This is a genomic window from Ferrovibrio sp. (assembly GCF_964218355.1).
In the GTDB taxonomy this organism is placed as follows: domain Bacteria; phylum Pseudomonadota; class Alphaproteobacteria; order Ferrovibrionales; family Ferrovibrionaceae; genus Ferrovibrio.
In genome coordinates, this window is sequence record NZ_CAXPMC010000017.1 from 1 (window position 1) to 56,032 (window position 56,032).

Annotated in this window: 51 protein-coding genes (1 of these 51 cut by a window edge); 23 read left to right on the top strand and 28 right to left on the bottom strand. The window is 67.8% G+C overall.

Translation table 11 applies throughout. From position 1 onward, the window contains the following. Positions 1-28 precede the first annotated feature (28 nt). The 3 genes from ACEQZY_RS11580 to ACEQZY_RS11590 form a co-directional block, all read right to left on the bottom strand. Positions 29-1,249, bottom strand: a complete 1,221-nt coding sequence (locus tag ACEQZY_RS11580; RefSeq protein WP_341704435.1) for a pentapeptide repeat-containing protein — start codon at positions 1,247-1,249, stop codon at positions 29-31. A gap of 181 nt (positions 1,250-1,430) precedes the next feature. Then, a complete protein-coding gene (locus tag ACEQZY_RS11585) occupies positions 1,431-2,651 on the bottom strand; it encodes a pentapeptide repeat-containing protein (RefSeq protein WP_370154454.1) in 1,221 nt (406 codons plus the stop codon). Positions 2,652-2,763: 112 nt separating this feature from the next. Next, positions 2,764-4,017, bottom strand: coding sequence for a pentapeptide repeat-containing protein (locus ACEQZY_RS11590; RefSeq protein ID WP_341704433.1), 1,254 nt, complete (start codon positions 4,015-4,017; stop codon positions 2,764-2,766). Positions 4,018-4,187: 170 nt separating this feature from the next. Here ACEQZY_RS11590 and ACEQZY_RS11595 point away from each other — a divergent pair, with 170 nt between their 5' ends. Continuing rightward, positions 4,188-4,610, top strand: a complete 423-nt coding sequence (locus ACEQZY_RS11595) for a PilZ domain-containing protein (protein ID WP_341704432.1) — start codon at positions 4,188-4,190, stop codon at positions 4,608-4,610. Here the strand turns inward: ACEQZY_RS11595 and ACEQZY_RS11600 are convergent, their stop codons facing one another. Continuing rightward, positions 4,611-5,240, bottom strand: a complete 630-nt coding sequence (locus ACEQZY_RS11600) for an FMN-binding negative transcriptional regulator (protein ID WP_370154456.1) — start codon at positions 5,238-5,240, stop codon at positions 4,611-4,613. 169 nt (positions 5,241-5,409) lie between these two features. Between ACEQZY_RS11600 and ACEQZY_RS11605 the strand changes: the two genes are divergently transcribed. Next, entirely contained in the window at positions 5,410-6,621 is a 1,212-nt protein-coding gene (locus ACEQZY_RS11605; RefSeq protein WP_370154459.1) for an NAD(P)/FAD-dependent oxidoreductase, read from the top strand. A gap of 2 nt (positions 6,622-6,623) precedes the next feature. Here ACEQZY_RS11605 and modC read toward each other — a convergent pair whose 3' ends face one another. The 6 genes from modC to ACEQZY_RS11635 form a co-directional block, all read right to left on the bottom strand. Continuing rightward, positions 6,624-7,757, bottom strand: a complete 1,134-nt coding sequence (gene modC, locus ACEQZY_RS11610) for a molybdenum ABC transporter ATP-binding protein (RefSeq protein WP_370154462.1) — start codon at positions 7,755-7,757, stop codon at positions 6,624-6,626. After that, on the bottom strand, positions 7,754-8,446 hold the full coding sequence (gene modB, locus ACEQZY_RS11615; RefSeq protein ID WP_370154464.1) for a molybdate ABC transporter permease subunit: 693 nt from the start codon (positions 8,444-8,446) through the stop codon (positions 7,754-7,756). Before modB ends, modC begins: the two co-directional genes overlap by 4 nt. Before the next feature lies 1 nt (position 8,447). After that, positions 8,448-9,278 (bottom strand): molybdate ABC transporter substrate-binding protein, encoded by an 831-nt coding sequence (gene modA / locus ACEQZY_RS11620; protein WP_370154467.1) that lies wholly within the window; start codon positions 9,276-9,278, stop codon positions 8,448-8,450. A gap of 79 nt (positions 9,279-9,357) precedes the next feature. Beyond that, positions 9,358-10,593 carry an MFS transporter gene (locus ACEQZY_RS11625; protein WP_370154470.1) on the bottom strand — a complete coding sequence of 412 codons (1,236 nt, stop codon included), beginning with the start codon at positions 10,591-10,593 and terminating at the stop codon, positions 9,358-9,360. 9 nt (positions 10,594-10,602) lie between these two features. Further along, positions 10,603-10,935: a DHCW motif cupin fold protein gene (locus ACEQZY_RS11630; protein ID WP_341705826.1), complete on the bottom strand. Its 333-nt coding sequence runs from the start codon at positions 10,933-10,935 to the stop codon at positions 10,603-10,605. Between the two features lie 108 nt (positions 10,936-11,043). Further along, positions 11,044-11,508 carry a hypothetical protein gene (locus ACEQZY_RS11635; RefSeq protein ID WP_341705825.1) on the bottom strand — a complete coding sequence of 155 codons (465 nt, stop codon included), beginning with the start codon at positions 11,506-11,508 and terminating at the stop codon, positions 11,044-11,046. A 165-nt stretch (positions 11,509-11,673) separates the two neighbouring features. On the opposite strand from ACEQZY_RS11635, the gene ACEQZY_RS11640 reads away from it, so the two are divergent. Beyond that, positions 11,674-12,939 (top strand): hypothetical protein, encoded by a 1,266-nt coding sequence (locus ACEQZY_RS11640; RefSeq protein ID WP_370154473.1) that lies wholly within the window; start codon positions 11,674-11,676, stop codon positions 12,937-12,939. Here ACEQZY_RS11640 and ACEQZY_RS11645 read toward each other — a convergent pair. The 6 genes from ACEQZY_RS11645 to ACEQZY_RS11670 all read right to left on the bottom strand — a co-directional run bounded on the left by ACEQZY_RS11645 (position 12,902) and on the right by ACEQZY_RS11670 (position 20,391). Further along, positions 12,902-14,044: an acyl-CoA dehydrogenase family protein gene (locus ACEQZY_RS11645; RefSeq protein ID WP_370154476.1), complete on the bottom strand. Its 1,143-nt coding sequence runs from the start codon at positions 14,042-14,044 to the stop codon at positions 12,902-12,904. The two genes, ACEQZY_RS11640 and ACEQZY_RS11645, sit on opposite strands and share 38 nt — an antisense overlap. Before the next feature lie 5 nt (positions 14,045-14,049). Next, on the bottom strand, positions 14,050-14,598 hold the full coding sequence (locus ACEQZY_RS11650) for a GNAT family protein (RefSeq protein ID WP_341704723.1): 549 nt from the start codon (positions 14,596-14,598) through the stop codon (positions 14,050-14,052). Next, positions 14,595-16,571, bottom strand: coding sequence for a biotin carboxylase N-terminal domain-containing protein (locus ACEQZY_RS11655; RefSeq protein ID WP_370154479.1), 1,977 nt, complete (start codon positions 16,569-16,571; stop codon positions 14,595-14,597). Before ACEQZY_RS11655 ends, ACEQZY_RS11650 begins: the two co-directional genes overlap by 4 nt. A gap of 139 nt (positions 16,572-16,710) precedes the next feature. Beyond that, the gene (locus ACEQZY_RS11660; RefSeq protein WP_341704725.1) at positions 16,711-17,868 is read right to left on the bottom strand and encodes an acyl-CoA dehydrogenase family protein; all 1,158 of its coding nucleotides are present in this window, start codon (positions 17,866-17,868) and stop codon (positions 16,711-16,713) included. Positions 17,869-17,882: 14 nt separating this feature from the next. Continuing rightward, positions 17,883-19,502, bottom strand: coding sequence for an acyl-CoA carboxylase subunit beta (locus ACEQZY_RS11665; RefSeq protein WP_370154481.1), 1,620 nt, complete (start codon positions 19,500-19,502; stop codon positions 17,883-17,885). Between the two features lie 4 nt (positions 19,503-19,506). Beyond that, the gene (locus ACEQZY_RS11670; RefSeq protein ID WP_341704727.1) at positions 19,507-20,391 is read right to left on the bottom strand and encodes an SDR family oxidoreductase; all 885 of its coding nucleotides are present in this window, start codon (positions 20,389-20,391) and stop codon (positions 19,507-19,509) included. A gap of 194 nt (positions 20,392-20,585) precedes the next feature. Between ACEQZY_RS11670 and ACEQZY_RS11675 the strand changes: the two genes are divergently transcribed. The 7 genes from ACEQZY_RS11675 (at position 20,586) to ACEQZY_RS11705 (ending at position 28,851) form a co-directional block, all read left to right on the top strand. Further along, positions 20,586-20,876, top strand: coding sequence for an SCP2 sterol-binding domain-containing protein (locus tag ACEQZY_RS11675; protein ID WP_341704728.1), 291 nt, complete (start codon positions 20,586-20,588; stop codon positions 20,874-20,876). 117 nt (positions 20,877-20,993) lie between these two features. Then, complete coding sequence (locus ACEQZY_RS11680; RefSeq protein ID WP_370154485.1) at positions 20,994-22,727, top strand: cation:proton antiporter; 1,734 nt, start codon at positions 20,994-20,996, stop codon at positions 22,725-22,727. A gap of 200 nt (positions 22,728-22,927) precedes the next feature. Continuing rightward, positions 22,928-23,773 carry an enoyl-ACP reductase FabI gene (fabI, locus tag ACEQZY_RS11685; protein WP_341705580.1) on the top strand — a complete coding sequence of 282 codons (846 nt, stop codon included), beginning with the start codon at positions 22,928-22,930 and terminating at the stop codon, positions 23,771-23,773. Between the two features lie 20 nt (positions 23,774-23,793). Then, positions 23,794-24,906 carry a chorismate synthase gene (gene aroC / locus ACEQZY_RS11690; RefSeq protein ID WP_370154488.1) on the top strand — a complete coding sequence of 371 codons (1,113 nt, stop codon included), beginning with the start codon at positions 23,794-23,796 and terminating at the stop codon, positions 24,904-24,906. A 28-nt stretch (positions 24,907-24,934) separates the two neighbouring features. Next, the gene (locus ACEQZY_RS11695; RefSeq protein WP_341705582.1) at positions 24,935-25,513 is read left to right on the top strand and encodes a peroxidase-related enzyme; all 579 of its coding nucleotides are present in this window, start codon (positions 24,935-24,937) and stop codon (positions 25,511-25,513) included. A 98-nt stretch (positions 25,514-25,611) separates the two neighbouring features. Next, positions 25,612-26,841, top strand: coding sequence for an EAL domain-containing protein (locus ACEQZY_RS11700; RefSeq protein ID WP_370154492.1), 1,230 nt, complete (start codon positions 25,612-25,614; stop codon positions 26,839-26,841). Positions 26,842-27,351: 510 nt separating this feature from the next. Next, positions 27,352-28,851, top strand: a complete 1,500-nt coding sequence (locus ACEQZY_RS11705; RefSeq protein WP_370154494.1) for a SulP family inorganic anion transporter — start codon at positions 27,352-27,354, stop codon at positions 28,849-28,851. A gap of 59 nt (positions 28,852-28,910) precedes the next feature. Here ACEQZY_RS11705 and ACEQZY_RS11710 read toward each other — a convergent pair whose 3' ends face one another. Next, positions 28,911-30,248, bottom strand: a complete 1,338-nt coding sequence (locus tag ACEQZY_RS11710; protein WP_370154497.1) for a hemolysin family protein — start codon at positions 30,246-30,248, stop codon at positions 28,911-28,913. Between the two features lie 202 nt (positions 30,249-30,450). On the opposite strand from ACEQZY_RS11710, the gene ACEQZY_RS11715 reads away from it, so the two are divergent. Genes ACEQZY_RS11715 through ACEQZY_RS11730 form a run of 4 tightly spaced genes read left to right on the top strand, consistent with a single transcriptional unit; the run spans position 30,451 to position 35,262 of the window. Continuing rightward, positions 30,451-32,259, top strand: a complete 1,809-nt coding sequence (locus ACEQZY_RS11715; RefSeq protein WP_370154500.1) for a hypothetical protein — start codon at positions 30,451-30,453, stop codon at positions 32,257-32,259. A gap of 20 nt (positions 32,260-32,279) precedes the next feature. Next, positions 32,280-33,200, top strand: coding sequence for a hypothetical protein (locus tag ACEQZY_RS11720; RefSeq protein ID WP_370154503.1), 921 nt, complete (start codon positions 32,280-32,282; stop codon positions 33,198-33,200). 30 nt (positions 33,201-33,230) lie between these two features. Next, positions 33,231-34,085 carry a peptidoglycan-binding protein gene (locus ACEQZY_RS11725; protein WP_370154506.1) on the top strand — a complete coding sequence of 285 codons (855 nt, stop codon included), beginning with the start codon at positions 33,231-33,233 and terminating at the stop codon, positions 34,083-34,085. Position 34,086: 1 nt separating this feature from the next. Continuing rightward, positions 34,087-35,262 (top strand): hypothetical protein, encoded by a 1,176-nt coding sequence (locus ACEQZY_RS11730; protein ID WP_370154509.1) that lies wholly within the window; start codon positions 34,087-34,089, stop codon positions 35,260-35,262. Positions 35,263-35,304: 42 nt separating this feature from the next. Here ACEQZY_RS11730 and ACEQZY_RS11735 read toward each other — a convergent pair whose 3' ends face one another. The 4 genes from ACEQZY_RS11735 to ACEQZY_RS11750 all read right to left on the bottom strand — a co-directional run bounded on the left by ACEQZY_RS11735 (position 35,305) and on the right by ACEQZY_RS11750 (position 37,040). Next, on the bottom strand, positions 35,305-35,469 hold the full coding sequence (locus tag ACEQZY_RS11735; protein ID WP_370154512.1) for a hypothetical protein: 165 nt from the start codon (positions 35,467-35,469) through the stop codon (positions 35,305-35,307). Positions 35,470-35,533: 64 nt separating this feature from the next. Then, positions 35,534-35,884: a hypothetical protein gene (locus ACEQZY_RS11740; RefSeq protein WP_341705075.1), complete on the bottom strand. Its 351-nt coding sequence runs from the start codon at positions 35,882-35,884 to the stop codon at positions 35,534-35,536. Between the two features lie 97 nt (positions 35,885-35,981). Then, positions 35,982-36,143 carry a hypothetical protein gene (locus ACEQZY_RS11745; protein ID WP_341705076.1) on the bottom strand — a complete coding sequence of 54 codons (162 nt, stop codon included), beginning with the start codon at positions 36,141-36,143 and terminating at the stop codon, positions 35,982-35,984. A gap of 192 nt (positions 36,144-36,335) precedes the next feature. Further along, positions 36,336-37,040 (bottom strand): YafY family protein, encoded by a 705-nt coding sequence (locus tag ACEQZY_RS11750; RefSeq protein WP_341705077.1) that lies wholly within the window; start codon positions 37,038-37,040, stop codon positions 36,336-36,338. Between the two features lie 174 nt (positions 37,041-37,214). Between ACEQZY_RS11750 and ACEQZY_RS11755 the strand changes: the two genes are divergently transcribed. Then, positions 37,215-38,051 (top strand): glutathione S-transferase C-terminal domain-containing protein, encoded by an 837-nt coding sequence (locus ACEQZY_RS11755; protein ID WP_370154515.1) that lies wholly within the window; start codon positions 37,215-37,217, stop codon positions 38,049-38,051. A gap of 53 nt (positions 38,052-38,104) precedes the next feature. Here the strand turns inward: ACEQZY_RS11755 and ACEQZY_RS11760 are convergent, their stop codons facing one another. From ACEQZY_RS11760 to ACEQZY_RS11770, 3 genes are all read right to left on the bottom strand, one after another. Further along, positions 38,105-38,635 (bottom strand): hypothetical protein, encoded by a 531-nt coding sequence (locus ACEQZY_RS11760; protein ID WP_370154518.1) that lies wholly within the window; start codon positions 38,633-38,635, stop codon positions 38,105-38,107. Next, entirely contained in the window at positions 38,616-40,049 is a 1,434-nt protein-coding gene (locus tag ACEQZY_RS11765; protein ID WP_370154521.1) for an HD domain-containing protein, read from the bottom strand. The genes ACEQZY_RS11760 and ACEQZY_RS11765 overlap by 20 nt, the downstream gene beginning before the upstream one ends. Positions 40,050-40,404: 355 nt before the next feature. Next, entirely contained in the window at positions 40,405-41,502 is a 1,098-nt protein-coding gene (locus ACEQZY_RS11770) for a metal-dependent hydrolase (RefSeq protein WP_370154523.1), read from the bottom strand. A 206-nt stretch (positions 41,503-41,708) separates the two neighbouring features. Between ACEQZY_RS11770 and ACEQZY_RS11775 the strand changes: the two genes are divergently transcribed. The 4 genes from ACEQZY_RS11775 (at position 41,709) to ACEQZY_RS11790 (ending at position 45,151) form a co-directional block, all read left to right on the top strand. Continuing rightward, positions 41,709-42,575, top strand: a complete 867-nt coding sequence (locus ACEQZY_RS11775; RefSeq protein ID WP_370154525.1) for an ABC transporter ATP-binding protein — start codon at positions 41,709-41,711, stop codon at positions 42,573-42,575. Beyond that, positions 42,572-43,387, top strand: coding sequence for an ABC transporter permease (locus tag ACEQZY_RS11780; RefSeq protein WP_341703271.1), 816 nt, complete (start codon positions 42,572-42,574; stop codon positions 43,385-43,387). Before ACEQZY_RS11775 ends, ACEQZY_RS11780 begins: the two co-directional genes overlap by 4 nt. Positions 43,388-43,430: 43 nt before the next feature. Further along, the gene (locus ACEQZY_RS11785) at positions 43,431-44,438 is read left to right on the top strand and encodes an ABC transporter substrate-binding protein (protein ID WP_370154528.1); all 1,008 of its coding nucleotides are present in this window, start codon (positions 43,431-43,433) and stop codon (positions 44,436-44,438) included. 128 nt (positions 44,439-44,566) lie between these two features. Continuing rightward, positions 44,567-45,151 (top strand): PAS domain-containing protein, encoded by a 585-nt coding sequence (locus ACEQZY_RS11790; RefSeq protein ID WP_370154531.1) that lies wholly within the window; start codon positions 44,567-44,569, stop codon positions 45,149-45,151. 12 nt (positions 45,152-45,163) lie between these two features. Here the strand turns inward: ACEQZY_RS11790 and ACEQZY_RS11795 are convergent, their stop codons facing one another. After that, a complete protein-coding gene (locus tag ACEQZY_RS11795) occupies positions 45,164-46,048 on the bottom strand; it encodes a carbonic anhydrase (protein ID WP_370154534.1) in 885 nt (294 codons plus the stop codon). A 109-nt stretch (positions 46,049-46,157) separates the two neighbouring features. Next, a complete protein-coding gene (locus ACEQZY_RS11800) occupies positions 46,158-47,978 on the bottom strand; it encodes an ABC-F family ATP-binding cassette domain-containing protein (RefSeq protein ID WP_370154537.1) in 1,821 nt (606 codons plus the stop codon). Positions 47,979-48,218: 240 nt separating this feature from the next. On the opposite strand from ACEQZY_RS11800, the gene ACEQZY_RS11805 reads away from it, so the two are divergent. The 4 genes from ACEQZY_RS11805 (at position 48,219) to ACEQZY_RS11820 (ending at position 52,211) form a co-directional block, all read left to right on the top strand. Next, the gene (locus ACEQZY_RS11805; RefSeq protein WP_341703297.1) at positions 48,219-50,105 is read left to right on the top strand and encodes a methyl-accepting chemotaxis protein; all 1,887 of its coding nucleotides are present in this window, start codon (positions 48,219-48,221) and stop codon (positions 50,103-50,105) included. Positions 50,106-50,217: 112 nt separating this feature from the next. Next, the gene (locus tag ACEQZY_RS11810; RefSeq protein ID WP_370154540.1) at positions 50,218-50,835 is read left to right on the top strand and encodes a TetR/AcrR family transcriptional regulator; all 618 of its coding nucleotides are present in this window, start codon (positions 50,218-50,220) and stop codon (positions 50,833-50,835) included. A 30-nt stretch (positions 50,836-50,865) separates the two neighbouring features. Continuing rightward, positions 50,866-51,255 (top strand): MAPEG family protein, encoded by a 390-nt coding sequence (locus ACEQZY_RS11815; RefSeq protein ID WP_341703277.1) that lies wholly within the window; start codon positions 50,866-50,868, stop codon positions 51,253-51,255. An 8-nt stretch (positions 51,256-51,263) separates the two neighbouring features. Then, positions 51,264-52,211, top strand: a complete 948-nt coding sequence (locus ACEQZY_RS11820) for a PLP-dependent cysteine synthase family protein (RefSeq protein ID WP_370154543.1) — start codon at positions 51,264-51,266, stop codon at positions 52,209-52,211. Here ACEQZY_RS11820 and ACEQZY_RS11825 read toward each other — a convergent pair. Further along, entirely contained in the window at positions 52,208-52,510 is a 303-nt protein-coding gene (locus ACEQZY_RS11825) for a hypothetical protein (protein WP_370154546.1), read from the bottom strand. The genes ACEQZY_RS11820 and ACEQZY_RS11825 overlap by 4 nt on opposite strands. Before the next feature lie 110 nt (positions 52,511-52,620). Beyond that, positions 52,621-56,032, bottom strand: the 3' portion of a protein-coding gene (gltB, locus tag ACEQZY_RS11830) for a glutamate synthase large subunit (protein WP_370154548.1). 1,151 nt of this gene lie beyond the right edge of the window; the window shows 3,412 of its 4,563 coding nt (coding positions 1,152-4,563); the start codon falls outside the window, past its right edge — the gene reads right to left on this strand; its stop codon occupies positions 52,621-52,623.

The window sequence follows — 56,032 nt, forward strand, 5'->3', positions numbered from 1 at the left end:
CTGCCGGATCAGGAAAGACGGAAGGGCGCTACGCGGCGCCGCTGAGCCCGGCGCAATGGCGCAGGTCGGCACCGGCCAGGTTGACCCGCGACAGCTTGGCACCGCTGAGATCGATATGATCGAGCACCGCGCCGCGCAGATCGGCGCCGGTCAGATCGGCGCCGGTCAGGATCGGATAGATGGTGCGGCCCGTGGTGCCGGCCGCGGCACTGAACAGCGGCGCGCCGACCAGCTTGGCACCGCGGAAGGTGGCCCCGGCCAGATTGGCACTGGTGAAATTGACGCCGCCAAGATCGGCCTGATCGAAATTCGCATGCGGCAGGTCGGCGCCGAGAAAGCTGGCGAACAGCAGCTGTGCCGAGGTGAAATCGGCACCTTTCAGGTCGGCGCCGTGCAGCTCGGCACCGCGCAGGTCGCAGCTGGAGAAATCGCAGCCGGCCAGTTTCATGGCGCTGAGGATGGCGCGCTGGCCGTCGGCGCCGCCGGTGGCGATCCAGCGGCTGTGCGCCTGCAGGATCACGTCGACCTCGGCGGGCAGGTTCGCCGCCTTGCGGTAGACCGAATGCGACAGGTCGACGCCCTTCAGGTTCACTTTTGACAGGTCGCAGTTGCGCAGGTTGGCGCCGCGCAGATCGGCGCCCTGCAGCAGCGCGCCCTCAAGCCGCGCACCGACGAGATTGACGTCCTTCAGCCGCGCCGATGTCAGGTTGGCGCCGGAGAGATCGGCGCCGGCCAGGTTGACGGCAAACAGGCTGGCATTGGAAAAATTGGCGCCGGTCGCCGACGAGACCGACAGGTTGGCCTCGTCGAGCTGGGCGGCGCGCAGGTCGGCGCCATCGAGCTTGGCCTCGCTCAGGTTGGCCGCCAGCGACTTGGTGCCGCCGCTGTCGAGCAGGATCTGCCCGGGCCGCAGATCGGCCTGGTTCAGCGAGGCGCCGCGCAGGATGGTGCGCATCATGTTGGCCCCGCGCAGGTCGCTGCGGTCGAGCACGGCCCCCGACAGGTCGGCCCGCATGAAATCCACGGCAAACAGGTCGGCGCGACGCAGCTCGGCCTTGACCATGGACGCGCCGGTGAACTGGCAGCGGGCCAGCACGGCATCGTTCAGCTTGGCGTTATCCAGCCGCAGGAAGGAGAAATTCTCGGCCTTGCGCTGCAGCCGCTCGCCATCGCTCCGTCCGCCCGACCATGCGGCATGGCGGGACAGGGCAACCGTTACTTCCTGCGGCGGGAAGCGCAGCTCCGCCATGGGCCAAGACTCTCCTTGCGAGTAAGAACTTCGTTAACGTTCTAGTAACTAGATTAATCTGCCAGTCATACCCGTCGCAAGGGTGATTCCACTCCCTGACGACCGACTGGTGCGGCAGAACAGATGTAGCGGCCGCAGCCCCTGCCGTGCAGTTGAAATCCGGTAACCGGCGGGCGCGGCCTCAGCCCTTGCGCAGGCCGGTGCAGTCGCGCAGGTCGGCGCCCGCGAGGTTGGTACCGTCCAGCTTCACCCCGGTGAAGTCGATGCCCTCCAGCACGGCCCCGCGCAGATCGGCCCCGGACAGGTCGGCATTGAGGAAGCGCGGATAGACGGTCTTGCCGGTGCGCTGGCTGCGGGTGTTGTAGATGTCGACGCCGACCACCCGGGTGCCACGCCAGCGGCTTTTCGCCAGATCGGTCTCGGCGAAATTGGTGCCGCTGGCCTCGGCCAGGTCGAACACCGCCTCGCGCAGCCTGGCCTGGGCGAAACTGGCGAACATCAGCTGCGCCGAGGTGAAGTCGGCACCGTTCAGCGACGTGCCGTGCAGTTCGGCGGCACGCAGGTCGCAGCCGGCAAAGCTGCAGCCATCGAGTTCGAGGCCGCTGAGCACCGCGCGGTCGCCCTCATCGCCGCCAGTCGCGATCCACAGGCTGTGCCGCTGCAGGATCGCCTCGACTTCAGGCGGCAGCGGCGCTCCCTTGCGGTAGACAGCGCCCTGCAGCGACACGCCCTCCATGTCGACCCGGGTCAGGTCGACATTGCGCAGGTTGGCGCCGCGCAGATCGGCGCCTTTCATCTGCGCGCCGGCGAGATTGGCGCCGACCAGATTGGCATCCTTCAGCCGCGCCCCGGCGAGATTGGCGCCCTCGAGATCGGCCCCGGCAAGATTGACGCCGAACAGGCTGGCATTGGCGAAGGAGGCACCCTTGGCCGAGGATACCGCCATGCTGGCCTGATCGAGCTGGGCATTGTTCAGCTTCGCCCCGTCCAGCTTGGCGCCATCGAGATTGGCATTGACCTGCTGGCTCTCGCTGGTGTCGGCGATCATGATCTGGCCGGGTCTGAGATCGACCTGGCTCAGCGAGGCGTGGCGCAGCACGGCGCGGCACAGATTGGCCCCGCGCAGGTCGGCGCGGTCGAACACCACCCGGGTCAGGTCGGCATTCTGGAAATCGGCGCAGAACAGGTCGGCGCGGCGCAGCTGTGCCCCGGCCAGCGAGCTGTCGGCGAATTCCGAGCGCGGCAGCACGGCATCGTCCAGCATCACGCCGTCCAGCCGCAGCCGGGAATACTGGCCGCCGGGCTGCTGCAGCCGCACGCCGCCCGGACGGCCGGCCAGAAAGGCCGCATGCCGGGACAGCACGACCTGTATCTCGTTGGGGGGGATGATCCGTTCGGCCATGGCTTCGGAATTCTGACGAATTCTAATGATAATTGCTTGCGCAGGATTACAATACAACCCTACGACACAGAAACCATGATTGGCAAACGGACAATTGCCGGTCTGTGACGGATTACCCGGTGCGGCGGCGGCTGCTCATGCCGGTGCATTGCCGCAATTCGGTGCCGGAAATGTTAACCTTCTCGAAGGTCGTGCTGCTGAAATCGACCCCCTCGACCACGGCGCCGCGCAGATCGGCGCCGGTCAGGTCGGCATTGTCGAAGCGCGGAAAAATGATCTTGCCGGTCCGCTGGTTCAGCGCGTTGTAGATATCCACGCCGACCAGCTGGGTTCCGCGCATCACCGCGCCGGCCAGCAGCGCCCCGGCCAGATTGGCACCGCCCATGCTGGCCTGGTCGAAATTCGCCTTGCGCAGGTCGGCACCGGCAAAGCTGGTGAACAGCAGCTGCGAGCGGGTGAAAAAGGCGCCGGCCAGGTTGGTCTCGTGGAACACCGCGGCGCGCAGGTCGCAGCTGGAAAAATCGACGCCCGGCAGCTTCATGTTGCTGAAGACCGCGCGCTCGCCCTCCTGGCCGTTCGAGGCGATCCACTTGCCATGGGCAGCCAGCTTGGCCTCGACCTCGGGCGGCAGCTCGATCTGCCGGTCGCGATAGACGGCCCCCTGCAGGTTGGCGCCGGTCAGGTCGACATCCGACAGGTCGACGCTGCGCAGGTTGGCGCCGCGCAGGTCGCAGCCGGCCAGCTTGGCACCGGTCAGATCGGCCCCGACGAAGGTGGTTTCCTTGAGCCGCGCGCCCGAGAAATCGGCGCCCTGGAGATTGGCACCGGTCAGGTTGACGGCGAACAGCGAGGCCGACGAGAAGCTGGCGCCGACAGCGCGGACATTGGAGAGATTGGCCTGGTCCATGTTGGCATGACCGAGATTGGCCTCTTCGAGATTGGCGCCAGACATGTTGACCGGCACATCCTCGCGCTTTTCCGAGGTGCCGCGCTCGTCATCCTTCACATGCTGGACGATCTGGCCGGGCCGCAGGTCGGCCTGGCGGAACGAAGTCTGCTTCAGCACCGACATCAGGAAATTGGCGCCGCGCAGGTCGGCGCGGTCGAACTGGGTGTGGGTCAGGTCGGCGCGGGAGAAATCGGCGCTGAACAGATCGGAGCGGATGAACTGCGCGGCTTTCAGCGAGGCGGCGGCAAAGCTGCAACCCGGCAGGATCGCATCGTCGAACACGGCCCCGTCCAGCTTGAGATCGGCAAAATCCTCGCCGCGGCGCTGCAGGCGTTCGCCGCCCGGCCGGCTGTTGAGATAGGCGTTATGTCGCGACAGGGCCCAGATTACAGCCTCTGGCGGCAGGCGGGCGGTCATGGCGGACTTCAGTTAGGAAACAATGGCAGAGACAGGAACGACTCGGGTGCTACTTTAAATAAACGTCTTCCGGGGCGCCATGTTTTTGTCACGGGACATCCACGGCAATTTCCCTTCCATCACCCGGGCCGGATGGCTAGTCTGAGGCGAAACGCCGGAGAACAGCAGGAATGGCACCCGCCAAGACCACCGCCCCCATCAGCAGTGCCGCGCCTGTCACGGCCGACAATACCGCCGAGGACGATGCCCGCAACCGCCGCCGCTTCGACCGCCGCGACACCCTGATCCCGGCGCGGCTCGACCATCCCGGCGGCAGCATCGAGGGCACGGTGACCAACCTGTCGCTGCAGGGCTGCCTGTTCGCGCCCCGCCTCGACCTGCCGGTCGGCAGCCGCATCAAGCTGCATCTGGCCGGCGAGAAGCCGGTCGCCGCCACCGTGAAGGCGATCAGCGAGCGCGGCATCCACTGCCTGCTGCATGCCGGCGGCGTCACCCTCAGCCGGCTGTCGACCGATCTCGACGACATGGCCCTGCTGATGCTGAATGCCGGCCGGCCGCACGATCCGACGGCGAAGAAGAAAACCGCCGGCTGATCAGTCCGGCGGCGGAATCATCGCCGCCATCGCACGATCCGTTGCATCCGCACTGTCCGCCAGGCCGGCAATCACCCCGGCCCGGTCGGCTGCGCTGCGGTTCTGGCTCAGCTTGCGCTTGCCATCCAGCCGGGCGATCGGCAGCCGCAGGCCGACGATGCCGTTCAGCTGCGCGCGGATGAAATCCGCCGGCGCGTCACTGACTGCCCAGGGCGCGGCGCGCCCGGTCTCGTGCCGCTCGGTCAGCCGCGTGACGACATCCAGCAGCCGGTCCGCATCGGTGAAGAACTCGACCGGGCCATAGGCATGCACGGCAACGTAGTTCCAGGTCGGCACCACCTTGCCGGTTTCCTGCTTGGTCGCATACCAGCCCGGCGAGACATAGGCATCGGGGCCGGTGAAGATCGCCATCGCCTCTCCCACCGGCGCAAGCTTCCACTGCGGATTGGCCTTGGCCACGTGGCCGTAGAGGGTGCCGTATTCGCCCTCCGCCTCTGCAAGGATCAGCGGCAGCGGCGTGGCGACCAGGCCTTCGGCCGTGGCGGTCACCAGGCTGGGCAGCCGCGCCGCGCGCATGGCGGCATGCAGGCTCGGCAGGTCGGTGTCGCGGAAATGCGGGGGCACGTACATGGCGGTTTCCTCGGGCTGGCTTCTGGCCGGACGCGGATATAGACCGCCGGCCGGTCCGGCAGAATATCCGGTTTGCGGAAAAATGATGGAGCCGGTTTCGACCGGCCCGGAGGGATGCGCCGGCGCCGCTTCTGTGCCATGCAGGGCCACGGCAGCAGCAATCCGGCCCATGCAGAGCAACAGCCTTCCTTCCCATTCCCCCCGTGTCGCGGTGATCGGCGGCGGCCCGGCCGGCCTGATGGCCGCCGAGGTGATGGCCGCTGCCGGCCTCGCGGTGACGGTGTTCGACCGCATGCCGAGCCTGGGCCGCCGTCTGCTGATGGCCGGCCGCGGCGGCCTCAACCTCACCCATTCCGAACCGCTGGCCGCGTTCACCGCCCGCTACGGCGCCGCCGCTGCGTGGATGGCGCCGCATCTCGATGCCTTTCCGCCGGCGGCCCTGACGGCGTGGTGCGAAAGCCTCGGCCAGCCGGTCTTCACCGGCAGCAGCGGCCGCATCTTTCCCCGCGCCATGAAGGCCAGCCCGCTGCTGCGCGCCTGGCTGGCGCGGCTGGCGGATCTCGGCGGCGCCATTGCGGCCCGTGCCGACTGGACCGGCTGGGACGAAACCGGCGCCCTTGCCTTCGCCGATGGCCGCCGCTTCGCCGCGGATGCGGTGGTGCTGGCGCTGGGCGGTGCCTCCTGGCCCCGGCTCGGTGCCGATGGCGGCTGGACGGCGCTGCTGCCGGACATCGCCATCACGCCGCTCCGGCCGGCCAATTGCGGTTTTGCCGTGGCATGGTCGGCGCCCTTCCGCAGCCGCCATGCCGGCCAGCCGGTGAAACCCGTTGCCCTGACCTTTGCCGGGCAGCGCATCCGCGGCGAGGCGATGATCGCGGCCGCCGGCATCGAGGGCGGCGTGGTCTATGCCCTGTCGGCGGCGCTGCGCGACGCCATCGCCCGCGACGGTGCGGCGCTTCTGCATCTCGACCTGCATCCCGATCTCGATGCCGCAACCCTGGCGGCGCGGCTGGCCGAACCCAGGCGTGGCGCTTCGCTGTCCGGTTTCCTGCGCAAGCGCGCCGGCCTGTCGCCGGTTGCCATCGGCCTGGTGCAGGAGGCCCTGCATGGCGGCGACACGACCCCGCTGCCCGCCCTGATCAAGGCCCTGCCCCTGCGCCTGACCGCGCCCTTCGGCCTGGCCCGCGCGATCTCCACCGCCGGCGGCATCGCGCTGGACGAGGTGGATGCGCATCTCATGCTGCGCAGAAGGCCGGGCGTCTTCGTGGCCGGCGAGATGCTGGACTGGGAGACGCCCACCGGCGGCTATCTGCTGCAGGGCTGCCTGGCCACCGGAGCCGCTGCCGGCCGCGGCGTGATCGCCCGGCTGTCCGGCCGGTGACGTCACCCGCCCGCCGGATCTGACACGGGCCGGCCGCCGAAATCGCGGCCGGCCACGGCCACGGCCTTGACCATTGCATAGACCGCGACCCCCGGCGCCAGGCCGAGCCGGTCGACGGACAGCCGGGTCACGCGGGCCAGCAGGGCGGCGCCGCCGAAATCGAGCCGCAGGTCGACCATGGCATCGCCGGGACCGCGGCCCGCCCCGCCGATGGCGGCGATCATACCGGGCAGCACATTGAGGGCGCTGGTGTCGCCCGGCGGGCCCAGTGCCAGGGTGATGTCGCGGGCCCGGATGCGCAGCCGCAGCCGGCTGCCCGGGGCATGATCCAGATGCGGCACGCGCACCGGTCCGGCCGGCGTGCGCAGCAGCGTCAGGCCGTAATCCCCGTCATGCCCGACCACCTCGGCCATCAGCACCGCGCCGGCCTCGTGGCCCTCGCCATCGGCGGGCAGCAGGCCCGGCGTGGCGGCGAGATCGGCCAGCGGCCCGGCGGCGCGCACCCGGCCCTCCTCCAGCAGCACCAGCTGGTCGGCCAGCCGCAGCACTTCCGGCAGGGCATGGCTGACATAGACCACCGGCAGGCGCAGCTGTGCCCGCAGGCGCTCCAGATACGGCAGGATCTCTTCTTTGCGCGCGGCATCCAGCGCCGCCAGCGGCTCGTCCATCAGCAGCACCTGCGGCCGTGCCAGCAGCGCACGGCCGATCGCCACCCGCTGCTTCTCGCCGCCGGACAGGCCGCCGGTGCGGCGATCCAGCAGATCGCCGATCCCAAGCAGGCCGATCACCTCGTCAAAGGCGATCGCATCCCTGCGGTCGCGGGCGAAGACGCGGCCATAGAGCAGGTTGCGCCGCACGTCGAGATGCGGAAACAGCCGGCCTTCCTGGAACACATAGCCGATGCGGCGCCGGTGCGGCGGCACGAAGAGGCCGGCATCCGTGTCGACCAGCACGCGGCCGTCGATGGCGATGCGGCCGCCGCCATTGGGCCGCTCCAGCCCGGCAATCAGGTTGACCAGTGTGGTCTTGCCGGCGCCGGAGCGGCCGAACAGGGCCGTGATGCCGCCGGCGCAGCTGAAGGCGGCATCCAGCGCGAAATCGCCCTGGCGATGCCGCAGCGCGATCTCGAGGCTCATCCGCGCACCTGCCTGCCCACGCGCCGGGCGAGGATTTCCGAGCCGATCAGCGCGGCGGCGGCAATCGCCACCGCCACCAGGGTCAGCCGCAGGGCCTGGGCATCGCCGCCGGGCACCTGGGTGAAGACATAGATCGCCGTGGGCAGCGTCTGCGTCTCGCCCGGGATGTTGGAGACAAAGGTGATGGTGGCGCCGAATTCGCCGAAGGCGCGGGCGAAGCTGAGCACCATGCCGGCGAGAATGCCGGGCAGCATCAGCGGCAGGGTGACGGTGAGGAAGACGAAAGCCGGAGCGGCGCCGAGCGTGCCGGCGGCGGCCTCGAGTCTGGGGTCGATCGCCTCGATCGAGAGACGAATGGCCCGCACCAGCAGCGGAAAGCCCATCACCGCGCAGGCCAGCGCCGCACCGGTCCAGCGGAAGGCCAGCACGATGCCGAGCTGGTCGCCCAGCCAGCCGCCGAGTAACCCGCGGCGGCCGAACAGCAGCAGCAGGGCATAGCCCGTCACCACCGGCGGCAGGATCAGCGGCATGTGCACCAGGGCATCAACCAGCGCCTTGCCCGGGAAATCGCGCCGGGCCAGCAGCCATGCGACCGCGATGCCGAAGGGCAGGCTGGCGGCCATGGCAACGGCCGCCACCTTCAGGCTCAGCAGGATCGCGGTGATCTCTTCCGGGGTGAGCACGAACATGTCAGTCCGCCCCTGCCGGTCCGGCGAGAACCGTGAAGCCCTGCCGCTCGAACACGGCCCGCGCAGCCGGACTGCGCAGATAGGCCAGATAGGCCGGGGCCGCCGGATTGCGGGAGGCGGCCAGAACAGCCGCCGGGTAGATGACCGGCGGATGGCTGCCGGCCGGGAAGGCGTCGGCCACGCGCACCTTCGGTTCGGCGGCGGCATCGGTGGCATAGACGATCCCCAGCGGCGCCTCGCCGCGGGCCACCAGCGCCAGCGCCGCCCGCACGTTTTCGGCCTGGGCAATGCGGCCGGCGACGCCGTCCCACAGCCCCAGCGTCTGCAGCGCCGCCCTGCCGTATTTCCCCGCCGGCACCGCGCTGGTATCGGCCATGGCGAGGCGGCCCTCCGCCCCGAGCAGCCCGGCGAGATCGAGCGCCGGCGAAATCCGCACACTGGCCGCGCTGGCCGCCGGCACCACCAGCACGATGCGGTTGCCGAGCAGGCTGCTGCGGGTCGAAGCCCGCACCAGGTCCTTTTTCTGAAGGTAGTCCATCCAGGCGAGATCGGCGGAGATGAACACATCGGCCGGTGCGCCGGCCTCGATCTGCCTGGCCAGCGCCGCGGAGCCGGCGAAGGAAGTCCGGATGCCGGATGGCCGCCAGCCCGCATCGATTTCGGCCAGTGCGGTCTTCAGGCTGGCCGCGGCAAAGACCAGCAGGTCGCCGGCCCGTGCCGGCCGCGGCACCGCGCCGGCAAGAATCGCGCCGGCGAGCACGGCAGCGGCAAAAATCCCGGCAGGCCGCCTCGCAGGCGGCTCCACCCGCATGCGGTACAGGACCGGAGGCATGGGCATTCCCTTCGTTATGTACGGAAGACTATAACGCGGGATGCCGGACGGCAACCGCCGCCCGCCGGGAGCCGGCCGTTCAGCCGGCCGCCGCCGGTGCGGCCGGCAGGCGGCGCAGCAGGCGCTGCAGCAGGAAGACCGCGATCAGTGCATTGACCAGGTTCCAGGCCACGCCGTTGATCAGCGCGGCCTGATAGCTGCCGGTGGCGTCGTAGATGGCCCCCGACAGCCAGCCGCCCAGCGCCATGCCGGCCATGGTGGCCGAGATGGTGAGGCTGACGCGGAAGCCGGCCTCGCGGGCGGGAAACAGCTCGCGGATGATGAAGGCATAGCTCGGCACGATGCCGCCCTGCACCAGGCCGAACAGGCCGGAAATCACATACAGCGACATCAGGCCGTCGAAGGGCAGGTAGAAAGCCAGCGCCGTCGCCTGCAGCACCGAACCCAGCAGCAGGGTGGGCAGGCCGCCGATGCGGTCGAGAATCCAGCCCGAAGCCAGCCGGCTGACGATACCCAGGCCCAGCATCAGCGACAGCATCTCGGCACCGCGGGCCGGCCCGTAGCCGAGATCGACGCAGTAGGCGACGATATGCACCTGCGGCATCGACATGGCGACGCAGCAGCACACGCCGGCAATCACCAGCAGGCCCTGCACCAGGCGGCGGTCGAGGCCGAGCGGCCGGCTGCCGAAGACCGGCTGGCCGGCGGCCACGGCCGCCGGCTCGGGCTGCACCGGCGGCCGGTGCCGCAGCACCAGCAGCAGCGGCAGCATGGTGACCACCAGCACGCCGGCAATGCCGATATGGGTGGCGCGCCAGCCGGCGGTGGTGATGAAATGCTCGACCACCGGCGGCCACAGCGTGCCGGCGAAATAGTTGCCGCTGGCCACCAGCCCGATGGCGAGCCCGCGGCGGCCGGCGAACCACATGGAGATGTCGGCGATCAGCGGCGCGAACATCGCCGCGCCGCCCAGCCCGATCAGCGCGCCATACAGCAGGGCAAAGACCGTGATGTCCGGCGCGAAGGCCGTCGCCACATAGCCGGAAGCCAGCAGCAGCACGGCCAGCATCGCCGGCCGCATCAGGCCGAAACGGTCGGACAGCCGGCCGATCAGCACCGTGCCGGTCATCAGGCCGACCATGGTGGCGGTATAGGGCAGCGAGGCGCCGCCGCGATCGACGCCGAATTCCGCCTGTACGGCGGGCAGGGCGACGACGATCGACCACATGCCGACGCCGCCGATGGTGCCGAGCCCGACGCTGGCCAGCAGGCGCAGCCATGCATAACGGGATTCGATGCCGTGCCGGTCGGTCATCACGGCGGCTCAGTCGACGATGAACAGCTTCGCGCCGGCATCGCCGGTGCGCGAGCGGTGCGGCTCGGCATGGTCGGCCACCTGGTAGGACTGGCCGGGCGTCAGCGTGAAGACGCGGCCATCCTTCAGCTCGGTGACCAGCTCGCCGTCCAGCACGAACAGGATATGGCCCTTCTCGCACCAGTGATCGGCCAGGTAATGCGGCGAGTAATCGACGCGGCGGACACGGATCGGGCCGAACTGGCGGGTGCGCCAGACCGCCGCGCCGGTCTCGCCGGCATGGCGGGTGGGTTCGACTTCGGACCAGTCGGTGGTGCCGAAGGGAATGTCGGACATCTGCATGGCGGGCGGCTTCTTGTTGTGTCCCGGGTGGCGATATCCGTTCTTACGCCGCGCCGGCCGGCCATGCCAGCGCGGAATTGTCGGGCGACAATCGATGCGGACGCGATTTCAGTGGCTTCCGGCCACCGCCCCGGCAATGGTGATGGCCCCGGCCAGCAGCAGCAGGAGATGCAGCCGCTGCGCCCAGGCGAAGGCGGCGGCTGCATCGCGCCGGGCCCAGCGCGCGAAGGCCGCATGCAGCCACAGCGGCTCGGCCACATAGAGCACGAGCGCGAAGACCAGCCACAGGGCGACCATGGCCCACATCCACCAGAAGGACGGCTCGGCGAAGCGGTACCAGAGTTCGCGGTTGCGCAGCATCCACAGGCCGCTCAGGCCCGCCAGCGCCACCGACCAGCGGGCGATACGCCCGAAAGGCCGCTCGATCCCCTCGAACAGCGCCAGCTTCTGCTCGACCGTCGGCTGCCGGCGGGCGAGCGGCAGCACCACCAGCGCAACGAACGCCACGCCGCCGAACCAGACCACCAGGGACAGCAGATGCAGGGCGCGGGCGATGAGAAGGTCGTCGGGCATACAGCAGACTAGCGCGGGCGGACCGCCGCCGGATTGCGGCAGGTCAAGGCGCATCGCTGACGCCGCATACGCGGATATGGGCACAGGGTCACAAGGAACATCGTCTTATTGCCTGTCTGTTTTTTGTTTGTACGCTCTCCGGGCCAGACAGACCGGAGCCCAGCCATGGCCGCAGACAGCAGCCCCTCCCCTGCCGAGATCGCCGCCGAGATCGTGGCCCGCGCCGGCGGTGCCGGCGCCGGCGATATCGACCAATGCCTGCTCGATACCTGCGACCGCGAGATGGAGCGGCCGGAGGGCGAGCCGCAGGATGTCGAACTCGCCTTCAACTGCGTGCGCGCGGTGATCCTGCGGCTTAACGGCAACGAGGCACCGGAGGTGCAGCGGTACATGGTGGCGGCTCTCTTCCGCCGCGCCCAGTTCCTCGCCCAGCTGGGGCGCAGCAAAGAGGCCCGCCGTGATTTCCAGGATGTCGCCTATACGTGGCGGGACAGCGAAGATCCGCAGGTCCGCCGCACCATGGCCGCCCATTTCCTCGAAGCAGGCCGCTTCGAGGAGGATCAGGACAACCTGACGGAAGCCGAAAAATACTATGAAGAGGCCGGCCGCTATATCGACGACCCGGACCCGGACACGCAGATGCAGGTCGTGCGGGCCTTCTGCAATCATGCGGAAATCCTGATCGGTCGCGGCTGGCTCGATGCGGCAGCAGAGAAGATTGCCGACATTCGCACACGCTGGCAGGAGGATCCGGAATACTGGATTCGCCGGCGGGTGGCGAATCTCCTGGTCCGGTATGCCGACGGGATGAAAATGGACGACGAGCGGCGGGAAGAGGCCTTTCCGCTATTCGACGAAGCCATTGCCTATGCCGACCGCCTCGATCCTTCGGCCTTTTTCATCCAGGCCGGCGCCATGATGAGCCGGTGCAACTGCTGCGAAAAGCTGGAGCGGTTCGAGGACGCCGTGGCCCATGTGGATGCCTTCGAAGACTGGATGACAACCATCGCCCGGCCGCGCCGGCTCAGGGAAGGGCAGGGAGAAATCGATATGGCTGAAGGCTCCCTGCAGGGAGCTTTTCTGATCAAGGCACGCTGCCTGAACCGGCTTGGCCGCCATGCCGAAGCCCTGGAAGCCTTCGACCGATGCGGCGTGACCCTCGAGAGTCTCGGAGAGGATTTCCACAAGCGGGATCGCGCCTGCAACGACCTGCTGCACCGGGTCAAGATTCTCGCCGATCTGGGAAAGCGGCAGGAGGCCCGGGAACTCTATGACCAGATATTCGAACGCATGCTTTCCTTCGGAGACCATTCAATCGAGGAACAGACCTTCGCCTATCTGGCGATGATGCACGGCTATGCTGAGCACGGCCCTGACTGGCTCGACAAAATGCTTACCACCCCAGCTGACGGCTCGCCAGATCCTTCATGATTTCCTCGGTGCCGCCGCCGATGGCATTCACCTTCACCTCGCGGTAGATGCGCTCGGATTTGCAGCCGCGCATATAGCCGGCACCACCGAGAATCTGCACGGCTTCCGAGGCGCAGAAGGCCATGGTCTGGGTGGCCTGGTTCTTCAGCATGCACAATTCCGCCACCGGGCTTTCGCCCTGGTCGAGCGCATAAGCCACGCGTTCGAGAAACGCCTGGGTCGCCTCAATGCGCTGGGCCATATCGACCAGCTTGTGCCGGATCACCTGGTGGCGGATCAGCGGCTGGCCGAAGGTTTCGCGCAGGCGGGCATAATCCAGCGCCTCGTCATAGGCCGTGCGGGCAAAGCCGGTGCAGGAGGCCGCCAGCCCCAGTCGCTCGTCGTTGAAGTTGAGCATGATGCCGCGGAAGCCGGCATTCTCCGGCCCGATCAGGTTCTCCGCCGGCACCCGGCAGTCGTCGAAATGCAGGGTCGCGGTATCCGAGGCCCACCAGCCCATCTTCTCCAGCTTCGTGCGGGTGAACCCGGGCGTGTCGCGCTCGACCAGCAGCAGCGAGATGCCACCCATGCCGGGGCCGCCGGTGCGCACCGCCACGGTGTAGAAATCCGCCCGCATACCGGAGGTGATGAAAGTCTTCTCGCCGCGGACGATATAATCCTCGCCGTCCCGCTTCGCCACGGTCTTCAGGTTGGCCACGTCCGAGCCGCCGCCGGGCTCGGTGATCGCCAGCGCCGAGATCTTTTCGCCGGCCAGCACGCCGGGCAGCACTTTGCGCTTCAGATGCTCGCTGCCCAGTTTCGCAACCGGCGGCGCCCCGATGGTGTGGCTGAGCAGAGAGGCCGCCACGCCGCCCGATCCGGCGCGCGCCAGTTCCTGCCCGGCGATGATGGCGTAAAAGCGGTCGGCGGGGATGCCGCCGTAGTCTTCGGGGAAATTCAGCCCGAGCAGGCCGACGGCCGCCGCTTTCCTGTAAAGCTCCCGCGGAAATTCGCCGGCCTCGTCCCAGGCGGCGGCATGGGGCGCGATCTCGCGATCGACGAAGCGGCGCAGCTGGTCGCGGAAAGCCTCGTGCTCGGCCGTGTAATAGGGCGAGGCGCCGCGCATGATGTTCAGGTCTTCTGCGGCGGGCGCAGCCGCGCCATCATGATGATGTCGTCATAGCGGCCGTCGATCTTGCGGGCGCGGGTCTTCACGCCCTCGGTGACGAAGCCAAATTTGCGATACAGCTTCACGGCGCTTTCGTTGCTGGCATAGACCTGCAGCTCGACCCGCTCGATGCCGGCACGGCCGGCCCGCTCGAACACCTCGTTCAGCATGCGGCGCCCCAGGCCCTGGCCGCGCCAGGCCGCATCAAGACCCATGCCGACGGCGCCGACATGGCTGAAACCGCCGCGATGTTCGCTGGGCGGCACCACATGGATGTTGCACCAGCCGACCACGCGGTCATCGGCATCCGCGGCGACGATGAAGGGCAGGTCGCGCTGCAGCATCGCCTTGATGTAGAAGCGTACCTCCGCCAGCGGTGGCGCTGCGGTGAAGGCGAGATACCGCCGCTCGGCCGCCACCCGGTCGAGGCAGGCACGGTAGCCCTCGGCATCGCTCTCGCGGATGGTGCGGAGCGTGATGCTGTCTGTCGGCGCGGGCACCGTCTCGCTCACGGCGCGCGATCCTGTTCGGTGGCCAGCGGCGCCAGCGCCGCCAGCAATTGCCGCGTCGCCACCTGGTCGCCGACCCGCACGGGCAGTTTCTCCACGGTGGCATCGCAGCGCGCCACCAGTTCATGCTGCATCTTCATGGCTTCCATGATGACGATGCGCTGGCCGCGTGTCACGCTTTCCCCTTCGGCCGCCAGCACGGCGACGATCCTGCCATTCATCGGCGCCCGCAATTCCCGCTCGGCGGCGCCTTCCGCCGCGCCGGGCGGCGCATGCAGGGTCTCGCGCACGGCAAGGTCTGCCCTGCCGCAGGCCAGATGCAGCACATCGCCGGCAAACACGTAATCCACCGCCCGCTCGGTGCCGTCGATGGCGGCCTGCAGCCGGCCAGGCGCACGGCCGCGCACGGCTATCTCCGCGTCGCCGATTCGATAGCGGTCCGGCCCCGTGACGGCAACGCCGGCCATGTGTCTGGTCTCGCCATATTCCAGCCGCAGGGGCCAGGTGAAGCCGCCGCCGGAATACCAGGCGCGGGCCGGATCATGGCCCTGCGCCGCGGCCGATGCCTCGAACCACAGCAGGGCCGCCAGCGCCAGAAGATGGCTGTCCGGCTGTGGCGCGGCCGGCGCGGCGAAATGCTGCGGAATGAACTGCGTCGTCGCCCTGCCGGCAGCGAAATCCGGATGCGCCAGCAGGTCGAGCAGGAAGGCGCGGTTGGTGGCGATGCCGAGCGCCACGGTGCGCTCCAGCGCCAGCATCAGCCGGCGGCGCGCCTCTTCCCGCGTGGCGCCATGGGCGATCACCTTGGCGATCATCGGATCGTAGAAGGGGGTGACCGTCTGGCCGGCGCGCAGGCCGTGATCGACGCGGATGCCATCGCCCGCCGGCGGCTGCCAGGCGGCCAGCAGACCGGATTGCGGCAGGAAGCCCTGCGCCGGCGCCTCGGCATAGAGCCGCGCCTCGATGGCATGGCCGGTCAGCGTCACACCGGCCTGCGCGAAGGGCAGTGCCTCACCGGCGGCGATGCGGATCTGCAGGGCGACGAGATCGAGGCCGGTGACGGCTTCGGTGACCGGATGCTCGACCTGCAGGCGGGTGTTCATCTCGAGGAAGTAGAAGCTCTTCCCGTCGGCATCGAGCAGGAATTCCACCGTGCCGGCCCCGACATAGGCAATCGCGCGTGCCGCCGCCACGGCCGCCACCCCCATCTTTTCCCGCAGGGCCGCATCCACCGCCGGCGAGGGCGCTTCCTCCAGCACCTTCTGGTGCCGGCGCTGCACGCTGCAGTCGCGCTCGCCCAGATGCACCACATTGCCGTGGCTGTCGGCGAAGACCTGGATTTCCACATGGCGGCCGCCGGTGACCGCCTTTTCGAGAATCAGTTCGCCGGAGCCGAAGGCATTCTCGGCTTCCGAGCGCGCCGCGGCGATGGCGCCGGGCAAAGCGGCTGCCTCGGTCACCAGCCGCATGCCGCGGCCGCCGCCGCCCGCGGCCGCCTTCACCATCAGCGGCAGGCCGATGCGTTTCGCCTCGCGCAGCAAAGCCGCATCGGACTGGTCTTCGCCCTCGTAGCCCGGCACGCAGGGCACGCCGGCGGCGATCATGCGGCGCTTGGCCGCCGCCTTGTTGCCCATGGCGGCGATGGCCGCGGCCGGCGGGCCGATGAAGACGAGGCCGGCCTCCGCGCAGGCGCGCGCGAAGGCATCGTTTTCCGACAGGAAACCATAACCCGGATGTACCGCGCCGGCGCCGGCGGCTTTCGCGGCCGCGATCACCGCCGGGATGCTGAGATAGCTCTGTGCCGCCTCGGCCGGGCCGATACGCAGCGCCAGATCGGCCGCCTGGGCATGCGGCGCACCGGCATCGGCATCGGAATAGACGGCCACACTGCGGTAGCCGAGCGCCCGGGCCGAGCGGATCACCCGGCAGGCGATCTCGCCGCGATTGGCGACCAGGATGGTGTCGAAGGGTTTCATTCCTCCGCAACCCCACAATTGTCATGCCCGGACTTGTTCCGGCCATCCACGCCTTTGGCCCCGCATCCCAGAAGGAAGACGTGGATATCCGGGACAAGCCCGGGCATGACGCCTTTTCTTTTGAGAGCGACGATGTTCATCACTTCTTCTTGCCCGGCAGCGTGCCCATGTATTTCGAGATGATGCTGAGCATCACCTCGTCGGCGCCGCCGCCGATGGAGGCCAGCCGGCTGTCGCGGTAGGCGCGGCTGATCGGCGTCTCGTTCATGAAGCCCATGCCGCCGAAATACTGCAGACAGGCATCGGTGATCTCGCGCGCCAGCCGCCCGGCCTTCAGCTTGGCCATCGAGGCCAGCAGGGTGACATCCTCGCCCTTGAGCATGAGATCGGCGGCGCGGTAGCTGATCGACCGCAGCAGTTCGACTTCCGTCTTCAGTTCGGCGAGGCGGAAATGCACCACCTGGTTGTCGAGGATCGACTGGCCGAAGGCCTTGCGTTGGCGGGTATAATCGATGGTTTCGTCGATATGGCGGTCGAAGGCGAGCAGGCTGGAAAAGGCGCACCACAGGCGCTCTTCCTGGAACTGCTGCATCTGGTAGACGAAGCCATGGCCCTCCTGGCCGATGCGGTAGCGCTGCGGGACGCGCACGTCGTCGAGATAGACCTGCGCGGTATCCGAGCTGCGCATGCCCATCTTGTCCAGCTTGCGGGCAATCTCGACGCCCTTTGTCTTCATCGGCACGCAGATCAGCGACTTGTTCTGGTGGATCGGCCCCTCGCCGGTATTGGCCAGCAGGCACATCCAGTCGGCCTGGGTGCCGTTGGTGGTCCACATCTTGCCGCCGCTGATCACGTAATCGTCGCCGTCCCGGCGGGCGGTGGTCTTGATGCCGGCGACATCCGAGCCGGCGCCGACCTCCGACACGCCGAGGCAGACCACCTGGTCGCCGGCGATGGCGGGAGCGAGGAATTCGCGGCGCAGTTCATCCGAGCCGAAGCGGGCCAGCGCCGGGGTACCCATATCGGTCTGCACGCCGATGCCCATGGGCACGCCGCCGCAATTGATATGGCCGAGCGCCTCGATCATCACCAGCTGGTAGGAATAATCGAGGCCGAGGCCGCCGAATTCCGTGGGTTTGTTGATGCCGAGGAAACCGAGATCGCCCATCTTCTTGAACAGCGCATGGGCCGGGAAGGCACCGTCGCGCTCCCATTCCTCGACATGGGGGTTGATCTCGCTATCGATGAACCTGATCAGGTTGCGGCGCAGGCCGTCATGTTCGTTGGTGAATTCCATGGCCGTTCTCTCCCCTACATCCGGGCGATGCCGAATGCGTTCGTTTTGGTTTCCCGGGCATCCGCCTCGCGGCAGACGGCAAGGCAAAGCGCCAGCACCCGGCGGCTGTCGCGCGGGTCGATCAGGCCGTCATCCCACAGCCGCGCGGTGGCGAACAGGGCGGTCGATTCACCTTCCATCTTCTGCACGACCTTCGCCTTCATGCCGGCGATCATCGCCTCGTCCACAGCCTGGCCGGCGCGGCGCAGCTTGTCTTCCGTCACGATGGCCAACACGCCGGCCGCCTGTTCCGGGCCCATCACGGCGATGCGGTTGTTGGGCCAGGCGAAGATGAAGCGCGGATCATAGGCGCGGCCGCACATGCCGTAATTGCCGGCGCCGAAACTGGCACCGATATGCAGGGTCAGCTTGGGCACCCGCGCATTGGTCACCGCCTGGATCATCTTCGAGCCATGCTTGACGATGCCGGCACGCTCGGCCTCCTTGCCCACCATGTAGCCGGTGGTGTTCTGCAGGAAGACCAGCGGCATCTGCGCCTGGTCGCAGAGCTGGATGAACTGCGCGGCTTTCGCGGCGCCTTCGGTGTCGATCGGCCCGTTATTGCCGATGATGCCGACCGCCTCGCCCTCGATGGCCGCCTGGCCGCAGACCGTATGGCTGCCCCAGGTCGGCTTGAAGTCCGTGAAGTCGCTGGCATCGACCAGCCGCGCGATCACCTCGCGCACGTCATAGGGCTTGCGGTAATCGACGGGCACGATGCCGCACAGCTCGTCGATATCGCAGGCCGGCGGCCGCCAGTCTTTCTTCCGCAGCTGCGGGCCGCGCTCGTTCCAGGGCAGGCGGGCCATGATCTCGCGGGCGATGCGGATGCCATCGGCATCGTCCTCGGCCAGATATTCCGCCACGCCGGAGACATGGGTGTGCATCTCGGCGCCGCCGAGCTCCTCGTCGGTGGCGATCTCGCCGGTGGCGGATTTCAGCAGTGGCGGCCCGGCGAGGAAGATCTTCGCCCGACCCTTCACCACCACCACATAGTCGCTCATGCCCGGCACATAGGCGCCGCCGGCGGTGCTGGAACCATGCACGACCGTGATCTGCGGAATGCCCGCCGCCGACAGCCGCGCCTGGTTGGCAAAGCCGCGGCCGCCATCGACAAAGATCTCGGCCTGGTAATTCAGGTTGGCGCCACCGGATTCGACCAGATTGACCACCGGCAGGCAGTTCTTCAGGGCGATCTCCTGCGCCCGCAGCGACTTGCGCAGCCCCATCGGCGCGATGGTGCCGCCCTTGATGCCGCTGTCCGATGCCGTGACCATGCAGCGGATGCCGGACACATAGCCGATGCCGGCGATGAAGCCGCCGCCCATGATATTCTCGCCGCCATCGTCGTCATGCATGCGCCAGCCGGCCAGGGTCGAGATTTCGAGGAAGGGCGAACCGCGGTCGAGCAGATGCGCGATGCGGTCCCTTGGGCTGAGCTGCCCGCGTTTCTCGAAAACCGGCCGGCGGGCATTGGAGGTGTCGCGCACCTTCTGCTCCAGCGCGCGGAAGCCGTCGATCAGCGCCAGCATCGCCGCGCGGTTGTCGCGGAAGGCATCGGATGCCGTGTCGACCTGCGAGGCGATCACCGCCATCGTGTCACTCCTCCAGCACCTTCGGCCGCACCGACCGGTGGAAACCGTCGAAGGGCTGCGACGCCTCGTGTTTCGGCAGGGGATAATGCCGCCGCGCATTGGGCACGCCGCCATCGACGCGCAGCGTCGTGCCGCTGACGAACGCCGCCGCCGGCGACAGCAGCCAGACGATGGCGGCCGAAACTTCCGCCTCGGTGCCGAGCCGCTGCAGCGGCACATGGTCGCGCATGCCGCGGATCAGCGGCTTCATCCAGTCGGGATAGGTGTCCATGCCGGAAGACGCGATCCAGCCCGGCGCCACGGCATTCACCCGCACCCCCGAAACGCCCCATTCGCAGGCGGCGGTCTCGGTGAAATTGACCATGCCGGCGCGTGCCGCACCCGAATGGCCCATATTGGGCATGCCGTTCCACATGTCGGCAACGATGTTGACGATGGCGCCGCCATGATCGGCCATCCACTGGGTGTAGCATTCCCGCGCCATCAGGAAGCCGCCGGTCAGGTTGTTGCGCACCACGGCATCCCAGCCCTTCTGGGAAATCTGGCTGAGCGGCGCCGGGAACTGGCCGCCGGCATTGTTGACCAGGCCGTCGATTTTTCCGAACCGCTGCAGCACCAGCCGCACGGTGTCGGCGACGCGCTCTTCCTCGCGGATGTCGCAGGGAAAACCCTCGACCACGGCATTCAGGTTGTCGGCGCGGATTTCCTCCGCCACGGCCTGCAGCTTCTCGGGCTTGCGGCCGATCAGCGCGAGCTCGGCGCCCAGCGCAGCCAGCTCATGCGCGGTGCAGCGGCCGATCCCCGAGCCGCCGCCGGTGACGATCACGGTGCGGCCGGCGAACAGGCCGTCGCGGAATACGGAACGATACGGACCGGTGGCCGCACTCATCGGACGCTTTCTCCCTGCGCATGTTCGGGCGGCAGTATACGATGCCCGGCGCTGTTTTTTATGAGTTGGATCGACGCTACTTGACGCTTACGTAAGCGTCAATATAGCGTGCGCAAAACCCGCACACGGCTTGACGTTACGTCATCCGCGGCGGCAATGATCGCGATACCGAACCGGAGCCAGGGAGGCCCAGCATGTCGCTCGACCAGATCACCCAAGCCATGAGCCAGCGCGTCAGCCCCGGCGTGATCGACGCCACGGTGAAGTTCGATTTCGGCGACGACGGCATCGTCTTCGTCGACGGCAATGCCGGCACCGTCAGCAACGACGATGCCGAGGCCGACTGCACCATCACCATCTCGATGGACAATTTCACCGCCCTGTCGTCCGGCGACCTCGACCCCACCACCGCCTTCATGATGGGCAAGCTGAAGGTGAAGGGAAACATGGGCGTGGCGATGAAGCTGCAGAAGATCCTCGGCTGAGCACAGGACCCGCCAGCGCGTGAACCGGGGCCGGGCGGTCGCTGCCATCCGGCCCTTTTCTGCGCCTGACGGCACCGGCAGCCTTGCCGTTCCGGTTCCGGCCCGCGAGGATGGGGCATGGAGCATGGCGAACAGATTCCCTATTTCCGCGACCTCGCGATCTTCCTGACCGCGGCCGGCATCATCGTGCCGGTCTTCCACCGGCTGAAACTGAGCCCGGTGCTGGGTTTCCTGTTCGTCGGCATCCTGATCGGCCCCTACGGCCTGGCCCTGTTCGCCGACCGCCTGCCCTGGCTGCGCTGGGTGACCATCGGCGAGATCGAGGGCGTGCGGGTGCTGGCCGAATTCGGCATCATCTTCCTGCTGTTCATGATCGGGCTGGAACTGTCGCTGCGCCGGCTGTGGCAGATGAAGCGGCTGGTCTTCGGGCTGGGCGCCGCCCAGGTGCTGCTGACCGGGCTGGCCATTGCCGGCGTCGCCCTGGCCTTCGGCAACAGCGGCCCGGCCGCCGTGGTGCTCGGCGCCTGCCTCGCGCTCAGCTCGACGGCCATCGTCATGCAGCTGCTGATCGAAGGCCGGCGCGCCGCCACCCCGGCCGGCCGCGCCAGTTTTGCCATCCTGCTGCTGCAGGATCTCGCCGTGGTGCCGATCCTGTTCCTGGTCGGCCTGCTGGCCGCGGCGGCAACCGGCGGCAGCGAGGGCGGCGACGGCAGCGGCCTGCTGCTGCAGCTGGCCCGCACCCTGGCCATCGCGCTGGCCACCATCGCCGTGATCGTGCTGGCCGGCCGCCGCCTGCTCGGGCCGCTGTTCCGGCTGGTCGGCGCCGCGAAAAGCCCGGAACTGTTCATGGCGCTGACCCTGCTGGTGGTGATCGCCATGGCCGCCGCCACCGGCGCCGCCGGCCTGTCGATGGCGCTGGGGGCCTTCCTCGCCGGGCTGCTGCTGGCGGAGAGCGAATACCGCCACGCCGTCGAGGTCAGCATCGAGCCGTTCAAGGGCCTGCTGCTCGGCCTGTTCTTCCTGTCGGTGGGCATGGGCATCGACCTGCGCGTCGCCTTCGCCGATGCCGGCTGGATCCTCGTCTCGGTGATCGGCCTGTTCGCATTGAAGGCCGCCATCGCCGGCGGTCTCGGCCTCGCCTTCGGGCTGGGCCGCGCGACCGCCCTGGAAATGGCGCTGCTGCTCGGCCAGGGCGGCGAATTCGCCTTCGTGGTGGTGGGGCTGAGCGACCGCCTCGGCCTGCTGCCGCCGGCGGTCTCGCAGTTCATGCTGCTGGTGGTGTCGCTGTCGATGCTGGCGACCCCGGGGGTGGCCGGCCTCGCCCGCCGGCTGGCGGCCCGCCTCGAACAGCGCGAGGCGGCGGCGGCCGGCGGCGCCGGCCAGGACGGACTGGAGGGCCATGTCATCATCTGCGGCTTCGGCCGTGTCGGCCAGACCGTCGCCCGCCTGCTGGATACCGAAGCGGTGCCCTGGGCCGCGGTCGATTTCGATGCCGCCAATGTCACCCGCCAGCGGCGCGAAGGCCGCCTGCTGCATTACGGCGATGCCAGCCGGCCCGACCTGCTGGCCCGGCTGGATGCCGACCGCGCCCAGGCGGTGGTGGTCACCCTGGACGATCCGGCGGCGGCCGAGCGGCTGGTCGCCGCGGTCAGCCATGCCTGGCCGCAGCTGCCGGTCTATGCCCGCGCCCGCGACCGTCTGCATGCCGACCGGCTGCGTCAGCTGGGCGCCACCGAGGTGATCGCCGAGACCGTCGAGGCCTCGCTGCAGCTGGGCGGCCTCGCCCTGCAGGGCGCCGGCCTGCCCGACGAGGCGGTGATGCAGCGGCTGGAACGCGAGCGGGCCGGCTGAGGGGCTGCCGGCCGGCCCCGGCCGCCGCTTCGTCCCCGATGCGGTTTTTCTTGACCGATGAAGGGCTTAGTGCGCTTGGCGGCGGCCGGCCTTTCGGCTAATCTCGCCCGCCTGTGTTTCGCGCCGGGCGCGCCGCCGGACGATGCGGCTGCGCCGGCCGTTTCGCCATAACTTTGACAGTACAGTCTTCCGAGGGATTCATGTCGCATCCGCAACCGTTGATGGCCGGCAAGCGTGGCCTGATCATGGGCGTCGCCAATGACCGTTCGCTGGCCTGGGGCATTGCCCAGGCGGTGCACGCCCAGGGCGCGGAGCTCGCCTTCACCTACCAGGGCGAGGCGCTGGAGCGCCGGGTGCGGCCGCTGGCCCAGTCGATCGGGGCAACCCAGGTGCTGGAATGCGACGTCACCAACGCCGCCTCCATCGACGCGGTATTCGAAACGCTGGGCAGGGACTGGGGCAAGCTCGACTTCCTGGTGCATGCCATCGGCTTTTCCGACAAGAACGAGCTGAAGGGCCGCTATCTCGATACCAGCCCGGAAAACTTCGCGCTGACCATGAATGTCAGCTGCTACAGCTTCACGGCGGTGATGCAGCGTGCCGAGAAGCTGATGACCGAGGGCGGCTCGGCCGTAACGCTCACCTATTACGGCGCCGAGCGCGTGATGCCGCATTACAACGTGATGGGCGTCGCCAAGGCCGCGCTGGAGGCATCCGTGCGCTACCTCGCCGTCGATCTCGGCAAGAAGGGCATCCGTGTGAATGCCATCTCGGCCGGCCCGATCAAGACCCTGGCCGCCAGCGGCATCGGCGATTTCCGCTATATCCTGAAGTGGAACGAGCTGAACGCACCGCTGCGCCGCAATGTCAGCATCGAGCAGGTCGGCGGCGCCGGCCTCTATCTGCTCAGCGATCTCGGCGCCGGCGTCACCGGCGAGACCCATCACGTCGACAGTGGCTATCACGCGGTGGGCATGGTGGCGACCGACCAGGCCGCCAGCGTGGCCGACCTGCTGCTGTCGCTCGGCGGCAAAAAAGCCGAATAGCCGGACCGGGATCGCAGCCCGTGTCGGACAACACCTACGGCCGCCTGTTCCGCGTCACCACCTGGGGCGAAAGCCACGGGCCGGCACTGGGCTGCGTGGTCGACGGCGTGCCGCCGCGGGTGCCGCTTTCCGAGGCCGACATCCAGCACTGGATGGACCAGCGCAAGCCCGGCTCGTCGCGCTTCGTGACCCAGCGGCGCGAACCCGATGCCGTGAAGATCCTGTCCGGTGTCTTCGAGGGGCAGACCACGGGCACGCCGGTCTCGCTGCTGATCGAGAATGTCGACCAGCGCTCGAAAGACTACGGCGAGATCATGGACAAGTTCCGTCCCGGTCATGCCGATTATGCCTACTGGGCCAAATACGGCATCCGCGACTATCGCGGCGGCGGGCGCAGCTCGGCGCGCGAGACGGCGGCGCGCGTGGCGGCCGGTGCGGTGGCGCGGCAGGTGCTGAAGACCCTGCTGGGGCCGCAGGTCGCGATCCGCGGCGCCCTGGTGCAGATCGGCGAGAAGAGCATCGATTACGGCCGCTGGAACTGGGCCGGCACCGAACAGAACCCCTTCTGGTGCCCGGACCCGCAGATGGCGATGGAATGGGAAGACTATCTCGACGGCATCCGCAAGGCGGGCTCTAGCGTGGGCGCCGTGGTCGAGGTCCATGCCAGCGGCATGCCGGCGGGCCTCGGCGCACCGGTCTACGGCAAGCTCGACACCGAACTGGCCGCGGCGATGATGAGCATCAATGCCGTCAAGGGCGTCGAGATCGGCGCCGGCTTTGCCGCCGCGCGGCTGACCGGCGAGCAGAATGCCGACGAGATGCGGCTGTCGGAAGACGGCCGGCCGGATTTCTCGTCCAACCATGCCGGCGGCATCCTCGGCGGCATTTCCACGGGACAGGACATCGTGGTGCGCTTCGCGGTGAAGCCGACCTCGTCCATTCTGTCGCCCCGCGCCACGCTGGACCGGTTCGGCCGCGAGACCGAGATCGTCACCAAGGGCCGCCACGATCCCTGCGTCGGCATCCGCGCGGTGCCGGTGGGCGAAGCGATGATGGCCGCCGTGCTGGCCGACCAGCTGCTGCGGCATCGCGGCCAGGTCGGGGGCTTTAAAACGGGCTTCGATCCGCGCTAGGCTTGCCTCCATCTACGGAGGAAATGCCATGAGCCAGCCGAAACGCGTCCACGCGCTCGATATCCCGGTCCCGGCCCGCACGGAGCTGGATGCGGATACCCAGGCCTATTTCGCCAAATGCGACGAGAAGATCGGCTTCGTGCCGAACGTGCTGCTGTCCTATGCCTTCGATGCCAAGAAGCTGCGCGCCTTCTCGGACATGTATAACGACCTGATGCTGGCGCCGTCGGGCCTCAGCAAGCTGGAGCGCGAGATGATCGCGGTGGCGGTCAGCAGCATCAACCACTGCTTCTACTGCCTGACCGCCCATGGCGCGGCGGTGCGCCAGCTGTCGGGCGACCCCAAGCTGGGCGAGCTGATGGTGATGAACTGGCGCAGCGCCGAGCTGACGCCGAAGATGCGGGCGGCGCTGGAATTCGCCAGCAAACTGACCGAAAGCCCGGACAAGATCGTCGAGGCGGACCGCCAGGCCCTGCGCGATGCCGGCTGGAACGACCGTGACATCTGGGATATCGCCGCCACCGCCAGCTTCTTCAACATGTCGAACCGCATGGCCGCCGCCATCGAGATGATGCCGAACGAGGCGTATCACGGCAGTTTCCGCTGAGACGGCAGCAGAGAGCCTGCCGGCTTGACCTTGCGGCAGCGCGGGCGGAGACTGCGTTTCACGCACCGCCGCCCTGATTCACCGGGATTCGCCTGCCTGTGTTCGATATCGCCAAGCTGCAGGTCCTGGTCGTCGACGACCTGAAGACCGTCCGCGACATAACCCGCGCGCTGCTGCTGGATCACGGGATCGGCCGGGTCGAGACGGCGGAAGACGGTGCGCCGGCCCTGGCCTTCCTCGACCGCCTCGCCGCCGCGCGGGAAAACGGCGCGGAAGATGCCGCCTGCGACCTGATCCTGCTCGACCTGAACATGCCCGGCATGGACGGCATCGAGGTGCTGCGGCACCTGGCCGACCGCCGCTTCGCCGGCCATGTCGCCCTGTTCAGCGCCGAAAGCGCCCGCGTGCTGCGCACCGCCGAGGCGCTGGCCCGTGCCCACAGCCTGAACCTGCTCGGCATCCTGCCCAAGCCGCTGACCCGCGATGCCGTGCAGGCCCTGCTGGCGCGGCTGCGCGACGGCCGCGCGCCGCAGGCGCAGCCGGCGCTGGCGCCACCCGACGAGATGGAGCTGCTGGATGGCATCCGCCGCGGCCAGATCGAGATCATGGTGCAGCCGAAGGTCTTCATGCGCTCGGGCCGGCCGATGGGTGCCGAGGCCCTGGCGCGCTGGCGGCATCCGGAACGCGGCCTGCTCGGCGCCGGCCAGTTCGTGCCGCTGGCCGAGAACGGCGCCGCCGCCGAACCGCTGTTCGATGCCACCCTGGGCCAGGCCCTGCGCGTGGCGGCGTCATGGCGGGAGGCGGGACTGGAGCTGCAGATGGCGGTCAACCTGTCGACCGCCAATCTCTCGCGCCTCGACCTGCCGCAGCGCATCACCGCCGCCACCGCGGAAGCCGGCCTCGCGCCCGGCGCCATCCTGCTGGAAGTGACCGAGAGCCGGCTGATCCACGATGTCGCCGCCGCGCTGGAAGTGCTGACCCGTCTGCGGCTGAAGGGATTCCAGCTGGCCATCGACGATTTCGGCACCGGCTATTCCTCGCTGGAACAGCTGCAGCGGATTCCCTTCGAGGAGATGAAGATCGACCGCCAGTTCACCGGCCATGCCGCCCATGATCCGGCGGCACGCGCCATCGTCTCGTCCAGCATCGGCCTCGCCCGCAAGCTCGGCATGGTCACGGTGGCCGAGGGGATCGAGACCCGGGCCGACTGGGACTGCGCCGCCGGGCTGGGCTGCGACATCGCGCAGGGCTTTTTCATCGCCCCGCCGCTCAGCCCCGCCGCGCTGCCCGGCTGGCTGGCCGGCTGGCAGGGCCCGCCGGCCGCCTGACACCGACAGGCGGACACCGGCCCCCTTCGCCGGCAGCCGGCGACGCCTCCGTATACGGCACAATGCCCGCGCCGCACCCCTGCTGCTTTTTAAGCCATTGTGACAATTGCCTGTGTTCCGGGCGCAACACCCCTGCCCAGCTTCGCGGCTGCAGCATGGTACGTCGGCGAACAATCTGTCGCGGAATCCGGCCGGCCGACTCATAAAATTGCCAAGCCCATGAAATTGCAGGGGTTAATAAAAATATATGCTTTTCCTCTTGCGCTGCACGCGTCCCCGCGGTACTTATTGCATCGCAACAAGCTTCCGGTTTGTTGCATGCCCTTCTCGGGCGTTTCCTCCCTAGACTTGGGCCGCGCTTCACTGCGCGGCCCCTTTTTTTCTCAGAACCGGCCAACGGGCCGCCCGCGTATACGCAGCGGACCGCGCAGGGCATCACCGGCGGCCGGGAGGAAATGGCACCGCAGCGGGCAGCCTGACCGCCGCCACACGCAGGGAGTGCCGCGCCCGATGAGCCGGATCAGCCACAGCTTTCTCCGCTTCCGCCAGGAATGGTTTCCGGATGTCCCGCGCGAGCTGCTCGCCGGCCTCGTGGTGGCACTGGCGCTGATCCCCGAAGCGATCGCCTTCTCGATCATTGCCGGCGTCGACCCCAAGGTCGGCCTCTACGCCTCCTTCTGCATTGCCGTGGTCACCGCGATCGCCGGCGGCCGCCCGGCGATGATCTCGGCCGCCACTGCCGCCACCGCCGTCGTCATGATCACCCTGGTGAAGGAACATGGCCTGCAATACCTGCTGGCGGCCACGATCCTGACCGGCCTGCTGCAGATCGGTGCCGGCCTGCTGCGGCTCGGCACGCTGATGCGCTTCGTTTCCAGTTCGGTGATGACCGGTTTCGTCAACGCGCTCGCCATCCTGATCTTCCTCGCGCAGCTGCCGGAGCTGGTCGGCCATGGCTGGCAGACCTGGGCCTTCGCCGCCGCCGGCCTCGCCATCATCTTCGTGATGCCGCGCATCACCACGGCAGTGCCGGCGCCGCTGGTCTGCATCGTGCTGCTGACCGCCATCGTGATGGCCGGCGGCGATTTCGGCCTGCGCAATGTCGGCGACATGGGCGCCCTACCCGACACGCTGCCGGTCTTCCTGCTGCCCGATGTGCCGCTCGATCTCGACACGCTCGGCATCATCTTTCCCTACGCGCTGACCATCGCCATGGTCGGCCTGCTGGAATCGCTGATGACGGCGAAGATCATCGACGACTACACGGAAACCCAGAGCGACAAGAACCGCGAATGCGTCGGCCAGGGCTTCGGCAACATCGCGTCGGGCCTGTTCGGCGGCATGGCCGGCTGTGCCATGATCGGCCAGTCGATGATCAACGTCACTTCGGGTGCGCGCGGCCGGCTCAGCTGCCTGGCGGCCGGCATCTTCCTGCTGATCCTGATCGTCGCGCTCGGCGACTGGGTGAAGCAGATTCCGATGCCGGCACTGGTGGCGGTGATGATCTTCGTGTCGATCAAGACCTTCAAATGGGAGTCGCTGAAAAGCCTGGTCACCCACCCGAAAAGCTCCAGCATCGTCATGGTCGCCACCGTGATCGTCGTGGTTGCCACCCACGATCTTGCCAAGGGCGTGCTGACCGGCGTGCTGCTGAGTGCGGTTTTCTTCACCCGCAAGGTGGCCCGGCTGGTGGCGGTGGAATCGGTGCTGAATGCCGAGGAGACCGAACGCCGCTACAGCGTGCGCGGCCAGATCTTCTTCGCCTCGGCCGATGCCTTCGCCTCGGCCTTCGACCTGTTCGAGCCGCTCGAACGCGTGGTGATCGACGTTTCCGCCGCGCATTTCTGGGATGTCACGGCGGTGGCCGCGCTTGACCGCGTGGTGCTGCGCTTCCGCCACAAGGGCGTTGCCGTCGAGGTGATCGGCCTGAACGAGGCCAGTGCCACCATCGTCGGCCGCCATGGCCGCCACGACAAGCCCGGCGCCCTCGGACACCAGCCGGGCCACTAGCCGCCGCCGGCCGGCTGGCCGGAAGCCGCCAGTCAGAAGGCGCCGGTCAGAAGCGGCGGTCAGATATCCGCTGCCGCGTCGGCCTCCGGCGGCGGCGGCACCGCCAGGATCTTGTCGATCCGCCGGCCATCCATGTCGAGCACCTCGAACCGCCAGCCGGCCCAGTCGGTGCTGTCGCCGGCCTCGGGCAGGCGGCCGAAGCGTTCGAGCAGGAAGCCGGCCATGGTGTGATGCTCGCCCTCTTCCGGCAGATGCAGGCCGAGGCGCTCGGCCGCGTCGCCGCGCGGCAGCAGGCCGTCCAGCAGCCAGGAACCGTCGCCGCGGCGCAGCGCGCCCGGCGTGGCCGCATTGCCCGGCAGGGCGAAGCCGCCGGCAATCGCCTCCATGATGTCGGCCGGCGTGACGATGCCTTCCAGGCTGCCGAATTCGTCGACCACGAAGGCCATGCCGCCGGGCGACCGCTTGAGCATCGCCAGCGCGTCGAGGATGTCGGCGCTTTCATGCACCGCCGGCACCGGCTGCAGGTAGGCCTGCAGGCCGTCGGCGGCGAGCCGGTCGCGGCCACCATCGAGCAGGGCATCGAGCACCGCCTTGACGCTGACCACGCCGAGCGGTTCGTCGATGCCGCCGCGCGCGGCCGGCAGGCGCAGATGCATGGTGCTGCGCAGCCGCGCGACCTGCGCCTCGTGCGGCGCCGACAGGTCAAGCCAGTCGATGTCGCGGCGCGGCGTCATCACCGCGCGCACCGGCCGGTCGCCCAGCCGCATGACGGCCGCGATCATGCGGCGCTCTTCCGGCTCGACGGTGCCGGCGCTTTCGGCCTCGGCGACCAGATGGCTGATCTCTTCCTCGCTGACCGCCTCGCGCACGTCGCGACCCAGGCCCAGCAGCCGCATCAGCAATGCCGAGGAGCGTTCCAGCAGCCACACCAGCGGCGCGGCAAGGCGCGCCAGCACCGTCATCGGCCAGGCGACGATGGCGGCGATGCGCTCGGGATTCCGCAATGCCAGCTGCTTGGGCACCAGCTCGCCGGCAATCAGCGAGGCATAGGTCACGCCGCCGACCACCAGCGCGAAGGCGATGGTGTCGGCCGCCGGCGCCAGTTCCGGCGGCAGGATGGCTGCCAGCCAGCGGCCGAAGGGACCGGCGAGGGTGGCGCCCGAAAAGGCGCCGGCGAGGATGCCGACCAGGGTGATGCCGATCTGCACCGCGGACAGGAAGCGCCCCGGCTGCGCCGCCAGCGCCAGCGCCAGCTTCGCGCCGCGGCTGCGCTGCCGCCTGGCCATCGCCTGCAGCCGCGCCTTGCGCGCCGAGACCACGGCGAGTTCGGACATGGCGAGGAAGCCGTTCAGCAGAATCAGCAGCGCGATCAGCGCAAGGTCGAGCCAGTGGGTCATGGCCGGGGGATCATAGCCGGCCGACTATAGGAAAAGCCGGCCGCCACCGCCAGCCGGGCCGGCCGCTGGCTGTGCAGACTCGGGGCACACGTCTGAAAGTGGTCTATATGATGTGGATATATTCTGAAAAGTTGAGAATGATTCGACTCATCAAATGAATGGTTGCTATTATCCCCCTCAGGTTGCAGTGAGGGGGGCTCATGTGACCATACCCGTCAATACGGTCTTTCTCGCCATCCAGGCCGGGGTGCGGCTCTACCAGGGCCTGCGCAGCGCCTATGTGAACTCGGTGCGCAGCGCCGCCATCACCCTGCCGCTGCCGCGGGCGCCGGGTGCGGCTGGCCTGACCGAAATGATCGACTGGTTCACGGCCGTGGCCCGGCCGGAACACAGCCCGGAACCCGGCTCGCCCCTTGCCGCCATCCTCGCAACGGGCGCCAACACTCCCGACGCACTGACCGCCGACGAAAGGCTGCTGCTGCGCCAGGCCTACGATGTCTGCTGGGCCGAGGAAAACGGGGCGCCGGACACCACCGGCGCCAGCCTGCCGAGCGCGGCATTCTTTGCCCTGGTGGAGGTTCGGCAATGGGCGAAGGGCCAGGCCGGTCAGCCTGTCTCGACATTCCAGGCCATCGCCGGCACGCTGATCGACACGGCGGTCTTCTGGTTCGCCGGCAAGCCCGGCGCCATTTCGGAGAAACACCCCGAGGGGCGCGCGCTGAAGGCCTTCCTGACCGGCATCCAGTCGGTTTCGTTCGCCACGGTTCCCGCCGGCGAAATCTTTCCCCGGCTGATGATCGGGGTGCTGCAGGCCGTGGAGGCCGAGCCGCGGCTGCTGGCCGGCGGACAGAAGGAGGAGGCGCTCGTCCGGAATGTCTCCCGGGCCCTGGCCGAAGCGGCAACCCTGCGGCTGAGCGGCGGAAACGGCCCCACCAGCGAGGAAATCGAAGGCGCCGCCGTCTGGGTGCAGCAGCTGGCCGGCATCATCCTGAAGGCAGGGGCCGATACCGTGCTGGCCGATCCGGCGCTGTTCCTGGGTGTGAAGGGCGGCAGCGAGGCCGCCGTCACCAAAGAGATCGGCGGCGCCCTGCTGAACCTTCTCGTTCCCGTACCCGGCGGCGGAGTGCAGCTGCAGGCGCTGCTGTCCGGCAGCGGTGTGGAAACCCTGGCCCGGGCTTCGCTGGCGGCCGTGGGCCGCCACCCCGGCGTGCTCGGGATCGGCAGCAGGCCGAACGGCGTGGAAAAGCTGCTCGCAGAGCTGGCTGCCGATTTCTCGCAGTTCCATGCAGACAGCAACATCGGTGCCGCCTTTCCGGCGATCGCCGCCCTAGTGCTGCAGCGGACGGCGGAGAATCTCGATGCGTTATGGGGCGCCAGCGACCGCGGCGATCCGGGGAAGAACCTGCTGGTCATTGCCAGCCGGCAGGTGCTGGCCGCCCTGCAGCAGGCAACACAGGGCCGGCCGGAAGCCCTGTTCTCCAAGACACAGATCGCGGCGCTGATCGATGCGGTTCTGGCCGAGGTCACCGCCAATCCGCGCTGGGTGACCACGCGGTCCGACGAGATCGGCGGCACGCCCTGGCTGGCGGCGGCCATCGAGGCCGCGCTCGGCGCCCTGGCAGGAAAGAGCGCCTTCTCGCTGACCGGCGCCGACCGGCTGGCGATCCTGCAGGCGGCGCTGACCGCCGCCGGCCGCCGGCTGGCCCTGCTGCGCGCGCTGCCGGCCGGCGGCGGCGGCGACATCCCGATCGCCGCCATCATCGACGCCGTCTTCGCCGGCCTCGCCAGGCCCGGCAGCGAGGACGCGGCATGGCGACTGGCCCGCGGCAGCGTCGCCGTCGCCCTGCTGGACATCGCCTTCGACCGCTTTGCCGGTTTCCCGGCCGGCGATGCCGGCCTGCCGGGACAGATCGCCGTGCTGCGCAAGGCGGTCGACGATTTCGCCGCCGGCAGCATCGACCTGGACGGCTTCGCCGCGCAGCTCGGCAACGGCCTCAGGGCCGCCGGCTAGCCGGAACAGTGGAGGAAACGATGCCTGCGCCCCATGCCAGCCGTCCCGTTCGCCTCGCCGGTGCCGTCGCCCTCGCTTTCAGCCTGCTGCTCGGCGGCTGCGGCGCGCACCGGCTGTCGCAGGCACAGGATGCCTTCTCGAAAGGCGCCGAGCTGGAAAACCGCGCGGCCGCCCTGTCGGCCGACAGTATCGCCGCCTATGGCTCGCCCTTTGGCTATTACCGGCAGGCCGACAGCATCCTGCGCAGGGATACCGACGAGCGGAAAGACGACCTGCAGCAGGACGGCCTGCTCGGCACCGCCTATGCCCTGCATGCCCTGACCCTGTGGCGCATGGCCGACCTGTCAACGCTGGACCCGGCGGAGCCGGGCAGCACCGACGGCACGGATGCCGGCGACCGCCTGTTCGCAGAGGCGATGCAGAAGAAGCTGGCCGCCGAAGCCCTCGCCGGCCAGCTCGGCCCGCGCGACGGCTTCATGCTGGCAATCCTTCCGAAGCTGCGCGACCACGACAAGGGCATGCAGGTGCTGGCCGGGAACACGGCGCCAGGCGCCAGGCGCGCCCATGCATTCTTCAAAAGTGCCTTCGAGGGCGTGCAGGCGGCGCTGGATTCCGGCAGCCTGCCAGCCAATCACGGCGTTCTTCTCTATGCCCGCATGGTGCAGCTGCAGACCCTGGTCGCCTGGACCCAGGCAATCGGCCGTGCGCTGGACGACCAGCAGCAGCGCCTGCGCTGCCGCAATGCCTGGATCATCCCGTCCCTGAACAGGGTGCTGAAGGATTTCGGCGAGGACCTGAAGACCCGCGGCATCGCCGAGCCCGGATTCATCAGCCAGAGATTCAGGGCCATGGGACTGAACATGCCCGCAGGCGGCGACCCGATCCCGCTGTACCGGACCGACAGTTCCGCCGGTCCCGCCGCCTGCACCGCCCTGTCCTGATCGCGCCTTCCTGACCGCGGAGCCGCCGCCATGTCCGCACCAGCCATCGCCCTTCCGCCGCCGGTCTTTCCCGGCATCACCCTGGCCGAAGGGGCCGGACGCGACGAGGCGGCGCGCGCGCTGGTGCGGCAGGTGCAGCAGCGGCTGAATGCGCTGGGCTGCGGGCCGGTGGCCGAGGACGGCCTGTTCGGCCCGCGCACCGCGGCCGCCGTGCGGCTGTTCCAGGCGCGTTTTTCCGATGGCGACGGCCAGCCGCTGAACAGCGACGGCGCGGTCGGCCCGCTGACCTGGCAGGCCCTGTTCGGCAGCGATGCGGCCCCGCGGCCACGGGTGCCGCCGCCCGCGGCCGCGGCAAAGCCGGGGGATGCCCTGGTGGCGGCGGCGCTGGCCATCGCCGGCGGGCTGGTCGGGGTGCGCGAGCAGCCGCCCGGCTCCAACCGCGGCCCCGAGGTCGACCGCTATCTCGAGAATGTCGGCCTCGATCCGGCGACCGGTTCGTATCCGTGGTGCGCCGCCTTCGTCTACTGGTGCTTCACCCAGGCCAGCGCGGCACAGGGCGTGGCCAATCCGGCGATCCGCACCGCCGGCGTGCTCGACCACTGGCGGCGGGCCCGGCTGCGCGGCATCCGCTGCATCGCCGCCGCCGACGCGATCGCCGCGCCGGGCCTGGTGCGGCCCGGCCAGCTGTTCCTGCTGTCGACCGGCGGCGGCACCGGCCATATCGGCTTCGTCGAGGCGGTGGCGAACGGCAAGCTGGTGACCATCGAAGGCAACAGCAACGACGGCGGCGCGCGCGAGGGCATCGGCGTGTTTCGCCGCGACCAGCGCCGCATCGGCCAGATCAGTCTCGGTTTCATCGATTATGCCACCGGCATGGAGGTGTGACATGCGCCACCGGTTCCCGACATCCTGCCTGCAGTCCGCGCTGCTGCTGCCAGTCCTGCTGCTGCCAGCCCTGCTGCTGACTGCATTGCTGCTGTCCGTCCTGCCGGCGGGCGGCGCGGCGGCCCAGGAGGCGCCGAAGCCGCCGCCGACCTTTGCCATTGCCGGGCCGGGATCTTACGGCCTGGGCGACGCGCTGGTGCTGGAACTGCGGCTGGGCCGCGGCGTGACCATCGATCCGCGCCGGATCACCCTGCTGCTGGATGGCGAACCGGCCGGCCTGGTTCCGCAATGGGCGCCGCCGCACCTGACCTTCCGGCTGCAGCGCATCGACAGCCAGGGCACGGCGGCCGGCAACCGGGCCTTATGGGAGCGGCTGCTGGCCGAACCCTATGCCCGGCAGCGCAGCGTTGCCGTCGCGCTGCGCAATGGCGACGAGGCCATCGCCTTTGCCGCAAAACCGGAAGACAGCCCGGCCGCCGCCACCGGCATCACGCTGGTCAAGTATGACGGCTGGCAGATGGCGGGCGGCCTGCTGCTGGTGGTGCTGGCGGTCGGCGGCGTGATCTGGTTCGGCCGCAGCAGCGGCATGCTGCGCGATGCGCCGGTGCCGCAGATGCCGGTTGCGGAGCGGAGCTTCAGCCTCGGCCGCTGCCAGATGGCGGTCTGGTTCTGCCTGATCCTCACATCCTTCCTGCTGATCGCCATCACCCTGCAGGACCTGAACTCGATCACCACGCAGAGCTTCATCCTGCTCGGCGTCTCGGCGGGAACCGGCCTTGCCTCGGTGGCCATCGACAACAGCCGCACCGAGGCCCGGGCCGCCATCGACGCGCTGGCGGCGCTGGGCCTGAAGACGCCGGAGGATGTGGCGGCACTGTACAGCCGGGCCGCCGCCGAGCCCGGCGATGCCGGCGCACGGGGCCTGCTGGAAACCTACCGGCAGACGGTGGCGCCCTATCGCAGCGGCGGCTTCTGGCTCGACCTGCTCACCGATGCCGGCGGCGTCACGCTGCACCGGTTCCAGATCGTGATCTGGACCGTGGTGCTGGGCGCGATCTATGCGGTGCAGGTCTATACCAGGCTGAAGCCGCCGGATTTCGGCGACAACCTGCTGATCCTGATGGGCATCACCAGCGGCATCTATCTCGGCTTCAAGCCGGCCGAGAAGCACGGCTGACACGGCCGGGCCGACCGGGCACGACTGACCGGCCCGCCGGCCTCAGCCCTGGGCGACGGCTTTCGGCAGCTGGTCGATCAGCCACTGCAGGGCCGCCATCTCGGCATCGGCACTGGCGCCGGCACTGGCGCCGGCCGCCGCATCCTCCGCGGCCGGGCTGCCGGCCGATTGCGGAGCTGGTGATGGTGATGGTTTCGGCTGGGACATGACGGAATCGGGTTGCGGGCGGGACGGGTCGGAACGGAGCCTGGCGGGTGCCGGCACGGCCGGATCAGCCGGCCAGCAGATTGCTGCAGGCGCTGGCGACGCCGTCCACCGCCGTGTCGCTGCCCGGCATCACGGCCCAGTGGGCGGCGAGCTCGCGGCGTTCGCTCCAGCCGAGATCGGCGGCTTTCGGATCGGCGATCAGCGCCTGGGCGGCGCAGATGCGGGCCTGCACGGCGACGCTGGCCATCTCGGTACGCTGCTGGGCGGTGCTGCTCAGCACCTGGAAACCGCCGATATTCGTGGCGATCGGGCCGGCCACGAGGCCGATGGCGAAGGCGATGGCGAGCGGCTTGATGCTCTGCCATTGCTGCATGAGGCCGGGCTTGCCGGCGGCGGTCTGGGGCGATTGGGCCATGATGCCCTCCTGTCTGGGTTTTTCACATTGCGGCGAAAGGGCGGCCTGCCACGCCGCCCCCTGCCATGGCCCGCCCGCATCGCGGGCGGGGCTCTGTTCAGCGGGATGCGTCGCCCTGCTGGGCCGGCGGCGCCTGGGTCTTCGGGGCTTCGGCGGCCGGCTGCTTGGGCGGCTGCGGCTCGGCCTGGCCCTGCTGGGCCTCGGCGACCTTCTTCTCCATTGCGGCGAGCGGCTTGGCCTGATTCTGAGTCTGGGTCATCGGATGACCTCCTGGTTACATGGCAAATATTTGCCATGGCCGGATACTACAGATATTCCGAAAAAATGCAATAAAAATAAATACTTACTCATGAATTCCAGAGATTTTTATTGCTGTTTTATTAGCTAAGGGACCGGAATTGCTGCCTGATATTATTTTTTATTTGAATTGATCCGGAGAACTACTTTCAGTCTATTCCGCGCGTTTCGCCCGCTGGTCGGCCAGATGCCGGCGCCATTGCGCGCGCAGGGCCGCCGGCCGTTCCGGATAGCGGTCGTCGAGGAATTCGGGCTCGGCGATGCGGTCGGCGCGGAAATGGCGGAAATCTCCGCGCAGCTCGCACCAGGCGGCGATGATCCGCACCGTGTCCATGAAACCCAAGGTCACCGGCCAGACCACCCGGCGCGAGGCGGCGCCCTTCGCGTCGGTATAGGCGAAGGCGAGCTTGCGGCCGAGCCGGATCTGCACCCGCAGGGCGGCAAGGTCGAGGCCGTCGGCCGGGCGTTCCGACCAGGGCGGCGAGACCAGCGCCGCCGGCTCGGCCAGATAGGGCCGCAGCTTTTCCGGGATCGCCGCCTCGATCTTGGCCAGCAGGTCGCGGGCGGCCCGGGCCAGCGCCGGATCGCCCTGGTGGCCGACCCATTGCGCACCCAGCACGGCGGCCTCGATCTCGTCGGGGGTCAGCATCAGCGGCGGCATGTCATAGCCCCCGTCCAGCACATAGCCCATGCCGGCCTCGCCGCGGATCGGCACCCGCTGGCCGATCAGGGCGGCGATGTCGCGGTAGACCGTGCGCAGCGAGCATTCCAGCTCGGCCGCGATCGCCTCGCCGGCCAGCGGCGCGCGGGCACGGCGCAGGATCTGGATGATCTGGAACAGGCGGTCGGCGCGGCGCATGGCCCTTCGTCTTTCTCATGGAGGCGCAGGATGCCGGATGGCTGCTGACAGCATGCTGTCAGCAGCCGGGGCGTACAAGGACAGTCAGGCCGCCAGAGGCAGATTGCGACATCACCAGCACGAGACAGACAGCGCGGCACCGCCTGCGCGAGACCGACAGACGGAGAGCCAGAGATGAGCCGGATTCCTTCCCCGCAGGCCGCCGCGCCCCTTCACGGTCCGGTCGCCGCCCGCAATGCCCGCCATGCCGATCCGATCGTGCTGTACGGCTTCGGCCCGTGGCTGGGCCTGCCCGATGGCAGCCCCTTCGTGCTGAAGACGGAAATCCAGCTGAAGATGGCCGGCCTCGCCTATGTGAAGGACCTGACCGGCTTTGCCCGGGCGCCGAAGGCCAGGCTGCCCTATCTGCGCGACGGGCTGGAGATCGTGCCCGACAGCAGTTTCATCCGCTGGCATATCGAGCGCAAATACGGCCTCGATCTCGATGCCGGGCTCGGTCCGCGGCAGCGCGCCGAGGCGTGGAGCATCGAACGCCTGCTGGAAGACCATCTCGGCTGGGCGGCGACGTGGTTCCGCTGGATTCCGGCGGAGAATTTCGCCGCCGGGCCGGCGCGGTTCTTCGATGGCGCGCCGCCGGAACTGCGCGACGACCTGCGCAACGCGGCGCTGGCCCGGCTGGCCACCGGCATGCAGGCCCAGGGCATCGGCCGCCACAGCATGAACGAGATTGCCCAGCTCGGCATCCGCTCGCTGGACAGCTTTGCCATGCTGCTGGGCGGCCGCGACTTCCTGTTCGGCGACACGCCGACGGCCACCGATGCCACGGCGGCCGGCCTGCTGGCGGCGCTGGTGGTGCCGGACCTCGACTCGCCCCTGCGCCGCCGCGCCCTGCAGCTCGACAATGTCACCGATTACGTGACCCGCATGATGGCGCGCTATTTCCCGCCGGTGGGAATTCCTGTGGGTGTGCCGGTGGTGAGGGAAAAAGAGAAAGCAGCGGAGGTGGCGTAAAGCAAGGAAGCGCAGCACAAATGAAAACCCCCGCAGCAATGCGGGGGTTTTTCTTATGATATTGCCGGCAACGCTGTTGGAGTGGAAACTTGATTTAGTGCTTTATAAAGGTCCTTCGCTTTCTCCAAACGATTCCCCTGCGCCTTGTCAGGCTTGCGCTTTGCAGTTTCAACCCAAGGGTTATCATAACCTTGCGTGGAGAGGAACGCAGCTGTTGCAGCAAGCTCCAATTCAATTGGGTCTGCATGCACAACCTTTTGAACAAGCCCAGCCCTATCGTTAGCGCCCGAGGCCTCACCGGAGGGCTTTAATCGATAGATAGAGTAAACCCCTCCCCAAGAGGCAGGCCGCTCCTCCTCATCAATAAGACCAAGAATGCACGCGTTTCTTACAGCAAGGGCCAAATCTTCGCTGTAGGGGCCGTAGTGGCGATACTCGAAAGGAAACCCTCCCCCCATACCCGCCAGCTCCAAAAGGTAGGCAATCTTTTGCAGGCGGGTTCGCCCAACTATCTCCCCACCCGCATCTCGAATAATGTCGATAGCTTTATCGACATCCCGTTTGCTAGAGATTTGATTTTCCATGCTCAACCCCACTTCTGATAACATCATCAATATATTTGCGAGCTGCATCGTCGTTGTTGGCGGCATAGAGTCGAAAGACTTTAAACGGCTCTATAGCGGCAACCACGTGTGACTTCTCGACAATGTCTACTGAGCTTTGCTCCGCGACTCTTATTCTGATTTGATTCAGAGGCCCTTTAGACTCTTCCACTCGCTTGTAGGGAACCCGGGAGGTCATGTCTTTCAGAATTCGCTTCTTGTTAGATTGACTCTCTTCATTCCAAACATCGACCTTCAGAAAAATTTCTGAGCACACAGCGTCAACTGTCGAACCCAGAGTTTTACGGTCAGCTTGCAAGTCGGGATTGCCCTCCAATAAAGCCGCCTCGATTCTCTCTCTTGCATCTACACACTTATAGAGCTGACGGTCCCTAAGTCTTCGAGAGAACTCTGAAATTCCCTCATCTTTTGCTGTCGCCATTAATGACAACGCCCCCCAAATGACTGTGTCATCAAGGGCCAATGCGTTCTCCAGGCTATCCGGATTCTTTGCAAATTTTATAATTGGGTGGACCTCCGGCAGACCTGTGCGGTCCACCGCGTCATTCATAGAAAAAAGAATTGTTTGATATATGAGTTCACTAAAAATCTTCTCAGCACCGCGAGTAGCTTTGTGCAAATACAGAGTTGGGTATAACTGAAATAGGGCGAGAACGAATGTTTCCGCCGCATGTATTGCTTTTGAGCCAAGAACAAAAGTTTTTCGGTTCCCAACCGGAGTATCGTCAACCCCGTACGGAACATCCCCGACTTCTAGATTTGCTAGAAGCCAATCAAAATCGATTGCGCCAGTTTGGGTTCCCGCCATGAGTCGGTCGCGACGCATATAATCCAATCTATCTGCATCAAACTGGCTCGAAACAACGGCGTTGTATATATTCTCTGCACTTTCGCCACCGATAACATTGGCGACCTCTTCCGCGAATCCCAAGCCGAGATTCTTCTTTAATACGTCAGAAATCTCACTCTCTCGAATCAACGCTACGCTTACATGCTCATGATGGGCCATCTTTAGCTTAAGCCGCTTGCCTACATCCTCAAAAGCATGACTAAAGGGCCCGTGCCCAACGTCATGTACTAACGACGCGGCCAATGCGACATTCTTCTTGTGCGGACTGCCATCCTTCGAGACGGCCAACCGCTGATCAATCACATCCACCAGCTGACGAGCCGTGTGAAAAACACCAACGCTATGTGCGAATCTCGAATGGGTCGCGCCTGGGTAGACAAAATCTGAAAATCCCAGCTGTTTGACGCGCCGCAACCTCTGAAAAGGGGGCGTCTGAATGACATCCCACATCGCGTTGTCGAGCTCTTCAGCTCGAAATTCGATGAGCTTGTGTAGCGGGTCTAGAATGCGTTGGGGCTTATACACGATACATGTCCGTATTTGCTTTCCGCCCGATTCGTCAATCTGCTTCTATAAGAGCCGCATAAGCCGTTAACAGGACTTGCACAAACCTTATGTTCATTGTATGTTCTTGTCAAGATATCGCGCTCTTGCCCATCGTGAATCCGTCTACATACCCGCGCATGCGCGACTGCTATCGGTGATATCAGTGATAGCGCCGGCGGTCGGAAACGGGCCGGGATGAACCGCTGCGAACCGGGATGAACCGAAACGAGCTGTCCGGAACCGTCACGAACCGTGACGAACCCAGACGAACCGACGCGAACCCAGACGAACCGGCGCGAACCGCCCGGAACCGCCATGAACCGGAGGGATGCCGTCACCGCCCCAGCAGGCCGTCCCACATCTGGCGGAAGCCGCCGGCATCGGGCGGCGGCCGTTCGCTGAGCCGTTCGGGCGCGCCCAGCGGGCGGTGCTGCGCATCGAGGCGGAAGCGCAGGCCCCAGAAGCCGAGCGCGCTGTCGCCCGGCAGGCCGTAGCGGTAGTCGCGGGCTTCGACCACATGCCCGCCGGGATTGTCCGCCGCCGCATCGGCCAGCACCGTCCAGTGCAGCTTATCCATGGCGAACCAGTGGAAGACCCGGCCCGGTTCGGTGGCCAGCACGGCGGCCACCGCGGCGGCCGCGCCGGCATCCTGCCGCTCCTGGCGGGCGAAAGGCTGCCAGCGGATCGGCCGCGCGTCGAAGGGCGAGGCGAAGCCGACCAGGATCTCGTCCGGCCGGTCGGCCACGAGGCGGCGCCAGAAGGGCTGCAGCAGGGTGGGATAGGCCGCCACCGCCGCCTGCGGCAGGCCCGCCGCGGCCAGTTCGCGGCGCGCGCGGTCCTCCATATGCAGGCCGGCGCCCCAGGCCATCAGCGTGTAGAGCAGCACATAGGACAGCGCCAGCCGCGCCGCCCGCTGCGGCCGGTCGGTGAAGCGCAGGGGCAGCGGCACCTCGGGCATCTTCGCCAGCGCGCCCCAGAGAAACACCGCCAGCAGCGGCAGCGAATACAGCGGATCGATGATCGGCATCGCATTCACCGCGAAGCGCACGGTGCTGAACGGCGCCAGCAGCTGGGTGCCATAGGCCGTGAACAGGTCGATCAGCGGATGCGTCGCGCAGGCCAGCGCGCCCAGCCCCATCCAGGCCTGCCGGCGCTCGCGGTCGATCTGCGGCGCGCCGCCATAGCCGCCGCCGGCCCGGCCCAGCCGCCAGATCAGCCAGCCGAGCGCCGCGCCATAGACCAGGGCCACCGGCACCGCATGGCTGATGCCGCGATGCTGCTGCCAGGCCAGAACGGGGCCGCCGATCCAGCCGGCCACCACGTCGAGATCGGGCACCGAGCCGAGGATGCCGCCGGCAATGGTGGCGCGGCGGCCGAGAATCCGGCGATAGCCCGCCTGGGCCACCACGCCGCCAAAGAGAATCTGGGTCACGCTGTCCATGCGGCCATAAAGGCGGCAGCCCGCAAAAAAGGCAAGCCGCCCGCCCGGTTAGGCAGCGGCGGCCGGGCCGGCAGCGGACCGGCAGCGGGAGGCCGTACCGGATATGCACCGGGCTTGCGGGCGGCGCGGCGGCTGGCTATCGTGCGCGCCTCGCCTTCGGGCGCATACGAACGATCATCCCCGGGAGGGAACAGGGCGTGAGCCAGCCGGCCAGCCACAGAGCCGCATTTCCGGCGCAGGAAACTGCCGCCCCCGCGGTGCGGCTCAGCGATCTCGACATCACCTTTCACCTGCAGAACGGCCAGACCCACCGCGCCGTGCGCAACATCGCGCTGGATGTGGCGCCGGGCGAATTCGTCGCCATCGTCGGCCCCACCGGCTGCGGCAAGTCGACCCTGCTGAATGCCGCCGCCGGGCTGCTGGTGCCGTCGGCCGGGCGCGTCGAGATCGACGGCGCCGGCCTGGCCGGGCTGAACGCGAAGGCCGGCTACCTGTTCCAGGCCGATGCGCTGATGCCGTGGAAGACCGCGCTCGACAACGTCGCCGTGGCGCTGGAACCGCAGGGCGTGAACCGCGCCGAGGCCCTGCAGCGGGCCCGCGACTGGCTCGGCCGCGTCGGCCTGGCCGGTTTCGGCGACCGCTATCCACATATGCTGTCGGGCGGCCAGCGCAAGCGCGTCGCGCTGGCGCAGATGCTGATCCGCAACCCGGAAATCCTGCTCATGGACGAGCCCTTCGGGCCGCTGGACGCGCAGACGCGGCAGATCATGGGCAACCTGCTGCTCGACCTGTGGGCGGCCGACCGCAAGGCCTGCCTGTTCGTCACCCATGACCTGGAAGAGGCCATCGCCCTGGCCGACCGGGTGGTGGTGATGTCGGCCGGGCCCGCCGCCGGCATCGTCGGCGATTACCATGTGTCGCTGCCGCGGCCGCGCGACATCGCCGAAATCCGCATCGAGCCGGCCTTCCACGACATCCACAAGGCGATCTGGTCCACCCTGCGCGTGGAAGTGCAGAAGGCCTATGCCCAGGGCGAAGCCCGGCAGGGAGAACAGAAACCATGAGCCGCCCGGTCAGCCGCCCCGTCCTGCTGGCGCTGCAGGTGCTGGCCGGCCTCGCCTTCCTGCTGGTCTGGCATCTGCTGACCACCATTCCCGTCGGCGAGAAGGGCAAGCCGCTGTTCGATCCCTTCTTCTTCTCGACGCCGCTCGACGTGCTGGCCCGCACCTGGAAGGATTTTGCCTCCGGCGAGATCTGGCGCCATCTCGGCATCACGCTGCTGGAAACCGTGCTGGCCTTCGCCACCGGCGCCATCGGCGGCATCCTTCTCGGCTTCGCCTTCGCCCGCCGCGAATTGCTGGCTGCGGTGTTCGATCCCTATGTGAAGGCCGCCAACGCCCTGCCGCGCGTGGTGCTGGCGCCGATCTTCGCGCTGTGGTTCGGGCTCGGCATCTGGTCGAAGGTGGCGCTCGGCTTCACGCTGGTCTTCTTCATCGTCTTCTTCAACGTCTACCAGGGCGTGAAGGAAGTCAGCCCCACCGTGCTGGCCAATGCCCGCATGCTGGGCATGAACGAACGCCAGCTGATGCGCCATGTCTACTGGCCGGCGGCGCTGACCTGGATGTTCTCGTCGCTGCACACCTCCGTCGGCTTCGCCCTGGTCGGCGCCGTGGTCGGCGAGTATCTCGGCTCGGCCGGCGGCCTGGGCTACAAGATCCACGAGGCGGAAAGCGTGTTCGATGTCACCGGGGTGTTTTCCGGCATGCTGGTGCTGGCCCTGTTCGTCATCGTCATCGACACCTTCGTCACCCTGATCGAGCGGCGCCTGCTGAAATGGCGGCCCGACAGCGCGGCGGCGACCAGTCGCACGGCCTGATTTCACAAGACGCGTCAAGACAACAGAAACGGAGGAAACACCGATGCAGTTCAAGTCGATCATCGCAGCGGCAGCCATCGCGCTGGCCGCCGCCACCGGCAGCGCCCAGGCGGCGCCGGAAAAGAGCAAGCTGACCCTGGGCGTCGGCGGCAAGCCGCTGCTGTATTACCTGCCGCTGACCATCGCCGAGCAGAAGGGCTACTTCAAGGAACAGGGCCTCGATGTCTCCATCAACGATTTCGGCGGCGGCTCGAAGGCGCTGCAGGCCCTGCTCGGCGGTTCCGTCGAGGCGGTGACCGGCGCCTACGAACACACCATCCGCATGCAGCAGAAGGGCCAGGACATCCAGGCGGTGATCGAGCTTGGCCGCTTCCCCGGCATCGTGCTGGCGGTGAAGAAGTCCCATGAGGGCAAGGTGAAGACCGCGGCCGACCTCAAGGGCATGAAGATCGGCGTCACCGCGCCGGGCTCGTCGACCAACTTCTTCGTCAACTACCTGATCGCCAAGGCCGGCGGCGACCCGAAGGCCTCCGCCTTCATCGGCGTCGGCGGCGGCGCCGGCGGCGTGGCGGCGATCGAGAAGGGCGAGATCGATGCCATCTCGCATCTCGATCCGGTGATCTCCAAGCTGCAGGTCGACAACAGCGTGTTCATCCTCGCCGATTCCCGCACCGAGGCCGGCACCAAGGCGATCTTCGGCGGCTCCAACCCGGCCGCCGTGCTGTATCTGAAGGGCGACTTCATCAAGGACAACCCGCAGACCGTGCAGGCCCTGGTCAACGCCTTCAGCAAGGCGCTGAAGTGGCTGGAGACCGCCAAGCCGGAAGACGTGGTGGCCACGGTGCCGGAAGCCTATTATCTGGGCGACAAGCCGCTCTACATGCAGGCCGTGAAGAATTCCATGGAGACCTATTCGAAGACCGGCATCATTCCCCAGGCCGGCATGGAAAGCGCCTATGGCATGCTGGCGAAATTCGATGACGACCTCGCCAAGGCGAAGATCGACCTGTCGAAAACCTTCACCGACCGCTTCGTGAAGGCCGCCCGGTAATCCGGACACCTGTCAAAGGCGGCGGCCGGGATGGCGACATCCCGGTCGTTTTTTTTGACCGGCCGTCCTAATTTTGCCGCCGCCTGCGAATCCGGTTGACGCGCCCTCGCGGCAGTTATAATTGGCGAATGGGGTTCCTTGAGACATTGCCGGCACCGCTGACCGCCCGCAGCAAGCGCTTTCTTGCCGTCTGGCATGGCTGGCGCGGCAGCCGGCTGCTGCCCGAGCGCGGCGATATCGACCGGGCGGCGCTGGGCGACCTGGCCGGCACCTGCCTGCTGCTGAACGTGCGCGGCCATGACGACATCAACATCGACTGGGTGGGCGACGAGATCACCCGCCAGATCGGCGTCGACCTTGCCGGCTGCAACTATCTCGACCTGACCTCGCGGGCCAACCGCGCCTGGCGGGCGCATCTGACCCTGGCCCAGATGGCACAGCCCTGCTCGGTGGCGATCTATTACTGGCTGCGGCTCGGCAGCGGCGACACCCTGCCGGTGGAATTCGTCAGCGGACCGCTGCGCGAGGACGGCGCCAGCCATGCCAGCCTGATCCTGTGCTGCGCCTCGGGCCTGACCGGCAGCGAAGCCGAGCCGGTGGCCGTCGATCCCGATTCCTATCAGGAAGGCGACGGCATGCGCTTCATCGATATCGGCGCCGGCATGCCACCGATGATCCCGGCCCAGCGCCAGGAAGCGCGGCCCGTACAATAGGGCCGGCAGGACCTACAGCGATTCCAGCAGATAGCGGCGGTGCTGCGGCTGCACCGGGCGGGCATTCAGCGCGAACAGCGTCGCGAACTGGCGGATCTGCGCGGGCGATGCCGTGATGGGCTGGCGATAGACGCTCCAGACCACACCTTCGGAGCAGGGCGGCGTGGTCAGCGAGCCGGCATAGCGCAGGTAATGACGGTCCATGGGCAGCAGCGAATCCGGGCGGATGACGGTGCTGCTGGCCACTTCCGGCCCGGGCTTTGCCGGCATCTGGTCGAAGATCGGCTTCAGCACCATGTTCTCGGCACCGGGCATGATGAAGACGCCGAGCACGGCGAGCCCGCCGGCGGCCGACCGGTGCACGAAATGGCATTCCATGTCGAAGCGGCGGCCCGACAGCAGATGCTCGCTCGGGTGATGGAAATGGAACTGCAGCAGGTCGTGGATCACGCCGTCGATCCGGCTCTGGCTGCCCGGTGCGCAGTTGACCTGGATGGTGTGGCCGTTGTTGACGATGCGCAGCGGCATGGCGCGGAAGGCCGTCTCGATATGGCCGGTCTGCGCCGGCACCGGCCAGCGCAGGTCGATCGGGCTCTGGTCGCGGCCGGTGGCGCAGGTGCCGAAATCCGGCGACAGCGTCCCCCAGTGACCGGGGCCGGCCATGCCGTCATATTCCCAGTGGGGTGCGGCATGGGGCATGTCGGCCTTCGGCATCGGCTGCCCCATGGGCTGTGCCATGGGCTGGGCAGTGCCATGGCCGGCCATCGGGCCGGCATTGATATCGGTGGCGAAGGCCTGCCCGGCCAGGCCGGCGCAGACAGGACAGGCCGCGGCGGCGGCCAGCGACTGCAGCACGCGGCGGCGCGACAGCATGAGCGGATTGTGCGGGTGATGCATCGGGAACTCCCCTGAATACGGTTGCAGCCGTTTCCGGATCCCCTTCAGACTCGCCGCTTAGGTCCGGCGGCTCAACTGTTTTTTCGGTAACACCGCAGGCGGAGGAATTTCAGCCCTCCAGTTCCTCGCGCAGCAGCTCGAGTTCCAGCCACTGGTCCTCGGCCGCCGACAGCGCCGCCTCGGCTTTCGCCAGACCGGCGCCGGCTGCCTGGAATTTCGCCGGGTCGCGGGTGAAGAGTTGCGGATCGGCCAGGGCCGCCTGGTGCCGCGCGATCTCGGCGTGCAGGGACTCCATCTGCGCCGGCAGCGTTTCCAGCGCATGCTTGTCCCGGAAGCTGAGCTTGCGCCGGCGCTCGTTCTGCGCGGCGGCCGGCTTCGGATCTGCCTTCTTCGCCGGCGCCGCCTCTGCATCCTGCCGTGCGGACGCGCCCCGGCTTTCCACGCCATGGCCGCGCTGTGCCACCATGTCGGCATAGCCGCCGGCATAGAGCTGCCAGCGCCCCTCGCCCTCGAAAGCCAGCACCGACGTGCAGACGCGGTCGAGGAAGTCGCGGTCATGGCTGACCAGCAGCACGGTGCCGGGATAATCGGCCAGCATTTCCTGCAGCAGGTCCAGCGTCTCGAGATCGAGATCGTTGGTCGGTTCGTCCAGCACCAGCACGTTGGAAGGCTTCGCCAGCGCCCGGGCCAGCATCAGCCGCCCGCGTTCGCCACCCGACAGCACCCGCAGGGGCGTGCGTGCCTGTTCGGGTGCGAACAGGAAATCCTTCATGTAGCTGATCACATGGCGCGGCTGGCCATTGATGGTGACCTTGTCGCTGCCGCCGGCCAGCGCATATTGCAGCGTGGTTTCCGGATCGAGCGCCTCGCGCTTCTGGTCCAGGGTCACCAGCGCGATATTCTCGCCCAGCCGCACGCTGCCGGCATCGGCCTTCAGCTGGCCGGTGAGGATGTTCAGCAGCGTGGTCTTGCCGGCACCGTTGGGGCCGACGATGCCGAGCCGGTCGCCGCGCAGCAGTTTCACCGACACATCCTGCAGCACCACGCGGTCGCCGAAGGCCTTCGCCACACCCTTCGTCTCGGCGATCAGCTTAGACGAGGTTTCCGCCTCGCTGACCGTCATGGCCACGCTGCCGGCCACTTTGCGCTGCTCGCGGCGTTCGCGGCGCAGGTCCTGCAGCGCCCGCATGCGGCCCATGTTGCGCTTGCGCCGGCCGGACACGCCATGGCGCACCCAGTCGAGTTCGGCGACGATCTTGCGGTCGAGCTTGTGGCGTTCGGTCTCTTCCTGTTCGAGCAGCGCGTCGCGCCAGTCCTCGAAGGCGCCGAACCCCTGGTCCAGCCGGCGCGTGCTGCCGCGGTCGATCCAGACGGTGGCGCGGGAGAGATTGGTGAGGAAGCGGCGGTCATGGCTGATCAGCACCAGCGCCGAGCGCAGGCCCTGCAGCATGCCTTCCAGCCATTCGATGGCCGGCAGGTCGAGATGGTTGGTCGGCTCGTCCAGCAGCAGGATGTCGGGCTCCGGCGCCAGCACGCGGGCCAGCGCGGCACGGCGCGCCTCGCCGCCCGACAGCCGCGCCGGGTCTTCCGCGCCGGTCAGGCCAAGGCCCTCCAGCAGGGTGCGCGCGGCATGGCGATCATCGCCCGGCCCGAGCCCGGCCTCCACATAGGACAGGGTGTCCTTGTAGCCCGAGAGATCCGGCTCCTGCGGCAGGTAGCGCAGGGTCACGCCCGACTGCAGCACGCGGTCGCCGCCATCGGCCTGCACCATGCCGGCGGCAACCTTCAGCAGGGTCGACTTGCCCGAGCCGTTGCGGCCGACCAGGCAGAGGCGGTCGCCCGCGGTCACCGACAGGTCGGCACCGTCCAGCAGCGGCTGGCCGCCGAAGGTCAGGTGGATATCGCGCAGGATCAGAAGCGGGGGGGCCATGGCAGTCCTCAGCAAGGCCCGGGTGATAGCAATCCCGGTCGGCGCAAGGAAGGGTTTCGAACAGCCGCCCACCTCTAAAAATTGAGCGCGCGGGCAGATGTGTGCCGGAAAGGGTGCATTATGGAAAAGCAACCTTCTGGCGCAATCGCTTTCTCCTTACTCTAACAGCACTTACCTCGTGCAAGGGTGACGCGGCCGGCATCCGCCGATCGCAGCCGTCAACTCGGGAAAACGGACGTGATGAAGAACCTGCGTATCGCGCCGCGCCTCTGGGCCATTCTGGCCATTGCCGTGACCGGCCTGCTGGCGGTCGGCGCCATCGGCCTGCAGAGCCTGCATGCCACCATGACGGAAGACCGCATGGTGAAGACCCGCCAGCTGGCAGAGGTGGCCCATGGAGTGATCCTCCGCTATCACGCCCGCGCCCAGGCCGGTGAACTGCCCGAGGCCGAGGCCAAACGGCTCGCCCTCGCCGCGCTGGAAGGCCTGCGTTACGACGAGAAGGAATATTTCTGGGTCAACGACATGGCGCCGGTGATGATCATGCATCCCTTCGCCAAACAGCTGATCGGCAAGAATCTCGGCGAGAACAAGGATCCGAACGGCAAGCCGCTGTTCATGGAAATGGTGAACGTGGTCAAGAAGGATGGCGGCGGCTTTGTCGACTATCTCTGGCCGAAGCCGGGCTTCGACAAGCCGGTACCGAAAATTTCCTACGTGAAGGGTTTCGCGCCCTGGGGCTGGGTTGTCGGCACCGGCATCTATCTCGACGATATCGACACCATTTTCCGCAACCTGCTGCTGACCAAGGGCAGCATCGTCGCGCTGATCGTGCTGCTGCTGGCCGGGCTCGGCTGGGTGATGATCCGCAGCATCAGCCAGCCGCTCGACCGCATGACCGCGACGCTCGGCCGGCTGGCCCGGCGCGACTGGGAGGCCGAGGTGGATGGCCAGGAGCGCGGCGACGAGATCGGCGACATCGCCCGCGCCGTGGTCGTGCTGAAACAGAACGGCATCGAAAGCGACCGTCTGCAGGGCGAGATCGAAGCCGAGCGCCGGCGCGGCGAAGAGGCCCGGACCGCGCAGGATGCCCTGCTCGACCGCTCGATCGGACAGATCGTCGAAGCCGCCGCCGCCGGCAATCTCAGCCACCGCATCGATACCGGCGCGCTGAGCGGCGTGACCGCCCGGGTCGGCCAGCAGATGAACGGCCTGCTCGACATGCTGGACCGCGCCATCGCCAGCATACAGGCTGCGGTGTCCGGCCTGGCTGCCGGCGACCTGCGCCAGCGCATGGACGGCGAATACCAGGGCGTGTTCGCCACGCTGCAGAACGACCTCAATGCCATGGCCGAAACCCTGACCGGCGTGGTGCGCAATATCGCCGGCGCCATCGAGGCGCAGAGCAGTGCCTCGGCCGAGATCGCCGCCGGCAGCCAGGATCTGGCCACCCGTACCGAGCAGCAGGCCGCCGCGCTGGAAGAAACCGCGGCATCCATGCACGAGGTGACCGCCACGGTGAAACAGAATGCCGACAATGCCCAGGCCGCCAGCCAGCTGGCCGGGATCGCCCGCGACACTGCCGAGAAGGGCGGCAGCGTGGTCGGCGATGCGGTGGCAGCCGTCACCCGCATCGAAGGCAGCGCCCAGAAGATTGCCGACATCGTGTCGCTGATCGACGAGATCGCCTTCCAGACGAATCTCCTTGCGCTGAATGCCAGCGTGGAAGCGGCGCGCGCAGGTGAAGCAGGAAAGGGCTTTGCCGTGGTGGCGCAGGAAGTGCGGGCTCTCGCGCAGCGCAGCGCCAATGCTTCGAAGGACATCAAGGCGCTGATCACCGATTCGAACGCGCAGGTGAAGACCGGAGCGACCCTGGTGAACCAGACCGGTGCCTCGCTGACCGAGATCGTCACCGCGATCAAGAAGGTGTCGGACATCGTGGCCGAGATCGCGGCCGCCAGCCGTGAGCAGGCGACCGGGCTGGAAGAGGTCAATATCGCCGTCGCCAACATGGACGAGATGACCCAGCGCAACGGCGCCCTGGTCGAGCAGACCTCGGCCTCGGCCCAGTCGCTGTCGGGTCAGGCCCAGGAGCTGGCCAGGCTGGTGGGTTTCTTCCGCACCTGACGCGACGGTTCCGCCACCGCCCGGGGACTGCCTCAAGTGGCAGCGCGCCGGGCGGTGGCTTTTCTTTTCCCTCATTCTTGACTGATCGTTCCGGAATTGGCAGGATGCCTGCATGGCAAGGCCCAAGGCATTCGATACCAGCGCCGCCCTGCTGCAGGCGATGGAGCTGTTCTGGGAGCAGGGCTATGCCGCCACCTCGGTCGACCAGCTGGTGGCGGCGATGGGGATTTCACGGCAGAGCCTCTACGACACCTATGGCGACAAGCATGCCCTGTTCCTTGCCGCGCTGGATGCCTACTGCGCCATGCTGGAAGACGCGATGCTGGCACCGCTGAAACAGCCTGGCGCCGGGCTGCAGGCCCTGCATGACACGGCGGTCGGCGTGGTCGATTTCCTGATCCGGTATCCGAAGCGCCGCGCCTGCCTGATGGCCAACACCACACTGGAACTGGCGCCTCATGACGCGGCCGTGGCCGCGAAGGTGCGCCGCCATCTCGCCAATATGGAGGCCGCCTTCCGCCTTGTGCTGGACCATGCGCGGGCGCGCGGCGAGATCGCCGCCGGTGCCGATCCGGATGCGCTGGCCCGCTATCTCGTCGGCATGATCCATGGCGTGATGGTGCTGGCGAAAAGCGGCGCCGACCGCGATACGCTGCTGGGCATCGTCGCCACCGCGGCCGGCATGCTGCAGCCGGCCATCCCTGTTTCCGTTCCCGCCGTTCAGACCTGACCACCCAAGCAACCGACAAGGAAAGAAACCATGTCCATCGATCTCCAGATGCTGATTGCCGCCGCCGTGCTCTGCGTGCTGCTGGCCCTGCCCTACACCATGGGCTTCATCGTCACCCGCGGCCTGTTCGTGGTGGCCGGCAACCGCGAGGATTTCCCCGCCGGCCATGGCTGGATCGGCCGCGCCCACCGGGCCCATGTCAACATGGTGGAGAACCTGGTGCCCTTCGCGGCGCTGGTGCTGACCGCCGCCGTGACCGGCCAGGCCGATGCCTGGACGGCGCTCGGCGCGCAGGTCTTCCTGTACAGCCGCATCATGCATGCGGTGGTCTACATCCTCGGCGTGCCGTGGCTGCGCACCCTGGCCTGGTTCGGCGGCGTGGTCGGCATGGCGATGATCCTGTTCGCGCTGGTCAACTGAGCCGGCCGATGACGGTGCTGTCCACCATCGGCGGCACGCGCCTCGTTCCCCTCCGGCACATCGTGCCGGAGGGCAGCGCGCGCATCCTCGTGAAACTGGAATACGAGAATCCGACCGGCAGCATGAAGGACCGCATGGCGCTGGCCATGGTGGCGGCGGCCGAGGCCGACGGCCGGCTGCAGCCGGGCGGCAGCGTGGTGGAATATACCGGCGGCAGCACCGGGGTTTCGCTCGCCTTCGTCTGCGCGGCGAAACGCATCCCGCTCGACCTCGTCACCTCCGAAGCCTTCTCGCAGGAAAAGCGCGACCACATGGCGGCGCTCGGCGCCCGGCTGACGCTGGTGCACAGCCCGACCGGCGGCACCACGAAGGCACTGACCCTGGAGATGATCGAGACGGCGCGGCAGATTGCAGCGGCAAAGCCCGGCAGTTTCTGGACCGACCAGTTCAACAACACCGACGTGCTGCCCGGCTATGCCGCCATGGCCGGCGAAATCTGGCAGCAGACAGATGGCCGCGTCGATGCCTTCGTGCAGGCGGTGGGCACGTCCGGCTCCTTCCGCGGCATCTCCGCGCGGCTGCGTACCCTCAAACCCGGCCTGCTGACCGTGGCCGTCGAGCCGGCGGAATCCCCGGTGCTGTCCGGCGGCCAGAGCGGCAGCCACAAGATCGAGGGGACCGGGCCGGGCTTCGTGCCGCCGCAATGGCGGCCGGAGCTGGCCAGCGAGATCGCACAGGTCTCCAGCATGGATGCCATGGCGATGGCACGCCGGCTGGCCCGCGAGGAAGGCCTCTTCGCCGGCACGTCCACCGGCGCCAATGTGCTGGCCGCCCTGCGCATCGCCGGGCGGCTGGGGCCGGGCGGAACGGTGGTCACCATCGCCTGCGATTCCGGGATGAAATATCTCAGCACGCCGCTTTATGCGGCAGCACCGGCCGCGACAACCGCCGCCTAGCCGAGCCGCACCCGGCAGCTCTCGCCGACCACGATCGTCGCATCCTGCGCCGGCACCGACAGCCGGCATTTCAGGGCGCCGGCCCCCTGCTTCACTTCGACGGTGATGCCGACATCCCGCCGGCGCGGGATATGGCAGACCGTCTGCCCGGGCTTCACACCGGGCTGATACCAGGTCGGCATCGGCCCGCCACCCGCCTGCACGTCCAGCGGCTGTTTCGTCTCGTTGATCACGCAGAAAGCCATGGCCGGCAGCGGGGCCAGCGCAAGCAGCGTGACGATGCAGACGCGATGCAGCATTCCGGCAGCCTAGCCGGGGCGGGTTACCAAAGCAGAAACGCCGCCAGGTTTCCCTGGCGGCGTTTCGCTTCCCCGGGCCCGCAGGAGATCGGGTCCAGACCGGTCGCAGCTTATGCGCGCTTTTCGTCGTTGGCAGCCCGCGCGGCGGCAGGGGCGCTGTCGCTCAGCGGGTGATCGAGCCGGGCGATCATCTCCTTCGGGCAGACCTGCCAGAAGCGGCCGCGCTGGGCTTCCCAGTCGGCAAAGATGTTGCCGGCATAGACCGACTGGGTCTCGCGGATATGCTCCTCGATCATGCCGCGCAGCACGCCTTCCCAGTAGCTGGAAGCCAGCCGCTGGTAGACCACGCTCTCGTCGTTGATGGCGATCGCCAGGGTCTCGTCGGGGTCGTAGACGAAGGCCATGCCGCCGGTCATGCCGGCGGCGAAGTTGTCGCCGACGCTGCCCAGCACCACCACGCGGCCGCCGGTCATGTATTCGCAGCCATTCGAACCGCAGCCCTCGATCACCGTCACCGCGCCGGAATTGCGCACGGCGAACCGCTCGCCGGCCTGGCCGGCGGCGAACAGCTTGCCGCCGGTGGCACCGTAGAGAACCGTGTTGCCGATGATGGTGTTGTCGTTGGTCTTCGGCATCAGCGGCGAACTCGGCGGCGGCCGCACCACGATCATGCCGCCGGACAGGCCCTTGCCGACATAGTCGTTGGCATCGCCGAAGACTTCCAGTTTCAGGCCCTGCACCGCGAAGGCGCCGAGCGACTGGCCGCCGGAACCGGTCAGCCGCACGGTGATGTGGCCGGCCTTCAGGCCGGTCATGCCGAACTTGCGCACCAGATGCGAACTGAGCCGCGTGCCGATGGCGCGATGGGTGTTCCGGATGTTGTAGGCCAGCTGCATCTTCTCGCCATGGCTGAAGACCGGCGCCGCATCCAGGATCATCTGCGCATCCAGCGTGTCGGGCACCTCGTTGCGACCCTCCAGGGTGCAGAAGCGCGCATTGTCGCCCGCATCGGCCTGGGCGAGGATCGGGTTGAGGTCGAGGTCGTCGAGATGCGCCCAGCCGCGGCTGACCTGCATCAGCAGGTCGGTGCGGCCGATGATCTCCTCGATCGAGCGCACGCCGAGCGAGGCGAGAATCTCGCGCACCTCCTCGGCGATGAAGCTGAACAGGTTGACCACCTTTTCCGGCGTGCCGGTGAATTTCTGCCGCAGGGCATCATTCTGGGTGCAGATGCCGACCGGACAGGTATTCGAATGGCATTGCCGCACCATGATGCAGCCCATCGCCACCAGCGCCGCCGTGCCGATGCCGTATTCCTCGGCGCCCAGCATGGCGGCGATGACGATGTCGCGGCCCGATTTCAGCCCGCCATCGGTGCGCAGCAGCACGCGGTGGCGCAGCTTGTTCAGGGTCAGCACCTGGTTGACTTCACTGAGACCCATTTCCCAGGGCGTGCCGGCATATTTCACCGAGGTCTGCGGCGAGGCACCGGTACCGCCATTATGGCCGGAGACCAGGATCACGTCCGCTTTCGCTTTCGCGACGCCGGCGGCGATGGTGCCGATGCCGGCTTCCGAGACCAGCTTCACGCAGACCGTGGCTTCCGGGTTGATCTGCTTGAGGTCGTAGATCAGCTGTGCCAGATCCTCGATCGAATAGATGTCGTGATGCGGCGGCGGCGAGATCAGCATCACACCGGGCGTCGCATGGCGGCGGCGGGCGATCAGCTCGGTGACCTTGAAGCCGGGCAGCTGGCCACCCTCGCCGGGCTTGGCGCCCTGGGCGACCTTGATCTCCAGCTCGCGGCAGTTGTTGAGATATTCCGCCGTCACGCCGAAGCGGCCGCTGGCCACCTGCTTGATGGCCGAATTGGCGTTGTCGCCATTCGGGCGCGGCCGGAAATTCTCCGGCGCCTCGCCGCCTTCGCCGGAATCCGACTTGGCGCCGATGCGGTTCATGGCAATCGTCAGCGTCTCATGCGCCTCCGGCCCCAGCGCGCCGAGCGACATGCCCGGCGTGACGAAGCGCTTGCGAATCTCGGTGACGCTTTCCACCTGCTCGATCGGGATCGGCTGGCCGGCCGGCTTGATCTCCAGCAGGTCGCGCACCGAAATCGGCGGCAGGTCGCGCAGGCCGGCGGTGTATTTCTTGAACAGCGCGTAATTCTCGCTGCCCACCGCCGTCTGCATCATGTGGATCAGGTTGGCTTCCCAGGCATGCGCCTCGCCGCCGCGGCGGTAGCGGTAGATGCCGCCGACCGGCAGGGCCAGCACATCCGAGCGGAAGGCCTTCTCGTGGAGGGCCAGCACCTTCTTCTGGATGCCGATCAGGCCGATGCCGGAGATGCGCGACGGCATGCCGGGGAACAGGTCGGCGACCAGCGAGCGCGACAGGCCGAGCGCCTCGAAATTGTAGCCGCCGCGATAGGACGAGATCACCGAGATGCCCATCTTCGACATGATCTTCAGCAGGCCGCCATCGACCGCCTCGCGGAAGCGCTCGGCCGCCTGCTCGACGGTCAGCTTGCCGAGCAGGCCGCGGGCGATGCGGTCGGCAAGACAGGCCTCGGCCAGATAGGCATTGACCGCGGTGGCGCCGACGCCGATGAGAACGGCGAAATAATGCACATCGAGGCATTCGCCCGACCGCACGGTCAGCGAGGTGAAGGTGCGCAGGCCCTGGCGCACCAGATGGCTGTGCACGGCACCGGTGGCGAGGATCATCGGGATCGGCGCCTTGTCGGGGCCGGTCTGCTCGTCGGTCAGCACGATATGGCCGGCGCCGCCGCGCACCGCATTCTCGGCTTCGGAACGGATCCGCTTCAGCGCATCGCGCAGGGCGCCGTCGCCGGCATCGACCGGGAAGGTGCAGTCGATCACCGCCGTGGTCTTCTCGGCGTATTTCATCACCCTGGCCAGGTCGGCATTGGTGAGCACCGGGCTTTCCAGCAGCAGGATCTTCACCTGCGTGGCATCCTCGTCCAGCACGTTGGTCAGGTTGCCCATGCGGGTGCGCAGCGACATCACCCGCTTTTCACGCAGGCTGTCGATCGGCGGATTGGTGACCTGGCTGAACTGCTGGCGGAAGAAATGATGCAGGCCGCGATACTGCTCCGACAGCACGGCGATCGGCGTGTCGTCGCCCATGCTGCCGACCGCTTCCTTGGCGTCTTCCGCCATCGGATGCAGGATCAGCTCCATGTCCTCCAGCGACAGGCCGAAGGCCAGCTGGCGCTGGCGCAGCTCGTCCTTGGTGAAGTCGCGGGCGACCGGCGCGGCATCGCGGATCTTGTCGACCGTGACGATGTTCTTGATCCACTCGCCATAGGGCTGCTCGGCGGCCAGCCGGTCCTTGATCTCGCGGTCGGCGAAGAAGCGGCCCTTCTTGAGGTCGACGGCGATCATCTCACCGGGACCGACGCGACCCTTGCTGATCACCTTGTGCTCGGGCACCGGCACCATGCCGGTCTCGGACCCGACGATGAGAAGGTTGTCGATGGTCATGGTGTAGCGCATCGGGCGC

What these genes read in the sequence shown, in the direction of transcription:
- ACEQZY_RS11580 (WP_341704435.1), bottom strand. Translation starts at nt 1,249, where the DNA reads ATGGCGGAGCTGCGCTTCCCGCCGCAGGAAGTAACGGTTGCCCTGTCC.
- ACEQZY_RS11585 (WP_370154454.1), bottom strand. Translation starts at nt 2,651, where the DNA reads ATGGCCGAACGGATCATCCCCCCCAACGAGATACAGGTCGTGCTGTCC.
- ACEQZY_RS11590 (WP_341704433.1), bottom strand. Translation starts at nt 4,017, where the DNA reads ATGACCGCCCGCCTGCCGCCAGAGGCTGTAATCTGGGCCCTGTCGCGA.
- ACEQZY_RS11595 (WP_341704432.1), top strand. Translation starts at nt 4,188, where the DNA reads ATGGCACCCGCCAAGACCACCGCCCCCATCAGCAGTGCCGCGCCTGTC.
- ACEQZY_RS11600 (WP_370154456.1), bottom strand. Translation starts at nt 5,240, where the DNA reads ATGTACGTGCCCCCGCATTTCCGCGACACCGACCTGCCGAGCCTGCAT.
- ACEQZY_RS11605 (WP_370154459.1), top strand. Translation starts at nt 5,410, where the DNA reads ATGCAGAGCAACAGCCTTCCTTCCCATTCCCCCCGTGTCGCGGTGATC.
- modC (WP_370154462.1), bottom strand. Translation starts at nt 7,757, where the DNA reads ATGAGCCTCGAGATCGCGCTGCGGCATCGCCAGGGCGATTTCGCGCTG.
- modB (WP_370154464.1), bottom strand. Translation starts at nt 8,446, where the DNA reads ATGTTCGTGCTCACCCCGGAAGAGATCACCGCGATCCTGCTGAGCCTG.
- modA (WP_370154467.1), bottom strand. Translation starts at nt 9,278, where the DNA reads ATGCCTCCGGTCCTGTACCGCATGCGGGTGGAGCCGCCTGCGAGGCGG.
- ACEQZY_RS11625 (WP_370154470.1), bottom strand. Translation starts at nt 10,593, where the DNA reads ATGACCGACCGGCACGGCATCGAATCCCGTTATGCATGGCTGCGCCTG.
- ACEQZY_RS11630 (WP_341705826.1), bottom strand. Translation starts at nt 10,935, where the DNA reads ATGCAGATGTCCGACATTCCCTTCGGCACCACCGACTGGTCCGAAGTC.
- ACEQZY_RS11635 (WP_341705825.1), bottom strand. Translation starts at nt 11,508, where the DNA reads ATGCCCGACGACCTTCTCATCGCCCGCGCCCTGCATCTGCTGTCCCTG.
- ACEQZY_RS11640 (WP_370154473.1), top strand. Translation starts at nt 11,674, where the DNA reads ATGGCCGCAGACAGCAGCCCCTCCCCTGCCGAGATCGCCGCCGAGATC.
- ACEQZY_RS11645 (WP_370154476.1), bottom strand. Translation starts at nt 14,044, where the DNA reads ATGCGCGGCGCCTCGCCCTATTACACGGCCGAGCACGAGGCTTTCCGC.
- ACEQZY_RS11655 (WP_370154479.1), bottom strand. Translation starts at nt 16,571, where the DNA reads ATGAAACCCTTCGACACCATCCTGGTCGCCAATCGCGGCGAGATCGCC.
- ACEQZY_RS11660 (WP_341704725.1), bottom strand. Translation starts at nt 17,868, where the DNA reads ATGGAATTCACCAACGAACATGACGGCCTGCGCCGCAACCTGATCAGG.
- ACEQZY_RS11665 (WP_370154481.1), bottom strand. Translation starts at nt 19,502, where the DNA reads ATGGCGGTGATCGCCTCGCAGGTCGACACGGCATCCGATGCCTTCCGC.
- ACEQZY_RS11670 (WP_341704727.1), bottom strand. Translation starts at nt 20,391, where the DNA reads ATGAGTGCGGCCACCGGTCCGTATCGTTCCGTATTCCGCGACGGCCTG.
- ACEQZY_RS11675 (WP_341704728.1), top strand. Translation starts at nt 20,586, where the DNA reads ATGTCGCTCGACCAGATCACCCAAGCCATGAGCCAGCGCGTCAGCCCC.
- ACEQZY_RS11680 (WP_370154485.1), top strand. Translation starts at nt 20,994, where the DNA reads ATGGAGCATGGCGAACAGATTCCCTATTTCCGCGACCTCGCGATCTTC.
- fabI (WP_341705580.1), top strand. Translation starts at nt 22,928, where the DNA reads ATGTCGCATCCGCAACCGTTGATGGCCGGCAAGCGTGGCCTGATCATG.
- ACEQZY_RS11695 (WP_341705582.1), top strand. Translation starts at nt 24,935, where the DNA reads ATGAGCCAGCCGAAACGCGTCCACGCGCTCGATATCCCGGTCCCGGCC.
- ACEQZY_RS11705 (WP_370154494.1), top strand. Translation starts at nt 27,352, where the DNA reads ATGAGCCGGATCAGCCACAGCTTTCTCCGCTTCCGCCAGGAATGGTTT.
- ACEQZY_RS11710 (WP_370154497.1), bottom strand. Translation starts at nt 30,248, where the DNA reads ATGACCCACTGGCTCGACCTTGCGCTGATCGCGCTGCTGATTCTGCTG.
- ACEQZY_RS11720 (WP_370154503.1), top strand. Translation starts at nt 32,280, where the DNA reads ATGCCTGCGCCCCATGCCAGCCGTCCCGTTCGCCTCGCCGGTGCCGTC.
- ACEQZY_RS11725 (WP_370154506.1), top strand. Translation starts at nt 33,231, where the DNA reads ATGTCCGCACCAGCCATCGCCCTTCCGCCGCCGGTCTTTCCCGGCATC.
- ACEQZY_RS11730 (WP_370154509.1), top strand. Translation starts at nt 34,087, where the DNA reads ATGCGCCACCGGTTCCCGACATCCTGCCTGCAGTCCGCGCTGCTGCTG.
- ACEQZY_RS11735 (WP_370154512.1), bottom strand. Translation starts at nt 35,469, where the DNA reads ATGTCCCAGCCGAAACCATCACCATCACCAGCTCCGCAATCGGCCGGC.
- ACEQZY_RS11740 (WP_341705075.1), bottom strand. Translation starts at nt 35,884, where the DNA reads ATGGCCCAATCGCCCCAGACCGCCGCCGGCAAGCCCGGCCTCATGCAG.
- ACEQZY_RS11745 (WP_341705076.1), bottom strand. Translation starts at nt 36,143, where the DNA reads ATGACCCAGACTCAGAATCAGGCCAAGCCGCTCGCCGCAATGGAGAAG.
- ACEQZY_RS11750 (WP_341705077.1), bottom strand. Translation starts at nt 37,040, where the DNA reads ATGCGCCGCGCCGACCGCCTGTTCCAGATCATCCAGATCCTGCGCCGT.
- ACEQZY_RS11755 (WP_370154515.1), top strand. Translation starts at nt 37,215, where the DNA reads ATGAGCCGGATTCCTTCCCCGCAGGCCGCCGCGCCCCTTCACGGTCCG.
- ACEQZY_RS11760 (WP_370154518.1), bottom strand. Translation starts at nt 38,635, where the DNA reads ATGGAAAATCAAATCTCTAGCAAACGGGATGTCGATAAAGCTATCGAC.
- ACEQZY_RS11780 (WP_341703271.1), top strand. Translation starts at nt 42,572, where the DNA reads ATGAGCCGCCCGGTCAGCCGCCCCGTCCTGCTGGCGCTGCAGGTGCTG.
- ACEQZY_RS11785 (WP_370154528.1), top strand. Translation starts at nt 43,431, where the DNA reads ATGCAGTTCAAGTCGATCATCGCAGCGGCAGCCATCGCGCTGGCCGCC.
- ACEQZY_RS11790 (WP_370154531.1), top strand. Translation starts at nt 44,567, where the DNA reads ATGGGGTTCCTTGAGACATTGCCGGCACCGCTGACCGCCCGCAGCAAG.
- ACEQZY_RS11795 (WP_370154534.1), bottom strand. Translation starts at nt 46,048, where the DNA reads ATGCATCACCCGCACAATCCGCTCATGCTGTCGCGCCGCCGCGTGCTG.
- ACEQZY_RS11800 (WP_370154537.1), bottom strand. Translation starts at nt 47,978, where the DNA reads ATGGCCCCCCCGCTTCTGATCCTGCGCGATATCCACCTGACCTTCGGC.
- ACEQZY_RS11805 (WP_341703297.1), top strand. Translation starts at nt 48,219, where the DNA reads ATGAAGAACCTGCGTATCGCGCCGCGCCTCTGGGCCATTCTGGCCATT.
- ACEQZY_RS11810 (WP_370154540.1), top strand. Translation starts at nt 50,218, where the DNA reads ATGGCAAGGCCCAAGGCATTCGATACCAGCGCCGCCCTGCTGCAGGCG.
- ACEQZY_RS11815 (WP_341703277.1), top strand. Translation starts at nt 50,866, where the DNA reads ATGTCCATCGATCTCCAGATGCTGATTGCCGCCGCCGTGCTCTGCGTG.
- ACEQZY_RS11820 (WP_370154543.1), top strand. Translation starts at nt 51,264, where the DNA reads ATGACGGTGCTGTCCACCATCGGCGGCACGCGCCTCGTTCCCCTCCGG.
- ACEQZY_RS11825 (WP_370154546.1), bottom strand. Translation starts at nt 52,510, where the DNA reads ATGCTGCATCGCGTCTGCATCGTCACGCTGCTTGCGCTGGCCCCGCTG.